42 protein-coding genes and 2 tRNA genes (1 of these 44 cut by a window edge) are annotated in these 57,671 nt (G+C 44.0%); 9 read left to right on the forward strand and 35 right to left on the reverse strand.

Features of this window, described 5'->3' with window-relative positions:
• Positions 1 to 1,291 carry the 5' portion of a peptidylprolyl isomerase gene (locus HHO50_RS11130; protein ID WP_181306118.1) on the reverse strand. 653 nt of this gene lie to the left of the window's left edge, so 1,291 of the gene's 1,944 nt are visible here — the first part of the coding sequence; it begins with the start codon at positions 1,289 to 1,291; its stop codon lies beyond the left edge, outside the window.
• A gap of 138 nt (positions 1,292 to 1,429) precedes the next feature.
• On the opposite strand from HHO50_RS11130, the gene HHO50_RS11135 reads away from it, so the two are divergent.
• Positions 1,430 to 2,641, forward strand: coding sequence for an MFS transporter (locus tag HHO50_RS11135; RefSeq protein ID WP_255478697.1), 1,212 nt, complete (start codon positions 1,430 to 1,432; stop codon positions 2,639 to 2,641).
• A 250-nt stretch (positions 2,642 to 2,891) separates the two neighbouring features.
• Here HHO50_RS11135 and HHO50_RS11140 read toward each other — a convergent pair whose 3' ends face one another.
• Positions 2,892 to 4,745, reverse strand: coding sequence for an ABC transporter ATP-binding protein (locus HHO50_RS11140; protein ID WP_181306120.1), 1,854 nt, complete (start codon positions 4,743 to 4,745; stop codon positions 2,892 to 2,894).
• A gap of 287 nt (positions 4,746 to 5,032) precedes the next feature.
• On the opposite strand from HHO50_RS11140, the gene HHO50_RS11145 reads away from it, so the two are divergent.
• Positions 5,033 to 5,866 carry a serine O-acetyltransferase gene (locus HHO50_RS11145; RefSeq protein WP_181306121.1) on the forward strand — a complete coding sequence of 278 codons (834 nt, stop codon included), beginning with the start codon at positions 5,033 to 5,035 and terminating at the stop codon, positions 5,864 to 5,866.
• Between the two features lie 100 nt (positions 5,867 to 5,966).
• The gene (gene cysK, locus HHO50_RS11150) at positions 5,967 to 6,881 is read left to right on the forward strand and encodes a cysteine synthase A (protein WP_181306123.1); all 915 of its coding nucleotides are present in this window, start codon (positions 5,967 to 5,969) and stop codon (positions 6,879 to 6,881) included.
• A gap of 191 nt (positions 6,882 to 7,072) precedes the next feature.
• On the opposite strand, the gene HHO50_RS11155 is transcribed toward cysK, so the two are convergent.
• The 13 genes from HHO50_RS11155 to HHO50_RS11215 all read right to left on the reverse strand — a co-directional run bounded on the left by HHO50_RS11155 (position 7,073) and on the right by HHO50_RS11215 (position 23,409).
• Positions 7,073 to 7,930: a DUF3575 domain-containing protein gene (locus HHO50_RS11155; protein ID WP_219921518.1), complete on the reverse strand. Its 858-nt coding sequence runs from the start codon at positions 7,928 to 7,930 to the stop codon at positions 7,073 to 7,075.
• 345 nt (positions 7,931 to 8,275) lie between these two features.
• On the reverse strand, positions 8,276 to 8,554 hold the full coding sequence (locus tag HHO50_RS11160; RefSeq protein ID WP_181306125.1) for a hypothetical protein: 279 nt from the start codon (positions 8,552 to 8,554) through the stop codon (positions 8,276 to 8,278).
• Positions 8,555 to 8,925: 371 nt separating this feature from the next.
• Positions 8,926 to 9,225, reverse strand: coding sequence for a hypothetical protein (locus tag HHO50_RS11165; protein WP_181306127.1), 300 nt, complete (start codon positions 9,223 to 9,225; stop codon positions 8,926 to 8,928).
• Between the two features lie 643 nt (positions 9,226 to 9,868).
• A tRNA-Ala gene (locus HHO50_RS11170) sits at positions 9,869 to 9,942 on the reverse strand.
• Between the two features lie 162 nt (positions 9,943 to 10,104).
• Positions 10,105 to 13,620, reverse strand: a complete 3,516-nt coding sequence (locus HHO50_RS11175) for a carboxypeptidase regulatory-like domain-containing protein (protein WP_181306128.1) — start codon at positions 13,618 to 13,620, stop codon at positions 10,105 to 10,107.
• A 531-nt stretch (positions 13,621 to 14,151) separates the two neighbouring features.
• A complete protein-coding gene (locus HHO50_RS11180) occupies positions 14,152 to 14,781 on the reverse strand; it encodes a C40 family peptidase (RefSeq protein ID WP_255478698.1) in 630 nt (209 codons plus the stop codon).
• A gap of 363 nt (positions 14,782 to 15,144) precedes the next feature.
• Complete coding sequence (locus tag HHO50_RS11185) at positions 15,145 to 16,107, reverse strand: YheT family hydrolase (protein WP_181306130.1); 963 nt, start codon at positions 16,105 to 16,107, stop codon at positions 15,145 to 15,147.
• A 1,290-nt stretch (positions 16,108 to 17,397) separates the two neighbouring features.
• Positions 17,398 to 18,081, reverse strand: coding sequence for a phosphate signaling complex protein PhoU (gene phoU, locus HHO50_RS11190; protein WP_181306131.1), 684 nt, complete (start codon positions 18,079 to 18,081; stop codon positions 17,398 to 17,400).
• Between the two features lie 127 nt (positions 18,082 to 18,208).
• Entirely contained in the window at positions 18,209 to 18,961 is a 753-nt protein-coding gene (gene pstB / locus HHO50_RS11195) for a phosphate ABC transporter ATP-binding protein PstB (RefSeq protein ID WP_181306132.1), read from the reverse strand.
• A gap of 179 nt (positions 18,962 to 19,140) precedes the next feature.
• Positions 19,141 to 20,025, reverse strand: coding sequence for a phosphate ABC transporter permease PstA (pstA, locus tag HHO50_RS11200; RefSeq protein WP_181306133.1), 885 nt, complete (start codon positions 20,023 to 20,025; stop codon positions 19,141 to 19,143).
• A 3-nt stretch (positions 20,026 to 20,028) separates the two neighbouring features.
• Positions 20,029 to 21,234, reverse strand: a complete 1,206-nt coding sequence (pstC, locus tag HHO50_RS11205; protein WP_181306135.1) for a phosphate ABC transporter permease subunit PstC — start codon at positions 21,232 to 21,234, stop codon at positions 20,029 to 20,031.
• 28 nt (positions 21,235 to 21,262) lie between these two features.
• Positions 21,263 to 22,165, reverse strand: a complete 903-nt coding sequence (locus HHO50_RS11210) for a phosphate ABC transporter substrate-binding protein (protein ID WP_255478699.1) — start codon at positions 22,163 to 22,165, stop codon at positions 21,263 to 21,265.
• Positions 22,166 to 22,194: 29 nt separating this feature from the next.
• Positions 22,195 to 23,409, reverse strand: a complete 1,215-nt coding sequence (locus tag HHO50_RS11215; protein ID WP_255478700.1) for a porin — start codon at positions 23,407 to 23,409, stop codon at positions 22,195 to 22,197.
• A 1,630-nt stretch (positions 23,410 to 25,039) separates the two neighbouring features.
• Between HHO50_RS11215 and HHO50_RS11220 the strand changes: the two genes are divergently transcribed.
• Complete coding sequence (locus tag HHO50_RS11220; RefSeq protein ID WP_181306136.1) at positions 25,040 to 25,474, forward strand: hypothetical protein; 435 nt, start codon at positions 25,040 to 25,042, stop codon at positions 25,472 to 25,474.
• Between the two features lie 1,619 nt (positions 25,475 to 27,093).
• Positions 27,094 to 27,345 carry a hypothetical protein gene (locus HHO50_RS11225; RefSeq protein ID WP_181306137.1) on the forward strand — a complete coding sequence of 84 codons (252 nt, stop codon included), beginning with the start codon at positions 27,094 to 27,096 and terminating at the stop codon, positions 27,343 to 27,345.
• Between the two features lie 11 nt (positions 27,346 to 27,356).
• On the opposite strand, the gene HHO50_RS11230 is transcribed toward HHO50_RS11225, so the two are convergent.
• Positions 27,357 to 28,739 (reverse strand): undecaprenyl-phosphate glucose phosphotransferase, encoded by a 1,383-nt coding sequence (locus HHO50_RS11230; RefSeq protein WP_181306139.1) that lies wholly within the window; start codon positions 28,737 to 28,739, stop codon positions 27,357 to 27,359.
• A 675-nt stretch (positions 28,740 to 29,414) separates the two neighbouring features.
• Between HHO50_RS11230 and gmd the strand changes: the two genes are divergently transcribed.
• On the forward strand, positions 29,415 to 30,527 hold the full coding sequence (gene gmd / locus HHO50_RS11235) for a GDP-mannose 4,6-dehydratase (RefSeq protein WP_181306140.1): 1,113 nt from the start codon (positions 29,415 to 29,417) through the stop codon (positions 30,525 to 30,527).
• Positions 30,528 to 31,496 (forward strand): GDP-L-fucose synthase, encoded by a 969-nt coding sequence (locus HHO50_RS11240; protein ID WP_181306141.1) that lies wholly within the window; start codon positions 30,528 to 30,530, stop codon positions 31,494 to 31,496.
• 138 nt (positions 31,497 to 31,634) lie between these two features.
• On the opposite strand, the gene HHO50_RS11245 is transcribed toward HHO50_RS11240, so the two are convergent.
• The 18 genes from HHO50_RS11245 to HHO50_RS11330 form a co-directional block, all read right to left on the reverse strand.
• Positions 31,635 to 32,375, reverse strand: a complete 741-nt coding sequence (locus HHO50_RS11245) for a porin family protein (protein ID WP_181306142.1) — start codon at positions 32,373 to 32,375, stop codon at positions 31,635 to 31,637.
• A gap of 99 nt (positions 32,376 to 32,474) precedes the next feature.
• Positions 32,475 to 33,722 carry a WcaI family glycosyltransferase gene (locus tag HHO50_RS11250; protein ID WP_181306143.1) on the reverse strand — a complete coding sequence of 416 codons (1,248 nt, stop codon included), beginning with the start codon at positions 33,720 to 33,722 and terminating at the stop codon, positions 32,475 to 32,477.
• A gap of 1,221 nt (positions 33,723 to 34,943) precedes the next feature.
• On the reverse strand, positions 34,944 to 36,671 hold the full coding sequence (locus tag HHO50_RS11255) for a carbamoyltransferase C-terminal domain-containing protein (RefSeq protein WP_181306144.1): 1,728 nt from the start codon (positions 36,669 to 36,671) through the stop codon (positions 34,944 to 34,946).
• Between the two features lie 190 nt (positions 36,672 to 36,861).
• Positions 36,862 to 38,109 carry a glycosyltransferase gene (locus tag HHO50_RS11260; RefSeq protein ID WP_255478701.1) on the reverse strand — a complete coding sequence of 416 codons (1,248 nt, stop codon included), beginning with the start codon at positions 38,107 to 38,109 and terminating at the stop codon, positions 36,862 to 36,864.
• Positions 38,110 to 38,132: 23 nt separating this feature from the next.
• Positions 38,133 to 39,308 carry a glycosyltransferase gene (locus HHO50_RS11265; protein WP_181306146.1) on the reverse strand — a complete coding sequence of 392 codons (1,176 nt, stop codon included), beginning with the start codon at positions 39,306 to 39,308 and terminating at the stop codon, positions 38,133 to 38,135.
• Positions 39,309 to 39,324: 16 nt separating this feature from the next.
• The gene (locus HHO50_RS11270; RefSeq protein ID WP_255478702.1) at positions 39,325 to 40,692 is read right to left on the reverse strand and encodes a hypothetical protein; all 1,368 of its coding nucleotides are present in this window, start codon (positions 40,690 to 40,692) and stop codon (positions 39,325 to 39,327) included.
• 132 nt (positions 40,693 to 40,824) lie between these two features.
• Positions 40,825 to 42,078: a glycosyltransferase family 4 protein gene (locus HHO50_RS11275; protein ID WP_181306147.1), complete on the reverse strand. Its 1,254-nt coding sequence runs from the start codon at positions 42,076 to 42,078 to the stop codon at positions 40,825 to 40,827.
• Between the two features lie 26 nt (positions 42,079 to 42,104).
• Complete coding sequence (locus tag HHO50_RS21435) at positions 42,105 to 42,698, reverse strand: acyltransferase (protein WP_181306148.1); 594 nt, start codon at positions 42,696 to 42,698, stop codon at positions 42,105 to 42,107.
• A complete protein-coding gene (locus tag HHO50_RS11285) occupies positions 42,691 to 43,821 on the reverse strand; it encodes a glycosyltransferase (RefSeq protein ID WP_181306149.1) in 1,131 nt (376 codons plus the stop codon). The genes HHO50_RS21435 and HHO50_RS11285 overlap by 8 nt, the downstream gene beginning before the upstream one ends.
• The gene (locus HHO50_RS11290) at positions 43,818 to 44,885 is read right to left on the reverse strand and encodes an acyltransferase (protein ID WP_181306150.1); all 1,068 of its coding nucleotides are present in this window, start codon (positions 44,883 to 44,885) and stop codon (positions 43,818 to 43,820) included. Before HHO50_RS11290 ends, HHO50_RS11285 begins: the two co-directional genes overlap by 4 nt.
• 244 nt (positions 44,886 to 45,129) lie before the next feature.
• Positions 45,130 to 45,948, reverse strand: coding sequence for a glycosyltransferase family 32 protein (locus HHO50_RS11295; RefSeq protein WP_181306151.1), 819 nt, complete (start codon positions 45,946 to 45,948; stop codon positions 45,130 to 45,132).
• Between the two features lie 56 nt (positions 45,949 to 46,004).
• Positions 46,005 to 46,490, reverse strand: a complete 486-nt coding sequence (locus HHO50_RS11300) for a DapH/DapD/GlmU-related protein (protein WP_181306152.1) — start codon at positions 46,488 to 46,490, stop codon at positions 46,005 to 46,007.
• A gap of 130 nt (positions 46,491 to 46,620) precedes the next feature.
• The gene (locus HHO50_RS11305) at positions 46,621 to 47,160 is read right to left on the reverse strand and encodes an acyltransferase (RefSeq protein ID WP_181306153.1); all 540 of its coding nucleotides are present in this window, start codon (positions 47,158 to 47,160) and stop codon (positions 46,621 to 46,623) included.
• A 68-nt stretch (positions 47,161 to 47,228) separates the two neighbouring features.
• Positions 47,229 to 48,518: a lipopolysaccharide biosynthesis protein gene (locus tag HHO50_RS11310; RefSeq protein WP_219921519.1), complete on the reverse strand. Its 1,290-nt coding sequence runs from the start codon at positions 48,516 to 48,518 to the stop codon at positions 47,229 to 47,231.
• A gap of 42 nt (positions 48,519 to 48,560) precedes the next feature.
• Positions 48,561 to 50,885 carry a tyrosine-protein kinase gene (locus tag HHO50_RS11315; RefSeq protein WP_181306154.1) on the reverse strand — a complete coding sequence of 775 codons (2,325 nt, stop codon included), beginning with the start codon at positions 50,883 to 50,885 and terminating at the stop codon, positions 48,561 to 48,563.
• A 36-nt stretch (positions 50,886 to 50,921) separates the two neighbouring features.
• Positions 50,922 to 51,695, reverse strand: a complete 774-nt coding sequence (locus HHO50_RS11320; protein ID WP_181306155.1) for a polysaccharide biosynthesis/export family protein — start codon at positions 51,693 to 51,695, stop codon at positions 50,922 to 50,924.
• A gap of 450 nt (positions 51,696 to 52,145) precedes the next feature.
• A tRNA-Arg gene (locus HHO50_RS11325) sits at positions 52,146 to 52,222 on the reverse strand.
• A gap of 77 nt (positions 52,223 to 52,299) precedes the next feature.
• Positions 52,300 to 52,995 (reverse strand): TVP38/TMEM64 family protein, encoded by a 696-nt coding sequence (locus HHO50_RS11330; RefSeq protein WP_181306156.1) that lies wholly within the window; start codon positions 52,993 to 52,995, stop codon positions 52,300 to 52,302.
• A 125-nt stretch (positions 52,996 to 53,120) separates the two neighbouring features.
• Here HHO50_RS11330 and HHO50_RS11335 point away from each other — a divergent pair, with 125 nt between their 5' ends.
• Together HHO50_RS11335 and HHO50_RS11340 are read left to right on the forward strand one after the other, a co-directional pair.
• The gene (locus tag HHO50_RS11335; protein ID WP_181306157.1) at positions 53,121 to 54,260 is read left to right on the forward strand and encodes a cystathionine gamma-synthase; all 1,140 of its coding nucleotides are present in this window, start codon (positions 53,121 to 53,123) and stop codon (positions 54,258 to 54,260) included.
• Between the two features lie 1,045 nt (positions 54,261 to 55,305).
• Entirely contained in the window at positions 55,306 to 55,992 is a 687-nt protein-coding gene (locus HHO50_RS11340) for a hypothetical protein (protein ID WP_181306158.1), read from the forward strand.
• A 374-nt stretch (positions 55,993 to 56,366) separates the two neighbouring features.
• Here the strand turns inward: HHO50_RS11340 and namA are convergent, their stop codons facing one another.
• Positions 56,367 to 57,434 (reverse strand): NADPH dehydrogenase NamA, encoded by a 1,068-nt coding sequence (gene namA / locus HHO50_RS11345; RefSeq protein WP_181306159.1) that lies wholly within the window; start codon positions 57,432 to 57,434, stop codon positions 56,367 to 56,369.
• Between the last annotated feature and the right edge of the window lie 237 nt (positions 57,435 to 57,671).

The following is a 57,671-nucleotide window of genomic DNA, read 5'->3' on the forward strand; positions in this document are numbered from 1 at the left end:
CCACCAAAGCCACATCGCTAGATTGGATGGCTTTTTGGAAAATCAGGCTAAAAACAGGAGCTGCCGAAGCGTCAAAATTCTTCTGCCCTCGCATGGCTGCCATCGCTTCTATGCCCAAGGTGCTGATGGCCGGGTGAGTTGCTTTAAACGTCTGCTGTTCAATGAAGGAATACTGGTTTTGGTCTTTGCTGAGAGCCGTAAGCAACGCTGCTTTCTCATACGGGTTCTTCGCCGAGGCAAACCGTTGCTGAATCTGATGGCTTACCCGCTGCTTCTGCTCAGCCGGAGAAGAGGCCAAGGCTGCACCAAACAACGTCGCCCGCACACGCCAGTTCTGCTGTTGGTTGGCTGCTTCCAATAATCGAGAAGCTTCAGTAGCCGGAGCTTTGGCGGTCAGGTACTCGGCGGCGCTGAGGGCCACCAGCGGGTGTTTATCTGATAGGGCGTTCCAGGCGGCGGTTTGCACGGCGGCGTACGGCACCTGGTACAAAGGGCGCACGGCATTAATCCGCACGCGGTAATCAGCGTCTTTGCCCAGAACTTGGTTAATGACAGAGGCCACGCCTACGGTATCGGTCATCTTTCCCAGCGCCAATGCCGCTGCCATGCGTACATTCGCGCTGGGGTCTTGCTGCACAACTTTAAAGACCTGCGCTTTAACCGGACTTGGGTCTACTTTGGCGGTTCGGCCTAGAAAGTGGGCGGCTCCTAAACGGGCCTCTTCCTGACCAGAGGTTAGAAGTTCAGCGGCTTTGGTGATGGCCCCCGCATAGTTCAGTTTCCGTTGTCCGGCCCGGTAAATGGCCCAGGCTTGCGCCGCTTGCATCTCGGGTTGCGCCGTGTACCTAGATATCATGTCCAATCCGTTTTGGGTAGCGCACTTACCCCAAGCTTCCAGCATCTCGGCTCTGGTGGGTACGTGTTGTTCCCGCCCGTACGCCTCCATCAAGGCGGGCTCCGCCGAGGCGTTGCCAATTTGCCCCAAGGCATACGCCGTCGCTTTCCTGACCTCCGCTTCCCGGTCTTGCAGCAAAGGAGTCAGTGCCGAAATAGCCGTGCTGTCCTGTATTGAACCAAACGCCAAAGCAGCTTCGCGGCGGTACATGGTTTCGGGGCGTTCCAAAAAGGCGAGCAGATCCTGGGTTTTGCGTTCGTCCTGGAGCGTGTAGATTTTACGCAGGGTCGCGTCACTGAATTTATTCACGCCCCTAGTGGCACTCTGCTGGGCAGGCTGACGGCAGGCAGCAGCCAACAAGAGCAGAGCAGCGGCGTTTCTGAGTTGTTTTTTCATAAAGAGCACTTAAGCACGGAAGATACAAAACTGTCCTGAGTCTGCGGCAAAAGCCTTTTAGCGGCAGCAACCCGAATTGCCGTTTTAGCCCTGTTTTCAGGAAAATGAGCCTAAAACGAGCGCCGGATTGTCTTAAAAATGCAGACCTTTGCGCCCGTTATGATTCCCGCTGCCCCCGCCCCTACTTACTCGTTCCGTTTCTGGATGCTGTGCCTGAGTTCGTTCCTCTTCTCGGCCAGTTTCAACATGATTATCCCGGAGTTGCCCAACTTCCTGACGCACTTAGGCGGGGCCGATTACAAAGGCTACATCATCGGCTTGTTTACCCTCACCGCCGGGCTTTCGCGCCCCTTCAGCGGGAAGCTCACCGATACGGTAGGCAGACTGCCGGTCATGTACTTCGGTGTAGCCGTCTGCATCTTATGTAGTTTGCTGTACCCGTTGCTCACCACCGTTTTTGCGTTCCTGCTGCTGCGGCTCGTTCACGGTTTTTCCACGGGTTTCACGCCCACCGGCGAAGCAGCGTACATCGCAGACATTGTGCCGCTGGAGCGGAGAGGTGCCGCCATCGGTATTTTCGGGTTGGCGGGAAGCCTGGGCTTGGCGGCAGGGCCCGCCATTGGCGGAGAGTTTAGCCGGCATTTCACCTTGAACGCACTCTTCTACTCTTCCTCCGGCATGGCCCTGCTCTCCATTCTGGTGCTGGTCAACCTGAAAGAAACGCTGCCCAATCCGCAGAAATTCAAGCTGGGCTTGCTGCGCATCCGCCGGGATGAAATCTTTGAGCCCAGGGTGCTGCCCACCTTCGTGGTGATGTTGCTCACGCTGTCTTGCTACGGCGCGGTGCTCACCGTTACGCCAGATTTCAGCCAGCACCTGGGCATCCAGAACAAAGGACTGTTCTTCACTTTCTATACTGTTGCTTCCATTGGCGTGCGTTTTCTGGCAGGTCGCGCCTCTGACCGCTTCGGCCGGGTTCCCATTCTGCGCGTTTCCACGTTGCTGATGGCCATCTCTATGGTGGTCTTAGGGCTATCCGAGAGCAAGGCCATGTTCCTGGGAGCGGCCATCTTGTACGGCTTCGGAACGGGCATGAACTCGCCCACGCTCTACGCCTGGGCCATTGACCTGAGCCACCCCGAACGCCGTGGCCGCGCCATGGCCACCGTGTACATTGCCTTGGAAGCCGGTATCGGCATTGGTGCCTTCGCCTCCGGCTGGATTTATGGAAATGAAGTAGGCGCCATCCCGTATGTGTTCTGGGGGGCCGCTGCCCTGTGCTTTCTGGCGTTTCTATTTGTGATGCTGGGCAAGTTTGGGAAAAAAGAAGTCCTGAGTTCTGAGTCTTGAGTCGATGCCGTTCGGTGCCGTTGTTGGTGTTATCACCAACAACCTTTATTGCGGAGGCATGCGCAAGGGCAACCATAAGGGATTGCCCCTACACAGAACACTCTATGCGCGGAAGTTACTTCCGCGCCAATATGGCTCATTTTAAGCAAAAGGCACATGAAACGCCGTTGTGGTTGTTGGTGATAACACCAACAACGGCATCAAAAAGCTTCCCAACTCAGAACTCAAGACTCAGAACTCAGGACTCCTTTTACAAATACCCCTTCGCCTGAAGACGGAACAATTCGGCATAGCGGGTGCCTTTGGCGATGAGTTCTTCGTGGGAGCCCATTTCCACAAATTGGCCGTTTTCAATCACCAGAATCCTATTGGCCATGCGCACGGTGGAAAAGCGGTGGGAGATAAGCACGGCGGTTTTGCCCTGGGTCAGTTCCGCGAAGCGTTGAAAGACTTCGTGCTCGGCGCGGGCGTCTAGGGCGGCCGTAGGTTCGTCCAGAATCAGGAGTTGGGCATCGCGCATGTACGCTCTTCCCAAGGCTATTTTCTGCCACTCGCCGCCCGATAAATCCACGCCTTTGTTGAAGCGGCGGCCAATCACCTGGTCATAGCCCTCGGGAAGTTTGGCGATGACAGTATCGGCGAGGCTTTGCTGCGCCGAAGTCTGGATGCGGGGTTTGTTCTCTTTTTCCTCAATGCGGCCGATGGCGATGTTGGTGCCTGCGCTCATCTGGAACCGCACGAAATCCTGGAAAATCACGCCAATTTCGCGGCGCAAATCGGCGGGGTCATACTCACGCAGGTCTACGCCATCTAGCAAAATACGGCCTTCGGTAGGGTCGTAGAGGCGGGAGAGCAGTTTTACCATGGTGGTTTTTCCGGCCCCGTTTTCGCCTACCAGCGCCAGTTTCTCACCGGCATGCAAGGTGAAGTTGAGGTGGCGGAGCGCCCATTTCTCTGAGTTTCGGTACTGGAAACCTACGTTCTCAAAGGTAAAGCCGTGCTTGATAGGCCGAGGGAAGGCTGGGGCAGAAGCCAGTCGCCGGATGCGGGGTTGCAGCTCAAAGAAGTCAAAGAAATCCTGCAGGTACAACGCGCCCTCGGCCACGCTGGTGAACCGGTTGAGCACGGCTTCCAGCAATCCGCGCAAGCGCATGAAGGAGCCGGAGAGAAACGTTAATTGGCCCAGGGAAACCTGCCCTTGCACCGTTTGCATGAGCAGGTACACATACGCCCCATAGTAACCGGCGCTGCCCAAAGCGGCAAACACGCTGCCCCAAGCGGCCCGGCGGGTAGACAGTTTCTGGTTGTCTTTGTAAAACTGGTGGGAAAGGGTGCGGAAACGGTCTACCAGAAAACCAGACAGCCCGAAGATTTTCACTTCTTTGGCGGTATCATCGCTGGCCCCAGTCTGGCGCAGGTAATCCAGCTCGCGGCGCTCGGGAGTCCAGCCGTGTACCAGGGAGTAGCTGCGTTCGTTGAAGTGCGATTCGCCCAGAAACGCGGGCAATACCGCCACTAGTAATAGCAGCAACAGCCACGGGTAAAAAGCGATAAGTCCGGCGGCCAGGAAAATCATGGTTAGGATATCCTGCATCTGGCCCAGTACCTGGCTCATGAGAATGGTTCGGCTGAGGGTCTGACGGCGGGCGCGTTCCAGTTTGTCATAGAAGGCCGAGTCTTCAAACTGGTCAAGGTCTAGCTCGGCGGCGTGTTCCATGAGCCGCACCGAGGATTGATTCGCGAACAAATCGCCTAGCAAGCCATCCAGTAAGGCAATGCCCCGGTTCAGGAAATCAGAAAGTATGGCCAAGCCAAATTCAATGGCGATGAGCGTGAAAAGATGGCCCAGCAGTTTGTCGTTGGTTTGGGTGAGGCGCACCACCTCGTCAATAATGAGCTGGCCTACGTAGAGCACCGCCAGCGGCACAGCGGCCCGCATTAACCGAAGCACCACGTTGATGAACGCCATGCGCGGATTGGTTTTCCAGACCATTTTCAGGAAAGGCGGCAAATGCTTGAGCGCGCTTACCCGCTGCTGCACCGAAAGCTGCGGCTGTCCCTGTCTGGGTGGTTTCTTGCCAAAAAAATTGTCCCAAAATGCCATAAGCGGTGAAGTTATTGAAAAGCCCTTTACTTACGCTGTTTTTTGCGAAACGTCCTACATTCCTATTGTCCTTCCTCGTAAAGAATCAAAAGAAAGAGTTTGGTTGAAAGATTTTGTGCCCTGTTTTAAGGCTCTTTTGGCAGAAACAGGCCTGAAACGGCTTGGATGCTATACCCTAAGTAACCAAAGAAATAACTTATCTGCCCGCAAGTGGTTTTACCTTTGTGGCTTTTGAAAGCGAGAAGGTTTTTGTTTCCTTCTGAGGGATAATTTCGTAGGTTACTTTTATGGAAGAATTGTTTTTACAACGGCTCTGGACGCTGCACCAGCAGAACCAGTTCCGGATACCCACCAACCTGCTTTGCCAGTTCCTGAATAGATTGCTGCAGATGCTGTTTCCGCCTTTGACCGAGCAGCCTTTCAAGAACATGCAGGCCTTGGCCCAGGAAGCCACGTTTCTGGAGCAGGAACTGGAATCTTTGCTGGAAGGCGTTCAGCACATCAGTGCGTTCTCAGCGCATGAAACCGTGCACCGTTTCATGCGCCAACTGCCCAATTTACACGAGCGGCTTATTTCCGATGCCCACTTTATTATTCAGGAAGACCCCGCCGCCCGGCACATTGAGGAAGTGATGCGTTCTTACCCCGGCTTTTACGGCATCGCGGTGTACCGCATCGCGCATGTGCTGTACCAGGAAGGGGTGCCGTTGCTGCCGCGCATCTTAACCGAATACGCCCATAGCCGCACTGGTATTGATATTCACCCAGGGGCGCAGATTGATTATCCGTTCTGTATTGACCACGGCACCGGTATTGTCATAGGGGAGACCACCGTCATCGGCAAAAACGTGAAGCTGTACCAGGGCGTGACCCTGGGAGCCTTAAGCGTGGCCAAATACATGATGGATTTAAAGCGTCATCCTACGCTGGAAAACAACGTGATTATCTATGCCGGGGCCACTATTCTGGGCGGCAACACCGTGATTGGCGCGCACAGCATTATTGGCGGTAACGTATGGCTCACCGAGAGCGTACCTGCCTATTCACGGTTGTATCACCGCGCCCAGATAAAGGTGAGCCGGTCAGAGGCGCCAGAAGATATTCTGGATTTCTCTATTTAAGCACGCCCTTTGGGGTTACTAAAATAACTTTACATTTGTAGTAAATGGCAGGCACGTCTTTGCCCTAAACGGATACTTCTTTTAACGTAAACCTTACGAGATGAAAGTAGAAAACATATTACAGACCATCGGGGATACCCCGGTTGTCCGCATCAATAAACTGTTTGGCCCCGATGCCCAGGTTTGGATGAAACTGGAGCGCGCCAACCCCGGCGGAAGCATCAAAGACCGCATTGCCTTGTCCATGATTGAAGACGCTGAGCAGCGTGGTCTGTTAAAGCCCCACAGCCATATCATTGAACCCACCTCGGGGAATACCGGGGTGGGTTTGGCCATGGTGGCCGCTGTGAAAGGCTATGAAATTACCTTGGTCATGCCGGAATCCATGTCTATTGAGCGCCGCCGTCTGATGGCTGCGTACGGAGCCCACCTGGAATTGACGCCTCGGGAGAAAGGCATGAACGGGGCCATTGCCCGGGCCAATGAACTGGCCGCCGAAAACGAGAACGCCTGGATTCCCATGCAGTTTGAGAACGAAGCCAATACCCGTATCCACGTAGAAACCACCGCGCAGGAAGTGCTGCGTGACTTCCCAGACGGAGTTGATTACCTGATTACCGGCGTAGGTACCGGCGGCCACATCACCGGCGTAGGGCAGGTGCTGAAACAGAAATTCCCTGACTTGAAAGTGTTGGCCGTAGAGCCTACCTTATCTCCGGTATTGAGCGGTGGTGCTCCGGGCCCACACCCTATCCAAGGCGTAGGCGCGGGCTTTATCCCTAAGGTGATGGACATGTCGGTGCTGGATGGCGTGATTCAGGTAGACCCTAAGGATGCGTTTGAGTATACCCGCCGCGCGGCCCGTGAGGAAGGGATTTTCATTGGGATTTCCTCTGGAGGTTCCCTCGCTGCCGTCGCCCAGAAACTGGCCGAGGTAGAGCCGGGTGCCCGTATTCTCACCTTCTGCTATGACACCGGTGAGCGTTACCTGTCAGTAGAAGGTCTGTTCGTGTAACAGTTGCCGTTCATGCATAACAAAGCCGCCCCTGCATTTGCAGGGGCGGCTTTGTTATGCGCCTGTTTTTCTGAAAAGGGCGTTAAAACCAAGGAAGAACTTTAGTATACCCAATCGTCTAAAGTGTCTTCCCTCACGGCGTTAGATACTTTCTGGCCACTGGAAAGAGGTCAATACTAGCTGGTATGGTATTAGAAGGCAATTCCCAGATTGAAGCCAAGGCCTCTTATGCCGGCAAAGGGCCCATTGCCTTTCACGCTTACCCCTGTGTTGGTCACGGTGGCGTCAATTGTTGAGTTGCCAGGTAGATCGTCGTTGATAGACTCAATGTCTTCCTCCAGATCCCTTCTTTCCTGAGGGGTCATGGTGCTTAGATCTGCCGTGCCCGTCAGGTCAACTTTCATCTTGCCATAATGGCCGCCCATAATGTACCAGTCAAAAGTCACCCGTTTGGCTATCAACCACTGAGAACCAATCATCAATCCGCCGCCGTATCCTTTTATATTTCCACCTATCGGAATGGTGTAGGTATTGAAGTCTGTGTCATAGTCATGCACGTACGTGGCGTCTAAATCCATGTATCGGCCATACAGAGACAGGTAAAAGCCCCGTGCGCCAGGTTTCTTGCCGGTATAGAACCTGATTTCGCCGGTATAAGACTTGTTGGCGATGGTAGCGCTCTGGAGTTGGTCTATAATGTCATCGTCTTCGTCTGCAAACTCGTCTAATCCTCTGTCCACTAAAGGAATAGAAGTGGCATTGGTTTTGGGAAGAAAACTGTAACCGGCCACAAACGTTATCTTACGGGTGAGCGAACGCTCATAGCTGAGGCTGTAATTACTCAGGGCCAACGAGGATAAATTGATCTTGAGAATGTTCTTCCGGAAGACCTCGTCCTTAGAGATGTCTTCTAACGCAGAACTGTTTAGCTTTTCTAGAGCGGAGAAGGTGGGGAGGGTACCCGCTGGGTCAGACTCGGTTGAAGGTGTAGTTTGAGCGAAACCATGAAGCCCAGACAGAACTAAAAGAAGTGTAAAGAGTTTTCTCATATAACTTATTTTTATAAAATGTTTGTAAAGGTCTACAGATAAGCTGGGTATTGAAATACCTGAAAGTAAGTATTTCCTGCGCCTCATCTTTATGAGTTGGGTGAAAAAAGGAGGTTGACGTTGCTGTCAAACCGCTGTATGAATATAGGGATGTCGTTGATTTTGGGTAATTCCGTTAAATAGGGGCAAAAACAAAGCCGCCCCTGCAAAGGCAGAGGCGGCTTTGTTTTTGCCCCTATTTCTTAAAAAAAGGCCTGAAATAGAACGGTCTACCGGAAAGAAGGACGGGCGTTCTTCTGGGAGACCAGCTGCCAAATGACAGTGGTTTTCGCCTTTCTAAGGGGTTTATTGAGCTTTAGAAGAAGTAGCGTCAGAAGCAGTACCTGTTCTGCCGCCCCCCAAGGTGCTGCCCAACCCTTTCACTGAATTGGTCACGGTATCTGTGAGCGAGCGGCGTTTGTCTTTGCCTAAAGCAGCTATTGCTATCCCGGCCCCCGCTGCGCCTAGCAGGGAATACAATACTTTTTTGTTCCCGGCCAGAGATTTTACTTTGTTGAGGAGAGACTTACCATTGCTGTTAGTAGCCTCTTTGTTCTTCTTACCCTTTTTCTTGTTCTTTGCCATTGCTGTTGCTTTAATTGGTGGATCAATGCGTTACGGTAAATACGAAGAGGCTATGTGGTTTACCCCTTCATAAGCACCTACGCCACTCTGGCCTTTATGTTCCCCTTGAATGGAATTTTGTGCAAAACGGTGCTTGCGTGCTGCCGGTATTTGCTTTCTTGTAACGGCCTGCCACCTAATTGCCACTGCGCCTGTTTAGCGTTTTTTGAAAAGCCCGTTTCAAGCAGGTTTGCAGGGGGCAGCGTCCGTTGGGCCTTTGTTTGGGGGCTGATTTTAGGAAAACAACCTTAAAAGAGGAATTCTCCGTACACAACGGCATAAGCGTACGTTCTTGGGAGTTCCCAAATGAGGAACTCTAGACCGCGTAATTGCTATGTGTTCTCTATGGCAACAGGCGTAGCCGATTTTTCTTCTTTTAGTTTTTTGCTCTTTTTAGAAGAGGCAGGCTTCTCTTCGGGGTGGGCGGTCTCATGGGAAGTCAGATGTTTGACAGCCGCTGTGAATCCATCCACTAGACTCCCCGCTTTGTCTGGCCCTATTGCCTTCGCCAACGCCACGCCTGCTCCCAAGGCGCCCAGCAGACCAAGCAGTACCCGGTTATCCTTAATGAATGGCTTTACGGCTCTGTAAAAGGATTGGTGCTTTTTCCCTTTTTTCTTTTTCTTAGCCATTGTCTTGTCTCTGATGAAATAGAAGTAGAGTAGGATAACTTCCCGTTAGCTACTCGCAGTTCTCTACGTGTTCATCAAGCCTGGGTTATTGGTGGTTCTGTCTGGGTCAACAAATAACCCCATGATCTTGAGGGAGGGCGATGGAGTTACAAGGCTTTTTACGCTGTAAGCTACTTACATGAATCGTTCTCTGAGGAAGCTGTAAAATTGCAGCGGATTAACATTGCAATCGCGGCGGAACTGGCATTTGAAGAGTTTTTGCTTGATTTCTTGTCTAGCTAAGTACAGAGACAGGATTACTTTATACTGCATTTTCCTCCTGAAAGGATCTTGTGGGCGAACTAAAATAGTTTTAAAGGAGCGCTATTCCCGTTTGCCACCAAGTTCCTTTCAGGAGGACAACAAAAAAGTAGGTCAAACTAATACGGTCTTATACTTATTAACAGAATCTGTTTTCAGCCTCTTTTTCTAGAAACTACCCCAAAACACCATCGGTTCAGCCACTCGCACACCATTGTAGTCAGCCAAAGTAGGAGGGAGAAGAGATGAACAGCAATCTTACTTTGAAAGTTGTGTGTACTCTTGTGTGGCCCAAAGCAAAAGAGGCACTTACAAATTTCTTGTAAGTGCCTCTCAATCAGGGTGGAGAATATCGGAGTCGAACCGATGACCTCTTGCATGCCATGCAAGCGCTCTAGCCAGCTGAGCTAATCCCCCGTTTTGATGTTACAAAAGTAATAGGCTTTCTGATAACTACAAAACTTTTAAAGAATATCAATTGATTTTTTTACTGACAACTCTCCTGGATCTGCTAAAAAATAAAGGCTGGAGTAACCTACTCCAGCCTTTATTTTTTTTTTGATACTAATGATCAGATGATTAGAAATTGTAACGCAAGCCCAGTTGGATGCTGTAAGTACTGGCAGTGCTTATAGTTCTTTCAAATGGAGTAGTTACTAATCTGTTATTGATAGCCTGCATGCGGTATACTGGCTGGTTGTTGGCATTGATACTTCTGAAGGTTAACGGATTATTAGTTAACACTCTTTCTTGAATGCCCCATTCGCTGTTCAGTAAGTTAGGCAAGTTCAAAACATCCACAGAGAATTGAAGGGTGTGCTTCACGTTCTTAGCACCTGTAGTGATGAAGAAGTCTTGAAGGAAACGCATATCAAGTCTGTTGTACCATGGTCTCAACGCCGCGTTTCTTTCGGCATATTCACCCCTGTGCTCTCTCAGATACGGAGAGTTGCTGATGAATTGCTCAAAGGCAGCCGCTTGTTGCTGAGGTGTGAAAGTAATACCGTTAGATGTATACTGCTCAAAGTTGATCTCGGCAGAAGAAGTGTTTCTAGGGATGTACATCAAATCTGTGGCGTTGTTACCATCAGCGTTCAAGTCTCCGTTTACAATAAAGCTGTAGTTTCCTAAGGTTGAGCCTTCATAGAAGAAAGAAAGAGTTGAAGCAAAGCGGTTCAAGTATTCTTTTCTATAAGAAACAGCCGCAATAACGCGGTGAGGAGTGGCATACTGTGATAAACCTAACTCTTCTTCATTGGATGTTCCAACGTTCGGGTTAGAGTTATAAACAGAAGTTGCAGTACTCCCTGGGTTGGCAGTTACTTCTGTCGCTTTAGTGTAGGTATAGGCAAGCATGCCGTAGAAGCCACTGCTGAAAGTCTTGCTTAACTGAGCAGTCAAAGAAGTGGAATAACCGGCTTTCTCAGCATTCTCAAGAACCAAAGCGGTGGCAATGCCCGGGTTTAGTCTTCTTTCAGCATTGGTGTTGTTGAAGTATCTAACACGGCTGTTGTCTCCTTCAAGAATGACGCCGGTTGGGGCCTTGAGGTTGGCATTGCGTAATCTTACGCCGTTAAGTTCTTTGGTGAATAAACCTTCTAAAGTTAGGTTAAAGCCATTCCCAAATGTTTTCTCAACCGCTAGATTCGTTCTCCAAACCTGAGGAAATTTGAACTCAGGATCCATGAACACTAAGTTAGATGGAATGGTGGCGCCTGGAGCTGCCGGGAGTAAGTTGTCATAGGCCGCTGGATCATTGCTCAACTTGATTTTTGATAAAGTCGCCGGATCTGTTACTGTAGGGCTGTACTGGATTACCCCTGAGTTCTGCGGGCCATTGGTTAAGAACACAAATGGAATTCTACCGGTGAAGATTCCGGTACCACCACGTACCACCAAGGTGTTGTTGTCAAACACATCCCATCTGAAACCAACTCTTGGAGAGAATAGCCAACGGCTTTTTGGCCATGTGCTGGTAGAGTAGTGAGTTGTGTCACCGTATCTGTCAAAAAACTTGAGGGCCGAAACCGCAGTGTTTTCTAATGGCTTCTCCAGATAGATAGGCTTATCTGCCCGAATACCAACCGTTAATTTAAATCCTTGACTTAGGTTGATTTCATCTTGTAGATAGAATCCTAGCTGCCCAATTTTCAAATCTGCCGCATAAGGGGCTGGATCATTCGTCAATGAGCGGGTTCTAGTGTAGAATACAGGAGAGCGGTCATTCAAGAAGTCATCCAAGCTGTTGAAGGCATAGTAGCCACCGGCCGCTGCCATAAACTGGTTGCCAACTCTTTGATATTCATAGGTTCCACCAGCTGTAATGGTATGGTTACCGGCGTAGTAAGAGAAGTTGTCTGTGATGCTATACACATCATTGATAACGTCATTGTTCAGCGTGTAAGGATCTGTACCTAAGGAGATGTAATTTCCTCCTTGACCATCAAAAATGTCTACGCTTGGGAAGAAAGGGCCATTGAACTTACGTGGGCCAGTAATCTTGCTAATGGTCCCCAGTAACTGGTTTGACATTTTGCCACCAAAGTTGCTGTTCAACTCCAACGTTCCGGTTCTTACGCGGTTTTCAAAGAAGTAATTGGAGTTCTCAAAAGCCATAGACTGGTTGCTGAAGCGACCATAAGGCAATCTTGTGATTCCTGAAGTGCTACCGGTTACACTAAACCCACCTCCATTAGGAACGCTGGTAGAGTTAAGCGCAACGTCTTCAATGGCCATTAGGTCGCTGTATTTAGCGGTTAATCTGTGGGCATCAGTGATATTCCAGTCTAATTTCACCAACAGCTTTTTGTTTTCGCTACGGAAATTAGGGAAGTTGTCATAAGAGCCCGGGTTGTATCCAAACTTAGTCTGTAGGTAGTTAGAGACAGCTTGTAAATCTTCAACGGTAGTTCTGGAGATATTACCTGATCCAGATCCACCGGTAGGGCTCCAGGTGATTCCTGGCCGGGTTCCATCTTCAATTTCGCCGTTCAGGAAGAAGAACAATTTGTTTTTAATGATCGGGCCTCCAAGGGTGAAGCCATAGGTGTTGGTTTTGGCATCAATGATCTGGCTGCTGATGTCTCTTGTGCCAACTCTTGATCCTAAGAAGTCCTGGTTTCTGTAGTAGGTATAAGCAGAACCGTGGAAAGTGTTGGTACCACTTTTGGTTACCGCGTTGATACCGGCCCCTGTGAAGTTTGCCTGTCTAACGTCAAAAGGAGCAATGTTGATGGAAATTTGGTCATACGCCTCTATAGAGATTGGCTGGGCACCGCCACCTGGAAGTGGATCGCTTGACAAACCAAAGTTATTGTTAAGGTTGGCACCATCTACCTGAATGTTGTTATAGCGGTTGTCACGTCCGGCAAAGCTGTTGCCATTGGCGTTGCCCTGTGGGGTTAAACGGGTATAATCAGTAATACTTCTAGAGATGGTAGGCAAGGTTTGGATTTCTCTTGTCCCAACATTGGTCGCCGCACCGGTTCTGGCTGAATTTAGAACAGTCATTCTGTCTGTTTCAACCACAACTTCCTGTAATGCAGTACCTGATTCTGCCAGATTTGAGTTCACAATGTACGTTTCACCAAGTTTAAGCGAAACATTAGAGAAAACTTGGTTCTGGTAACCAATGTAAGAGACTTCAATAGTGTAAGGGCCACCAATACGGGCACTTGGAATGGTAAAGCGCCCCTCTGTGTTGGTAGAGGCTCCATAGATGGTGCCCGAAGGTTGGTGGGTCGCTTTCACGGTTGCTCCGATAAGTGCTTCACCTTTCGTATCCTGAACGGATCCGGTAATACTACTCGTTGTTACCTGTGCAAACAGTCCTGCCGTACAGAGTAACATGAGAAGTGTGGAAAGTAAAAACTTCTTCATAAAGGGTTTTTTTTGTGCAAAAGTAAAAAGGGTAAAAAGAAAAGCGGGTAAGGCTATTGTTAAGTTAACATTAAGATTGTTAACAGAACTGCTAAGAAAAGAAACTGCAGAATCCCTATAGGAGGAGAGCATTTTGTAGGTGGTCAGTGGATTGACAGCACAAAGATAGAGACTTAATTTATTTGTTAGGCAAGCAATTCTGAAACTTAATTTCAACGCTGTAATCAAGTTACGTCCCTCCTGCTAAGGTATTGCTAACACTTTTTCAAACTTGTTAATCAGTACTTATACCAACGCCCATATCATTACAGGATCAGTAATGATATGGGCGCGTTGTAGCAATTTTTTTAAAAGCGAAATTTATAAGACGGTGTAGTCTAAGGGCATGTTTGAAATTTGTCTTTGGTGCTGCTACTGGCCATAGCAAGAACCTGAGTTCGCACTTTTTGGGCCTCGTAGCACTGCTACGAGGCCTAAAAGGTGCTTCCGCAGAACCTTACTCTTTTCAGTTGAGCTTACCTGTCCAAAATTTAAACATGGAGCCTGTTTAGAGTTTTTCATTAACCGGTATTTTAAACAATTCCTCTGCGGCAGTGTACAGTTTAACCTCTTGTTTTTAGGCTAGTTTTATAATAACAGGCCAAAAACAAGAGGTTTAGCTGTACTCTGCCGCATGCAGATGCTTGTACCGTCGTTTTCAGGCTACTTTTATCAAAACAGGCCAGAAACTCTAAACAGCTTCATGCTCTAAATGTAAGGCCGCACGGCTTTCACAAATATCTTCTGATAGTAGGGACTAAATAGATTGTCTTCTTTCACGCCCAGCGAGGTAGAGGCGTGGATAAACCAGATCTCATCCTGGCTTTTCACTTCGGTGACCATGCCCACGTGCGTGATATTGTAGGCGCTTTTGGAGGAACTGAAGAAGACCAGGTCACCGGCCTGCAGTTCACGGGGAGAAATAGCAGACCCAAACTGGCTCTGCTCACCTGACGTGCGCGGCAGTTGTACGTCAATGGCCTGAAAAGAAGTACACAGCAGGCCTGAGCAGTCCATGCCTATGCGCGTGGTGCCCCCCAGTTGGTAAGGGGTGCCGGTGTAAGAGCGGGCCGCCTGAATAACCGTTGCAATGTCCCGGCGCACAGCACTGTTTTTGTTTCTGGGGATATGAATAGACTTAGGCGGTTTCCTGCCTTTGCTGCTGGAGATATGGATCTCTCTGAGAGGCTTTTTAGAGGAGCCGGAGCCACGGCGTGCCAGACGCTCTTTTTTCTTCAGTTCCGCAATTTCACTGGCAGAACGGTACTTCTCATTTGGTTTGCTGAAGGTGGAGTACGAAGACCTTCCGCAGGAGGCGATGAGCAGAGTAAGGCTCAAAAGAAGGAGAGAGGCTGTTTTTGATACGTTGTTCAAAGCTGTCTTGTGTCTGCGCATTTTCAATATCCATCAAAGATAAAGCATTCCACTTTTCAGTAAAATAGGTTGGGCTTCGTCTTTCGTTTACACTGTGTTTTTTTAAAAAGTATTCAGAAGACATCTTAGGTGTTGAGAACCCCTATGGTAACGGCTACAATAATAAAACCGTATCTGAAAAGATGCAGCCTATGTCTGTCTGGTGGTTAGTATGTTGGTAGTCAGGTGTTTTGTTTTGGGTTTTTTCTCTTGAAGCTGCTGAGGGAGCCTAAATCTCCAAGCCGTGTTTTAGGGCTGATTTTCAGAAAACAGCCTTAAAACACGGCATTAGGCGGTGCCCCGCAAAAAAGATACCGCCCGCCGTTCTGAGTAGTAGAGGCCTTTCCAGAAGTTCTCAGAAAACCCCACGTGGCCTCCGTCTTCGGGCATCTCCAGGTAAAAGTTTGGGTTCTGGCGGGCCTGCTCCACGGGGAAACACTCTTTGGAAAGGAAGGGGTCGTTCTGGGCGTTCACCAGCAGGGTAGGGACTTTTATGCGGTGCAGGTGAGCAACAGAGCTGCACCGCTCATAATAGTCGGCTGCGTTTTCAAAGCCGTGCATGGGGGCCGTGTAGCGGTCATCAAATTCTTCAAACGTGGTGATCTTCTCGTAGTCTGTCAAGTCCAGGTCAAAGCGCTGGGCTTTTTCCTTGAGCTTTTCATGCAATGACCTCAGAAACCGCTTCATGTAAATACGGTTGGCTGGTTTGGCCAACTGCAGGCAGGCGCTCTTCATGTGGCACGGCACAGAGAAAACCGCCGCCCGGGCCACCCGCGCCGGAACTTTGTCTGCCCATTGGCCCAGATAATTGAGCGTAAGATTTCCGCCCATGCTAAACCCCACCAAATAGACTGTTTTATAGCTGCCGCTGGTCAGGGCGTGGCGCACCACCAGATCCAGGTCTTCTACGGCACCCATGTGGTAAGAACGCAGCAGGTGGTTCGGCTCGCCGCTACAGCTCCTGAAATTCCAGGCCAGGGCGTCCCATCCGGCCTGGTTCATGGCCTGCACCATCCCTTTCATGTACGGCCGGTGAGTGTCGCCCTCCAACCCGTGCGATAAGACCACTAAACTGTCTGAGTTTACTTTAGACCAGTCCAGATCCAGAAAATCATGGTCTGGGGTGATGATCCTTTCCCGTGAGTACGTGACGGGCGGCATGCGCCGAAACGTACTGGGCAGTATGGTCTGTAAATGCCCGTTGAACAGATAGCGCGGACTTTTAGAAAAGGTAGAGGGAAGAAGCGGCATAAGGTTTTGTCCCCGTTGGCCTGCAGCGGGAACAGACAAAAGTAAGGCTTTTAACAAGCGGCCGCAACTTAGTGGAGTAGAATTGTAATATATCCACTCGTCGTGCTTTTGGAGGTGTTCACCGAGAACGGAAGTGGATAGACCTAAAATATACGAATAGTGAAAAGGTTGTCCTTATATTTGAATTATAATTAGTGAAAAGATAGTTTTTATACCTTAGTTCTATTTGAAAATGTATAGTAATAACGTAATAGAGAATATAATTAATTGTAGTAAGTTATCAGGAGAGTTATCACATGAGTTTATGTCTCCGGATCAGTTTCTTCAGTTAGCCAACGCTAAATTAGAATATCTGAAAGCACTGTACCGGAACCAGTTAGGTTATGAATCTGTAGCCGTTGCACCTGTAGCGGTACCTGCTTAGCCGCAGTACATTTTCGGCCTGTCAGCGTTTAGGCGCTGTTTCCAAGAAAACACCTCTAAAACAAGAGGCTTTCTGCTATTGCCAAGTCTTTTGCTTTAAGGGTGTTTTCTAACTGGTGCGCTAAACTTCTTCAATCTACTTCCTGATAGGCGACACAGGAAGGCGGGAGCTTTGAATCCGGGTATTTTGAAAGTGATGCTTCCACGCGGCCGAGAGGCGAGCGAGTATTCTGCCTTGGTGTATTCTTGCACCCACTATTGAATGATTGATGCACCTTGGAAGGAGGTGGTGCAGTGTCAGAACACACCCCAACCCCTCCCAGGAGGGGAATATGCCTTCTACTTTATGGCACGAATTAACTTCCGTGACTTTTTTAGGGTTCACGGTTTGAATCTACAGGTGTAAACATTCCCCTTCGCCCCCTTCAAAGGGGGAGTGTCTGCTTAACAAGCGGATTCATCTGAATAAGAAAGGAATGCGTGAGAGACAAGGCAGTGCCTGGTCTCTACGGACTCCATCATCACTACTGTTTCTGCTCCTTTCCCCATTTCCAGTCTTTCCCGAGCGCGCCTCGCTTTTGGCCATAGATAGGCAAAACTAAGAGAAGAGAACTTCTCAGGCCGAAAGGGCAGTGCGAGAGGGGAAGACGCGGCCCCGCGGCCGTGAGCGCATACCGCCAAAGATGAAACAATACAGCACTTGCACCCACGCAATAAGCGCACAAGCCAAGGGAACAGCATATTCCGAGCACAAACTAATCTCCCAAAAGAAGCCAAAGCGCAGAAACCAACAAACAGCAGTACTTGTCCAAAGGGAAGGCGAAAACAAAGGGACAAGCCAGCAAAACGTATTCAACGTAGCCTGTCTTACTCCTTGTCCTTGTTGCGCTTCTTTTTCTGTTTGTGCTTCACCACCTTGGCGTCTACGTAAAAGACAATCTCCTCGGCAATGTTGGTGGTGTGGTCGCCAATGCGTTCCAGCTTCCGGATGATGCCCGCCACTTTCAGGCTTTGGTAGATGTTGTCTGGGTTTGTCTGGAAGTATTGCATCAAGACCTTGTCGGTTTTGGCGTGGATCTTGTTCAGGCGCTTGTCCTGTTTGATGACTTGCCGGGCCAGTTCGGTGTTTTCTTCCAGAAACGCCTGGCGCACGTCGCGGAGCATGGCTTCAGTGGCCTCAAACATTTTCAGGAGACGGCTTTCTTCCAGCAGCGTAGGCTCTATGGGCGGGGTGGCTTCCTTGAGCATGCTGGCAATGCTTTCGGCGTAGTCCCCAATGCGCTCCAGGTTGGAGTTGATCTTGAGAATAGCCAGTACCCAGCGCAAATCTATGGCCACCGGATTGAACAGGGCGAAGATATTCTCGCACATGCGGTCAATCTTGATATCATAGGCGTTCACCTTCTTGCCGCTTTTGATCACCCGCCGCGCCAGTTCTTCGTCAGAAGAAAGCAGCGCCTCCTTGCCAGAGGTCAACTGAAAATCTACCAGTGTCCACATCTCCTCCACCTTGGTCTTGATCTGGAGAAGTTCTTTATCTAATTGATTCATATTTTATCTGGTTCTGCAGATGAAGGATGCCCGAAAACAAAAACTTGATGATGACAAGCAAACGGCTCCCAAAGATACTGCGTTTTAAGGCCGTTTTCTGAAAAACAGCCCTAAAACGGTAGGTTTCTCACCCAAAGCGGCCCGTAATGTAGTTTTGGGTGCGCTGGTCTTTGGGGTTGGTGAAAATGGTTTTGGTTTTGGCGTATTCCACCAGTTCGCCCAGGTAGAAGAACGCGGTGTGGTCGCTCACCCGGCCGGCCTGCTGCATGTTGTGCGTCACAATCACAATGGTGTAATTCTCTTTGAGCTGGTGGATGAGCTCCTCAATCTTGGCGGTGGAGAGCGGATCCAGGGCCGAGGCCGGTTCATCCATCAACAGCACCGAGGGTTCAATGGCCAGCGCCCGCGCAATGCACAGCCGCTGCTGCTGCCCCCCAGATAACTCAAACGCCGATTTCTTCAGCTTGTCCTTCACCTCGTCCCACAGGGCGGCCTGCTGCAAAGACCGCTCCACGCGCTCCTCAATAAACTGCTTGTCTTTGGTGCCGTTCACCCGCAGGCCGTAGGCCACGTTCTCGAAGATGGATTTAGGGAACGGGTTGGGCTTCTGGAACACCATGCCCACGTGCTTGCGCAGGTCGTCTACCTGTATGTTGGTCTTGTAGATGTCCACGCCGTCAATCAAGATGTCGCCCTCAATCTTCACGCCGTCAATCAGGTCGTTCATGCGGTTGAAGCACCGCAGGTACGTAGACTTGCCGCAACCTGAGGGGCCAATGAAAGCCGTCACCTGGTTTTTTCTCATGGCCATGGTAATGCCCTTGAGCGCATGGAAATCGCCGTAGTAGAGGTGAACGTCTTTGGTTTCTACACTATTCATAGTATTCTTAGAGAAAGCAGCGGAAAGAGATGTTTTCAGGCCAATTTCTGAAAAATAGCCTGAAAACAGGTTAGAGCTTGTTTGAATTTCAGGTTTGCTGGCGAAAAAAAACAGAAAAAGGCAAACGCAGGTTCTTTTTATGGCCGTTTGCAGCGCAAAGATAAAATTCAAACATGCTTTTAGTTCATTTTAACTTTTTTACCGTAATAGCGGCGCAGCCAGTTGGCCAGCAGGTTCACCAGCAACACAATCACAATGAGCACGAAGGCCGTTCCGTAGGCCATGGCGCGGGAAGCCTCAATGTTGGTGCCGCTGGTAGAGATCACGTACAAGTGGTACGGCAAGGCCATGACCTGGTCAAAGATGCTGTTGGGCAGTTTGGGCAGAAAGTAAGCGGCTACCGTGAACAGGATGGGCGCCGTTTCGCCAGAAACCCGGCCAATGGAAAGAATCAAACCGGTAATGATGTTGGGGAAGGCCATGGGCAGCACCACGCGGCTGGTGGTCTGCCATTTGGTGGCCCCCAAGGCCAGCGAGCCTACCCTAAAGGAATTGTCAATGGACTTCAGGGCCTCCTCTGTGGTTCTGATCACCACCGGCAACGCCAGCAGACCCAACGTGAGCGAACCGGCCAGAATAGAGTCGCCAAACCCTAGCTGGTTCACAAACAGGGTCATCCCGAACAAACCGAACACAATGGACGGCACCCCGGCCAGGTTGTTGGTCATCAGTTTCACAAACCGCTTGAGCCAGCTGTCCTTGGCGTACTCGTTGATGTAGATGCCCGAGAGAACCCCAATGGGGAAAGCGAACAGCATGCTGCCCACCACCAGCCACAGCGTACCCACAATGGCCGGCAGAATACCGCCCTCAGTCATGCCTTCGCGGGGCATCTGGGTGAGGAACTCCCAGCTGATGACCGAAATACCCTGAACCAGGATAAAGCCCAGAATCACGAGCAGGATGGCGACCACCGAGAAACTCAGCAGCCGGAAGACAAAGAAAGCGATGCTTTGGGAAAGCTTCTTGCTTTTATGCGACGGGGAAGGGGTTCCGAAGGCCATGGCTTATCTGTTTTCTTTCTTTTTAGCCGACACGAAATCGACGGTGAGGTTAATGGCCAGCGTCATCAGGAACAGGATGCAGCCTAGTGCGAAGAGTGCCTGGTAGTGGATGCCGCCCTGCGGGGCCTCGCCCAACTCGGCGGCGATGGTGGCCGGAATGGTGCGCACCGGCTCCAGGAATGTGTGCGGAATCACGGAGGCGTTGCCCGTCACCATCAGCACCGCCATGGTCTCGCCAATGGCGCGGCCAATGCCCAGAATGGCGGCCGTGGAGATGCCCGAGACTGAGTACGGAATAATGACTTTGTAGATGGTCTGCCACTTGTTCGCGCCCAAGGCCAGGCTGGCTTCCTTCATGGCACGGGGCGTGGTGCGCATGGCATCCTCAGACACCGAGATGATGGTGGGCAGCGCCATAATGCCCAGCACAATGCTACCCGCCAGAGCGGTTTCCCCCACCGGCAACCCAAACACATCCTGGATGAGCGGCACAATCACCACCAACCCGAAGAACCCGTATACTACCGACGGAATACCGGCCAGCAGCTCAATCACAGGCTTCAGGAAATTCCGGACTTTGGGGTCGGCGATCTCGGCAAGGTAAATGGCGGTGGCCAAGCCCAGCGGCAAGGCAATAAGGATGGCCCCCAAACTTACCCAGAGCGTGCCCAGAATAAGCGGCAAAACGCCCAGCTGCACGGCGGGCTGAATGGTGGGGTACCACTGCCTACCCGCCAGGAAGTCGCCCAAGGAGATGTTGGCCAGTTCTATTCTTTTGCCCGGGAAGTTATGGGCCAGGTATTCATCTGGGAAATACGCCAGAATATGGGGGTCTTTGGCCACCACTTCGTTTATGCGCTGGGGCAGAAAGGCAAAGTCGGGGCCCAGTTGCTCCTCGGTGTAATACGCCGTGATGTCGTCAATCTCGAACAGCTTGATGGGCGCGTTGGCCCCGCCCACCTCCTGCCAGTTGGTGATTTCCTGGTCAAAGATGTCCTTCACCTGGGCCGCCGACAGTTCGCTTACCTGGTTTTGCCGGTTCACGGCCAGCAGGGAGCCCTCCGCCACCGGCGTCTGGCTGAAAATGCCCAAGCCTTCTTTGAAGAGGTAGAACACGATCAGGAGCACGGTGATGCTGGTCACCAGGCCGCTGGCGGTGATGACCCCTTCTATGAGTTTTTCGCCCAGTTTGTGGAAGTTCCGTTTCAAGAGAGTGAATTTAAGAAGTGTAAACCTACTAACCTAACGGAATGTACCCCGTTTCCTGCACCGTTTTCTGGCCTTCGGCCGAGAGGATGTAGTCCACGAAAGATTTTACTCTGCCCGCTACGGTGGCGTCATAGAAGAAGTACAGCGGGCGCGAGATAGGGTAGCTTTTGTCTTTGGCGGCCTCCATGCTAGGGGCCACAAAGGTTTTGCCCTGGTCATACGACACCTTCAGCGACTTCACCTGCTTGGTTTCATAGGCCAGGCCAATGTAGCCAATGGCACCCGGGGTCTGGCTCACCGACTGCACAATGGAGCCGGTGGCGGGCATCATGAGAATGCCGTTGGCATAGTTTTTCTTGTCCATCACGTGCTCCTTGAAGAACTCATAGGTGCCAGAGCTGGTCTCGCGCGAGTAGGCCACAATCTTTTCATCGGCCCCGCCCACTTCTTTCCAGTTGGCGATCTTGCCGGTAAAGATGCCTTCCAGTTGCTCGCGGGTCAGTTGGTTTACCTTGTTGTTGGGGTGCACAATAATGGAGAGGGCATCATAGGCAATGAGCACTTCCTGCACGTCTATCTTGGCGGCTTTCAGTTTCAGTTTCTCTTCGGTTTTCAGGCCGCGGGAGGCCATGGCCAGGTCGGTGGTGCCTTCCTGCATGGCGGCCAGGCCCACCCCGGTTCCGCCGCCCACTACCGTAATGGAAGCGTCTGGGTTTTTGGCCATGTACCGCTCGGCCTGCTGTTGGGCCAGCGGCAGCACGGTGTCACTGCCTTTGATGGTGATGGACGTGGCGGAGCCCGCGTTCCCTGACCCCGAAGCGGTGGTCTGGTTTGTCTCGCCGTCCCGGCTGCAGGCTCCCAGCAGCAGACTGGCAACCAAGAGGCCGCTCAGCCTGGTTTTGAGTAAATTGAAGGGCATGGTAGTTTTCATGGTGGTACGTCTTATGGAAAGTAATACGGTTAAAAATTAAATTGGGCTTGAAGCCGCAGGAGTTGGCCGTGCTGGTGGTTGTCCAGGGTTCTGCTGTCTTGGGTGGTGCGGTCTGAGATGGTGTATTGCGCCGCCAGCTCAAAGTGGGAAAGAGGTTGCCATTCTACGCCAATCTCAGTTTCATATACTTTGCTGTACCGGGCATCGGTCTCGGTCTTTTTGCCGCCCTCATAGAATTGGGCTTTCACGAAGGGGATAAGGTAGTGGCGGCCTAGTTTCGCCGCGTACATGGCCTGGGCGTACCCGCCTTGCAGCGATTTGGTTTGGATGGTGCCGGTGGCCGGGTCAAACTCGGGGCCTTCGCCTACGTTGTACTCGGCCTGGAGGCCGAAGGGCTGCGGGTACACCACCACGCTGGCGGCTACGCGGCGGTCAGTGAAATCGCCGCCTTTGATGGCCGTACTGCTTAGCTGGTCGGGCGTAACGGTGTAAAGGCCAGTGTAAGCTTGCAGGCCGGGTTCTATGATTTGGCCGTTCTTCAGCGCGAAAGGGTAGGAGACCCGCGCTACCACGTGCTGGTTGTTGTTGGCTTCCTGCCGGTTGGCTGTCTGCCCGTTGTAGAGGCCCAGACCGAACACCCCGTAGTCGCCGGAGCCCTTGAGGCGGCTGTTGGCCAGTTCTTTGAAGCGTTTCCTGATATACACCGGGGCCCAGTAAAACATAATGCCCAGGTCGCGCTCATTGGGCAAGGCGCTGTTCAAGGCATCATTGCGGTCTAGGGTCAGGCGGTTCTGGCTGGATTGCATGTTCTCAAACCCGTAGGGGATCTTGCTTTGGCCCACCCGCAGCCTAAACGTTTTCTCCCGGTCTAAGGACAAGTCAAAATACGCATCTCTTAACTGAACGAAATGGATGGTGGAACTACCCGTAGGGGTAGAGGCGAAATCGGGCTGAAGGTAGATGTAGACCCGGTCGTGCACGTCTCCGCTGAATACCAACCGGGCTCTTCTAATCAGGAAACCCCCTTTGTCGCCCACCGATTTGTCATACTCCGTCTTTAGGGCCGGGTTCGTTTCCAGCAACCGGTTGTACCGGATCTGCACATAGCCCCTCAATGAGATTTTGTCATACCAATGGGTAGATTTTGGGGCGGAAGCCGTAGATGCCCCTACGGCAGAAGTAGTCACCACTGAGTCTTTGACCGGAGTTGTCTGAGCCTTGGCGTCCCTTTGCGAAAGTGTCAAAACAGTGATAAGAATAAAACCCAACGCATACGGGCGCCCAGGCATTCTTTTGTTTATGGGTGAGAACATAAGCAAAATGAATGGTTAACGTTTGCCTATTCGCTGCTCTGGAAAGTCCTTGTCCAAAAGGCGTTGGCGTGCAGTAGCCATGAAAGGAGGGAAGGAAGTCTAAACGTTTTTCAGGCTTCGGTTTGCCCATGTCTCTACACCCGTAGTCAGCAGGGTAGAACTTCCATGAATTGCTGCAAAAGTAGGGGGATAGTATTGCCTGAGTGTTACTGCTATGTTATGTAATTGTTAAGAAAGACACTGGAGGAATAGGGTGATTTTAGGCTGAAGCATTTTACCTGCTTCTTAGAATTTGAAGGCATTCTGGGTAACAGGCGCGGGGAAAGTCTGCTGAAAATACCGCTATTGGCGCATTAAGCGTCTACCTGGAGCTGGCTTCTTTAGAGAGGGGAGGTGTTCCTCTGATGTAGCGATTAGGTTGGTGCATGCCGTTTGTTGTTCCTTTGGCTTGTCTGCTTTGAGCTTGGATATTAGTTTGTGCATGCAGTTCGCTGTTCCCTTGGCTTGTCTGCTTTTTGCGTGGGTGCAAGTGCGTCTCTTTGCATAGTGGTCGGTAAGCGCTCACGGCCGCGAGGCCCCGTCTTCCCCTCTCGCACTGCCCTTTCGGCCTGAGAAGTCCTTTGCTCTTAGTTCAAGTCTATCTATGGCCAAAAGCGAGGCGCGCTCGGGGAAGACTGGAACTGGGGAAAGTAGCAAGTGCAGTTGTTGAGCGGCTGTTAGTTGTACTTGTCTTATTCCCCTGTAAAGCCGTATTCCCCTCCTCGGAGGGGCAGGGGTGGGTTCTGTTTCGCTCCGCAATACCGCTTGCTCAAAAGACCTCGGAGTGTCTGCAAGACCTGCGAGCGTCTCCGCCAATTCCGTTTCAAGCCTGTTTTCCCAAAATCTCCTTTAGAACACGTTACCTTCTACAGCAGATACTCCCCCTTTGAAGGGGGCGAACGGGGGATGTTTACACCTGCTGATCCACGTACTGCTGGTACGAACGCAATACCGCCAACTCAACAAGACCCCGTAGCGTGCGCAGCTCCTACGAGTGTCTGCGCCGATGCCGTTTCCAGCCCACTTTCTGTAAAACAAGCCTAAAACGCTGGAGCGAAGGGAGGATGTCTGCCCCTGCAGGAAAACCAGCCGTAGAAAGCAATGCGTGTAGGAGACAAGGCAGTGCCTGGTCTCTACCGTGGTCTCTAATTTACCTGGATAACTTCTCCCTGATGGGAGATTAACAGCGCCCCTGCCATTTATGGCCCGTTTTCCTTAAACCAGCCCCGAAACGCAGCAGCGGGTTCCCCCTCACTACTGAAGAGGGAGCTAGGGGGGAGACTCCTGCATAAGGTCAGTTAGTGAGAGTATTTGCCGTTCGCCGCCAAGATCCTTCCAAGATGGCAACATAGTCTGCCTCTGTACTTAGCACCCAAAATAAGTGCCCAAAGATGGGCTAACTAAAATTAGTTTATAACTGACAGAAACCGGTGAATGCAATTTGAGGTATGCATATAAAATCTTATATTCAATATTCAATAATATATCCTTGGGGAAAGCGCCACGTTAGTCATCTGCTGTTATGGGGAAAACAATATTCATTCTTGAGCCTTACGTTACCATCAGTTTAGATCCTGAGACCCATATTCTGTACGTTGACTGGTGGGGAGACATCACCAAGCAGAACGTGTTGGACGGATGCCAACTTCTCCTGGGGATGTTGGAAAAGGAGAGGTGTAACATGATTCTCAACAATAATGCAAATGTAACCTCCCACTGGAAAGCCGCCGCTATCTGGGCGGCTACCATCGGGTTTCTGCAGCTAGACAAAACTACCTGTACGTACTTTGCGTGGGTAAAGCCTCCCAAAAGTAATTTATCCGCAGACTACGTCCTGCGCCTTGATATCCTGAATGTGCAGGTTCAAGTTTTTGACAGCCAATTAGCCGCTGAACGGTGGCTCCTTTTGCAACAACAGAAAGCAACTCATAAAAAGAAGCCCGTGGAGGTGGAGTAAGAGCTTGTTTAAATTTCAGGTTTGCAGGCTCAACTAACCAGAGAAAGGTTCTGCAGAAACGTTTTTTGAGCAGCGTAGCAGCGCTACGGTGCGATAAAAAGGCGAATGCAGGTTCTTTTTATGGTCATTTGCAGCGCAAAGATGAAATTTAAACATGCTCTAAGTGCAGGCTTTTGAGATTGTTTCTTATAAACTGACCTGACGCAGAAAGAGCCTCACCCCAGTTCCTCCCCTACGGAGAGAGAAACTGGGGTGAGGCGTCTCGGGGCTGTTTTGCGGAAAACGGGCCGGAAACGGCATTGGCGCAGACGCTCGCAGGTCTAAAGACGCTACAAGGTCTTTAGAGCAGGCGGCATCACAGAAGCAAGCAGTTAGAAAGAAAGTACTGGCGCGAGGCTCCAGTCTCGTGCCACGGGATGAAGCGAGTTTCCAGACGCGCCGGGAACCACCGGCAGGATTGCGGAACACCAGTAATAAACTTCAGTTTTGCTCAAAGAACGTTAGTGTGGATCAGTCGCACGAAGCTTTAGGTCAACCCTTCGTTGCTGCGCTGTTAATATTTATAAGTACGGAGACAGCTTACTTTATACAATTTGTTTTCCTGGAAAGATCTTGTGGGCGAACTAGCAAAGCTTTGTTTAGGCGCTACTACCGCTCGCCACCGAGATCCTTTCAGGATGACAAGGAGAAGGGAAGATATACTTCTTTCTGTTTACTTAACCCAAGTTGCGGTTTGCAAGCTGGGTAAATGTATAGCTCTAACTTTACCCATCCCTCCTGGGAGCTCATCTTATAGGGAAAAAACAGTAGCCATTTTAATGAAAGAAAAGGCGCTTTCTACCCTTCCCGCTCTATCAGATTTCCAATCCCGAACAGCAAAGTTAGTAAAAGTCTCCCTACAAGATGGGCCTCGGAGGGGTAGGGGTAGGTTAATGTTCAATATCGTGAGTAAATCGCAACTTGAGTTACTTACTTAGCTCAAACGTGTCTGAGAGGCGAGCGAGGGTATTCAGTATTTTGAAAAGACTACCCACCCTTTTTTGCAAAAGTAGCCTTCAAATGGCACAAACGGACGCTTGCGTCATGGGCTGAACCTTTTGTTTCTAACCTTAGCAAGAGCTTGTTTAATGAAGCAGAAGGATTTAGAAACCAGTCCCCATTGTTGGTGTTCTCAAACAATCCAGAAAGAGGAGCCGTTCCGCTCTCTGGCGGGAACACACAGCAAGGGCGAGAGTCCTCCTGGTCTTTGCCAAGCAGGCTCATAGCTTGCCAAAACGGGTTTTAAAGTACTGCTATGAACCTGTTTATAGATCATGTTTATAGTCTTTCATTAACTGGCATTTAAAGCAATTCCTCTGGTGCAGGCGTGGGCTTACGCCATCGTTTTTAGGCTACTTTTATGGAAACAGGCCAAAAACAAGAGGTTTATCTGTATACTGCCGCAAGCATCTGCTCATGCCGCCGTTTTCTGCCTGTTTTCATGAAAACAGGCAGAAAACCCTGAATAGCTTCTATTCTGTATTTTGGCCTTCCCTCCCTTCCATACAGTATTTTGTAACTATTTTGTGCCGGGCTCAGTACTTACACCAAAGCGAAACATATAAGTAGAAGATCAAAAAATGGAGGTAGCATTGTTGTTTCTGTATGGGGTGATAGGTGCTACCTTGGGAGTATCTATAGCTGTCTTGGTAAAGAAAGCCGTTGTTGCTCTCTTCGGCAAAAGTGCTGTAAGCATAGGGATCAGCTATAGCCTTCTTCTCCTGGGAGTCATCGTATTGCTGAGTACTAACCACAGCAAGGTAGAAAGCTTTGTTTCCTCTATCATGGCAGATAAAGAAGTATCCTTCCCTGCCACGCAGCAAGGCGTTTAGGAAGCCTTGAACTAGAAAGCATTCTGGTCTCCCCTAATGGCTTTCCAAACCGTTAAGAAAACAATCTTTATATCCAGAAGTAAAGACCAGTTCTCCAAGTACCAAATATCGGCGGTGACTCTCTGCTTCATGCTCTCGGTGTCCTTCGTCTCACCCCTGAAGCCGTTTACCTGGGCCCAGCCAGAAATGCCCGGCGTAAGGTAATGGCGCACCATGTACTCATCTATCAGGGCTGAATAATCTTGGGTATGCTTGACCATGTGGGGACGTGGGCCAATCACCGACATGTCTCCCAGGAACACATTCACAAACTGCGGTAACTCATCAATGCTCGTCTTCCGGATAAATGCTCCTACTCTGGTAATTCTGGCATCTCCCTTAAAGGCTTGTTTCTGATCAGAATCATGGTTAACCGTCATGCTCCTGAACTTATAACAATAGAAAGGCCTGTTATAAGTGCCCGAACGTATTTGCCTGAAAAAGACCGGGCCTCTGGACTCCAGTTTGATGATTAAAGTCATCAAAGGAATCAACCAGCTCAAGATAAATACCATTACAAACAGAGAGACCGCAATATCAAAGGCCCGTTTCACCAGCCTGTTCGCCCGGTTTTCCAAGGGCTCCTGTCTTTGGGTGATAATAGGGATATGGCCGTAGATATCAACCAATACATTCTTGTCAAAGAAATACTTTACGTCTGGAACCAACCTAAAGCGGATCATATGCTTATCTGATTCATGCATGAGGATTTTCACCTTCTCTATCTGGGAATCAGGGAGGGCGCAGAATATCTCAGAAATGGCGTTGGTCTGTGCGTAGGCAAAGCAATCATCTATGGTGCCTAAAGTATCAGTCCCATGTACGGCGTCGTCAAAAAAGCCCTCCACCTTATAGCCTAAGTGGGGGGTTCTGTCTATATGGGCACGCAGTTGCCTTCCAGCCTCGCCACTCCCAATGATGACTATTTTCTTATAGTCAATCAGGAGGTGGCGTTTCATCTTGCGGAAAACCAGGAAGGAAAATTTCGTTACTAAAATAACCGAAACGAATAAGAATGAGCTAATCCAGATAAAATCAAAGGAGAACGTCAAATGCGGGAGGGCGGCCTTTAAGATAAAGGTGCCTAATAAGTAAAGAACTGAGGCTATTCCGGCGGCTTTGAGAGTAGGTATCGCCTCCCTGCTGATGACATTCTCATACAGCCCCATCAAGTTTGCGCAGTAGAACCAGAGTAGGTTGCATAACAGGAAGTTCAGTTTGAACTGATCTGGCAGGCCTGTTTCTAAATGGAGCGGATTGCTGATCAATAATCCAGCAAACAAGCAGGCGTTGAGCAGGATGTAATCAATGGATAGACTTATCCACTTAAAGAAAGTCCCGTATTTGTATGACATAATAAAATATTGAATATGTATTGTGCGCTGTTCTCTTTATAGTAGCCGGGGGAGCTTCTTTGTGAGGCGAATATGCAAAGTAAAAAATATAAATCAAAGCATATTTTATTGATTTTAACTAATATTATTCAGATGTAAGGGCTATGATAGTTATTGTTATATAAATATTCCATGTTTAATAGAGGAGTGTCTATTTTTTAGACTGAGAGTAAATCATGATAATAGTTAGAATTAATTTATAAAGTTTTATTAGATAGTGATTTTGTAAACGCAATAGCTATATTATTTTGTTTGAATGGCGAAAATCAGAATTGCTATATTGTTGGATTATAGATGTAAGTAATATATTATCTGATAGGAACGGGAATGGTTGAGATACTAGTAAGCCATCATAAAACATCGGGAAACTCATGCTCTATTTTATGAGTTTTTAAAAAAAGTCAGTGAACCAGTGGAATTGTCTTTTTTTTTATAGAGTTTTACCCTTCAAAGATTTAGAATGACAATAAAGCCTTCGTGCATCTCCCCATCTGTATACGGCATACTATATCTCATTCCTTTATAAGAGAAGCGCACCTTTTTGAAAATAAGTGATTCTATATATTGCTTCAAAAAGAGTAGCAGATAGATAAAACCATATTATACTTTAAAACATACAATAAAGCAAATTTAGAAATGAAGAAAGCACTGGTAACAGGGATCACGGGGCAGGACGGCGCATATTTAGCAGAACTGTTGTTGAGCAAGGGCTATGAAGTGCATGGCATCAAAAGGAGAAGTTCTCTTTTTAATACAGATAGGATAGACCATCTGTACCAAGACCCACACGAAGAAAACGTAAAATTTAAACTGCACTACGGTGATTTAAGTGACTCCACTAATATTATCCGGATCATCCAACAGGTGCAGCCAGACGAGATCTATAACCTGGGAGCCATGAGCCATGTGCAGGTAAGCTTTGAGACTCCGGAATATACGGCTAACGCCGATGGAATCGGGACGCTTCGTATTTTAGAAGCGGTAAGATTGTTAGGCCTAACAGAGAAAACCCGTATCTACCAGGCTTCCACCTCAGAACTGTACGGTTTGGTGCAGGCGGTGCCCCAGTCAGAAACTACTCCTTTTTATCCCCGTTCACCGTATGCAGTAGCCAAATTGTATGGGTATTGGATCACGGTAAATTATAGAGAGGCGTACAACATGTATGCCTGCAATGGCATTCTGTTTAACCATGAAAGCCCCTTAAGGGGCGAAACGTTTGTTACCCGTAAAATCACCCGCGGTGCCGCCAAAATAGCGTTGGGCTTACAAAATAAATTGTTTTTAGGTAATCTGGATGCCCGCCGCGACTGGGGGCACGCCAAAGATTACGTAGAGGCCATGTACCTCATCTTGCAGCAGGATCAACCGCAAGATTACGTGATTGCTACAGGCGTTACTACTACCGTCCGTGATTTCGTGAAGATGGCCTTTGCCGAAGCAGGCATTGAACTTGAGTTTGAAGGCGAGGGAGTAGATGAAAAAGGTATTGTGGTGTCTTGCTCAAATCCTGATTACCTGGTGGAAATTGGCACCGAAGTAGTAGCCGTAGACCCCCGGTATTTCCGCCCGACAGAAGTAGAGCTTTTGATTGGCGACCCAACCAAAGCGAAAACCTTACTAGGATGGGAGCCTAAATATGATTTGCCAGCATTGGTAAAGGAAATGATGGCCTCAGACATTGAAAATTTCCTAAGAGAGAAAACCTTGCAGGATGCGGGCTATAAAGTAAGAAACCAATACGAATAAATGCAGCCTCAGGATAAAATCTATGTTGCCGGCCATAGAGGAATGGTGGGCTCAGCCATCATCAGGAGATTAGAGAAGGACGGCTTTACGAACATTGTGGTGCGTACCTCCAAAGAATTAGATTTGCGTGATCAGCTACAAGTAAATGAGTTCTTTGCGGCAGAAAAACCAGAATATGTTTTTCTTGCAGCAGCAAAGGTGGGTGGGATTGTGGCTAATAATACGTATCGGGCAGAGTTCCTGTATGATAACCTCATGATCCAGAGCAATGTTATTCATGCTTCGTATATAAATGAGGTGAAAAAGCTGATGTTCCTGGGTTCTTCCTGCATCTATCCTAAACTGGCTCCTCAGCCTTTGAAAGAAGAATACTTGTTAACAGGTGAGTTGGAGCATACCAATGAGCCATACGCTATAGCCAAGATAGCAGGGATTAAACTTTGTGACGCGTACCGGAGCCAATATGGTTGTAATTTCATATCTGTGATGCCTACCAATTTGTATGGGCCAAATGATAATTATGATCTGCAGAACTCCCATGTGTTACCCGCATTGATCCGGAAGTTCATTATGGCCAAGGATAATAAGGAGCCATTTGTGCAAATCTGGGGAAGTGGCACCCCCAAGCGGGAGTTTTTACATGCTGATGATTTAGCCGATGCTTGTTTTCACCTGATGCAAACGTACAATGAAGCTGGGTTAGTGAATATTGGAGTAGGAGAAGATATTTCTATTCTTGACCTGGCTTATCTCATTAAAGACACAGTAGGGTACAAAGGCCAAATTTTAGTGAACCCAACTAAGCCAGATGGTACTCCCAGAAAGCTAATGGATGTATCTAAACTTAAATCCTTTGGCTGGAAAGCAAAAATCTCTTTGGAAGAGGGAATTAGAAAGGTATTAGCTGAGATAAAAGACAAGGATAGGCTCCAGTGGAAACAAGAGGCTGCTTTGGCGGGTAGCTTATGAAATTTGTTAAATAAGTTTACCGAAGGATAGCTGAAAATGATTAAAGCAACAATAGCTCCATTGGGTATCAATGGAGCTATTGTTGCTTTAATCATTTTCAGCTAATTGCAGTAGTTTGCTTAACTAGATCCAAAGCAATCATTTTCCAAAAGAGTTTAGAGTATAATTAATAGAGACTTGCACTACTTCATACTTAAATTCATCCAAACTAGACTGCTGCCTAACTCCTATATGATTCAACCCATGCATAAAACGAGTATCAATTATTAAATTATTATGTATTTGTACCTCTAAGCCAGCAGTAAGCCCTAAACTCCTTTCTTCTGTATCATGAGTTGTGTTAGTAAAAGTTTTATTGTCTGATTGCTTAGCCTCAATTAATAACTCAACTTGAGGGCCTGCTACAAGCGATAGGTTCGATAATATTTTATACTTTAGAAGAAAGGGTAATGATAAATATGATTGCTTGTAATTGATTCCAGTGCTTTGTACTTTTCCTCTGATTGAAGTATACACGTACTCCTGTTGTAAAGATAGTCTTTCAATAAGGGGGACTTCTAAGAAGAATCCAGCCAAAAGACCAAGTTTCCAAGATGATTCAATTGGAGAAGAGGGCTTAGGAAACCCTTTGTCGAAATTCATGTGAGCATAGTTGATTCCCGCTTTAATTCCAAAACCAACACTCTTAGTAGAGTTAAGTATAACCTGATTCGATCTAAGAGGTTGATTTATGTCTTGTTCTTCTAAAAAGTTTACATCCGAAATTTTAGATTGTTGTGGTGTAATACTTTGAGCACTTGCTGCAAATGGGTCAAGAAGTAAAAGAAAGCCCAATAGCCTCTTTTTTGCAATAGCTTTATAAACAGAAGCTAGAAACATGGAAATCAATTGTTGAATTTATTTGCATTGCTCTTGATAAGAATTAAATGATTTTTATCAAGAGCAATGCAAATTCTATACTGTTTAAAGAAAATTGAATTATTTAAGGAGAATTTCTTGTTCAAAAGAACTCATTATGCTATCTATGGAAAGATGCCCCTCTGCGTAAGCACGCGCATTAGAAGATATTATGTCTTTATCAATAACGAATAGAGCTTTTCTGATACCTTCATTTAGTGCTTCCTGGTTTTCAGCCTCTACAAGTATTCCCATGTTGTAGTGAGAAACTAAAGAGTGCAATCCTGATTCCTTTGTTGCAGTTATTAGGGCCATACCACCAATGGCTAAAATAGTATTCAATTTAGAGGGCATCACTAAATCACTAGCATTAGCTTTTTGGATTACTAAATGCACATCAGCTACGTTTAAAAATCTATTGAATTTTTCAACGGGTTGTAAAGGGAAAAAGATGACGTTATTTAAATTCAATGTCAAGGCTAGGTTCTGCAGCTTTTCCTTATAGGGACCTGAGCCACAAATTAAGAATTTGATTTCTTTGTATTGCTGAAACTGCTGGGCAGCATACAAAATGGATTCAATGCCTTGCTTTTCACCTATGGCACCAGAATACAATAGTATTTTGGATTTTGTATCAAAACCAAACTCTTGCTTTATCTCTTTTCTGTTTTCAATGGGGTAAAATTGTGTCAGGTCAGTTGAATTCAAAAATAGCGCTACTTCTTTGTTCGCTTTCACCTTTAATTTCGTAACCATGCCGGCTCCAACACTGGTGATTACATCACTTTGGTCAAAAATATATTTTTCTAGCCTGAACATTGAATTAATAACACCCTTTGATTTGATCATGTTCAAGTCTCGGGCGGCCTCAATTTGCATGTCATGAATATGGTAAATTAGCTTTGACTTTCGTGCCTTTTTATAGAAGATTCCTAGTAACCCAATTAAGAAAGAAGGTGCGATAGTGATAACAGAATCAAATTTCTTTCTAGGAAGTAGTTGAATCAGTTTCAAGCAAGCAGATAGTAGGAATGAGAGGTCAAGTAATATGCGTTTTATGCCTGTGGGCTTAGCTGGGACATAGATGGGACAACGGTATATTTTTATTTTACCTCCTGATTCAAAATTAATGTTTTCTGTTTTATACCAATATTTATTTTTATCATAAGGAGGTTGTACTTTCCAAAAAGGGTAATATGGATAGGTAGTTATAACAGTGCAATCATAACCCCTCTTTGCTAACCAAGTAATCATTTCCCCACTGTATTTCCCAATGCCAGTTGGTTCTGGGTGATAGTTGTATCCAATCAAAAGTATACGGTTTTTCATCAGGTGCTGTTTAAATTAAATCAGGACTATCATATTTGTGTAATTACTTAGAATGATAAGATGAAATTGTATTCAAAATATTATTGATTATATACCGCATTGTTCTATTAATCACTAAATTGTAGTTTTATAATCCCGAACCCACTTTATAGTGAGAGGAATGATAGAATCATAAATATCTTGCCATGGTATAACACTAATATTAGTCCTTGCATTAAGTCTAGAATTAAATATATGAGTTTTTTAGTTTAACTAGGTAAGGACATTCAGAGTTGGTACAGTAAACTATTTAAAAAATATCTTGAATATGTTTTATTATACTTAATTTTATCTTTGTTATTATGTCATAATCCATTCAAAAGATTGCTGTGGTTATAAGTCTTCGCATATAAAAGATTGTATTTTATGTACAATCCTACACTTTAAATAGAATATGTTCCAAGTAAATCATTTCTTTAATAAACTATGTTGCAGAATCACCATCTGTTATATTAAATTATATTTCTCAAATGCATGTGACTCTCATGATAATCTAGTTAAGATTAGGCTATTTGGCATTATCCAATAATAGAATTAAAAACTTGTTTGCGCCAAATATGATGTGGATTAATATTGTCATAGGTCTGAGGAATATAAATAGGCGCTTGTATAAATAGAAGGTGTATGAGCTGACTTCTTTGAGTTTGCTAATTTACAGCGATAACTAGTAATCTAATATAAATTAGATATATTTAATTTATAAATGGTTTTATAGTTTTAAATCATGTACTCAACTCAGCGACATTTGACTGTAGTTGCTAATTATATCATTAACCTTGTTTGAATTTATGTATTTTAATCTAATGCTTGTTGGGGGGTTACATGGCATTATAATAAAACCGATTTTATTCTATAAGATTTATTATTACAAGGTATATAGAAAAATATAATTACATTTATAATGCTAAATAAATAAAATAAAATTTAGTGCTCAGCCAATGTTTATTGTATTCTATAAATAGTAACTTCGTTTATAAAACATTTTATATTTAAAAGATTTTGATAAGGTAAATACCTGTAAATATTGATTGTTTGATAAATTTATTAATATACTTGAATAGAAAGTTAATGATATTCCTAACTGACTACTCAAGTATATTAATATTTATAATGATTTTTTAATCAATCGTATAAAAAATCCATTGCAAAAATGTTGTGAAGGATCTGAAGTAATGGTTAAAATTATTTACGTTCTAAGACTACATTCTCCATTATAAGCATATCCATTTTAGTGCGAAGAAAACAGTCTAATGCCTCTAATGGAGTATTTACAATAGGTTCGTTTTCATTAAAAGATGTATTTAATAAAATAGGTACTCCTGTTTTAGAATTGAAATTACTAATTAGTTTGTAATATTTAGGATTGTTAATCTTATCTACAGTTTGTAGTCTGCCAGTTCCATCAACATGAGTTACAGCAGGAATAATACTGTGTTTTGATTTTTTTATAGGGAATACTTTTTCCATAAAAGTTACATCATCCTCTAATTCAAAGTATTCACTCACATATTCTCGTAATATTGAGGGTGCAAAAGGTCTAAAGCTTTCACGTCTTTTAATTTTGACATTTAGTAGTTCCTTTGCATCATCTCTTCTGGGGTCTACAAGAATGGAGCGATTACCTAAGGCTCGTGGGCCAAATTCTGCACGACCCTGGAACCATCCTATCACACCTCCTGCGATTAAAGAGTCAGTAACCACATCATAAAGGGAATCATTCTCGTATACTTTATATGTAATTCCTTTTTCATCAAGCATTTTCTTTATGTATTCTGTTGAAAAGGAACTACCTAGGTATGCATTCGTTATGGGACTCAACCTTTCTTTTTTAGAAATATGGTTGTAAAAATATAGTGCGGAGCCAATAGATGTTCCTGCATCATGGCCGGCAGAAGGAATATAAATCTTTTTGAATTTTGTATTACTGATGATTTTGCCATTTGCAACGGAATTTTGCGCAACACCACCAGCAACGCATAAATTTTCTAGACCTGTTTGTTCATATAAACTATTTGCTATATGCAGTATAACTTCTTCGGTTATTTTTTGAACTGATGCAGCAATATCTTTGTGATATTGTGTAATCTCGTCATTTTTAGACCTAACTGGGCCGAATTCTTCAACTAGGAAATCTGAAAATATAGGCGAAACAATAGGCTCTCCTCCAGACCAAGTACTATTTACACCTTCTTTTGCGTGTTTAAAGTATAAATTATTTAGTTTGAAGAAGCCATTATTTGTGAATTGAAGAACCTTGTGCAATTTTTCTACATATAGGGGCTTGCCGTAAGGTGCTAAACCCATAACTTTATATTCATCACCATAATTATTGAATCCTAAAAACTGTGTTAATGCTGTGTAAAAGATGCCGATAGAGTGTGGATAATCGACACTATTTAATATTTCAATTGAATTATTATTTCCAATACCAGTCATGGTAGTTGTGAAATCTCCGGAACCATCTATTGAAAGCAATGCTGCTTTATCAAATGGTGATGCAAAGAATGCACTTGCAAGATGACTTCTATGATGTTCTATGTTTTGAATTTGACAAGTGATGTCAGATTCTTTCATGCCAAATAAATTAGCTAGTTCGCCTTTTATAGAGCTAATTTTCTTTCTATAGTCGATCCTTTTACCCAGATCTTTGATAGAAACTTTGTATTTAGCTGTATGATAGATTTTCTTATGCATTTTTGCAGAAGGGTCTCTAGAAATAGTCACGTGGTCTACATCATTTATGTGTAACCCAGCTTCTTGTAAACAGAATTTGATTGATTCTCCAGGAAATCCTGCCCAATGTTTAATCCTTTTAATTCTTTCTTCTTCAATAGCGGCAATAATGATTCCATCTTTTAATAAGCAGGCAGATGAATCACCGTGATAAGCATTTAATCCTAGAATGTACATAGTATTGATTGGTTTTGAGTTTCTAAAAATTTGAATCTAAATTATGTATTTTTATAAGATGGTTAATGATTAAATAATTATATTTTTTACAGTATAAAATTATTTTAATTTTTAAACTTATCCAATTTATTTAAAAAAAATATTATATTAATTTAATAATTTTACTTTGAATAAAGTAAATAGCGGTTCATTATGTTATTGCTTTTACCAAGCGTGTAGCTGTGGTGTTCACGTCAAAGTTATCTTTAAAGGAATGCTTTGCGCTTTTTTGCATTGATTCCTTCTCATCTACTGAAAGACATAGCCAACTTAAAAGTTGTTTTTGAACGTCATCGATAGTGTCATCAGCAACAAGGCCAGCACCGGAAGCTCCAATTTCTCGCCAAATGTTTACCTTATTTGTAATTAGGACCGGCTTACTGCAAGCAAGTGCTTCAACAACCGCAATTCCAAAATTTTCTTGATGACTCGGAAGTATAAATGCTTCACATCCATATAATGCTCCCCACTTTACGGACCCACAAAGCATGCCTGTAAAATAAATGGAGGATTTAAGTAAAGGATTAGCAGAAGCTAGATTTTGAACATATTGTCCATATGTTGTTTCTAAACCTGGTCCCGCAATAACTAACTTCGGATATTTTTTATTCTTATTTTCATCAACACCAAAGTCTTGTAGGATTTGGCATGATGAACTGATTGATACAAATCCATGTTTGTTTGATGATTGAAGGATGTTTGCGTATGCTTTGATTAAAAGGTCCACTCCTTTTTTTTCATGTATTCTGCTTAAGAAGAGAATGTAAGGTTGCTGTTGAATTTGTGGGCAACTTTTCAGGAATGCATCCTTCATAGTAGGAGAATAGAGAGGAGGGCTTTCGGTTCCCAATCCGATTATGGATTCTTTTTTTGGGTAATATCGTTTGAAAGGTTGCCGGGCAAGTCTGCATTCTTCTTCACACGTGAAAAGTAATCCATCTGCCTTATTAATATTGTATGATTCTATAATCTTCCAATATATGCGATTGCGTAAAGCTTTAATTTTGCGGCTTGGTGCAGACTGAAAGTAAGGATCAAGCATTCCATGGGGCATGACAAATAATTTTATGCCTTTTATCATTCTGCTCCCATTTAACAACTGCTCTTTTTTAAATTGTTTTACTGCTTTTCTAGTAGCGTACCCGTGGTATTGCCACAAACCGTGCACAATAATTGTTGTGAATTTCGATAAGTTATTTTTAAGCCATGGAGTTAATTGGGGATTATAAGACCAAGGACCTGTTCCCGGCCCAATAGCATGCGTTGGAAAAGAGGTTTTAGTAACATAGGTTGCTTCCGGACTATCCATGCAAACTACCTCGTTTCGTATTCCTAATTTAGTAAGTCCAGTAATAAGTATTCTTACGGCTTGGCAGACGCCTCCTAATTCTGGGTTCATACTTGGGACTACATGGAGAATGTTCATCTAAACTTAGATTCTTTTAGAATATTTTGGTAAATCATTTCAATTTGATCCATTGCATTTTTAGTATTAAATCTTTTAGCGTTTTCAATCCCTGCTTCTATAGCTCTATTGCGTTCCGTTGGAGTAAAATCAATAATTTTAGTAATAACTTTTGCTGCTTCAAAAGACCATGCCATGATTTCCGTATTTTTGGAAGGACGACGGGGAATCAAAAAGCCTGCTTTGCCTGCCACTTCAGTCATTGGTGCCTCGTTTGTTGTAATTACTGGGCATCCCGAAGCCATTGCTTCGGCTATTGGCCATCCAAAACCCTCAGCAAGTGATGGGAATAAAAATACGGTAGCTCCTGCGTAAGCTGCACGAACATATTCATCTTCTATTCCTGAAAGAAAGTGGATATCAGCTTTATATAGATTGTGTTGGTGAGCTTTTAATAATTGTAGGGAGAGAGCTTCACCTATCAACAACAGGGGCAAAGTTGATTTGTTAGTGGAGCGCCATGCTGTGTACATCTCAATGACACCCATTCTGTTTTTATAAAACTGGTTGCCACCTACATGTAGCAAATATCCTTTACTCAAATCAATTTTAATTCTGCTACCAATTATCAATCTTGTTTGTTGGCAATCTGTTGGTTGAAAATTCTGATTTAGGCCATTATACACTACTTCAGAAAGTATAGGTTTTGAATAAAGGAATCTATGAAGATCTTCCCTTGTTCTTTTAGAAACAGATATAAAATTTCTCCCTTTAGTGAAACCATGGCGAATCAACTTTTGGTACACTCGGCCGCTCCAACCTGTAGTATTTTCGGGTATTTCACCTAATGCAGATCTCAGTGCAAGAAAGTCATGGCAATGTATCACGTGCAATCGATCTTTAACTAATGGAACCCAAGGACCAAGTGCTTGATCTGTGAATACGAAAAGAGTATTGGAGTGACAAGATTTTAGGCGATTACGTACTTCATGAGGAAAAAGTATGTACTGGTCAATATAACCAAGCCACTTACCAAGTAATTTGGAACGTGAAAAGTTGAAAAAATATGCCTTTGGTGCCCAAATTTCTACATCATGCCCACGCAATTGCATTTCATCAGCTAGTTGCTTTGCATAGCGGGGCATGCTTTGGTGTCCAAGAAAAACAGGATGTGCAAAGAAGACTATATTCATTTGTAAGTTCCTTGATTCAAGTTCTATTTGAACACAGATTTTTGGATGGGTCTTGAGGTGTATGCAATGAAGCAATCATCAAGCCTCCAATAAGCGTGCAAAATCCCAAAGATGTCGGTTGTGCTGTTTGACCTTGTGCCACCATCAAGCAACCATAGCTTAATAGCATCCAAGGAAGCACATCTTCTTGCTGTAGCTTCTTATAGCATTGATACCCAATATTCCCAATCAATCTCAAGCGTAAAATTATAAAGCCTAAACCCAATAATGGGCCTAATTCGCCTATTAATCTTGCCCATTCTTCCTCTGCAAGTAAAAAGCCACGTCCACCTGATAGCATCTTATTAGCCACATTAGATCCAATGCCTAATCCATAACCAAAGAATGGTTGTTCAGAAGATTCAAAAAGTGCACTAATTAAACCTCCTAGAAACCGGTCACCCAATGTTCCTTCCAGCCCACCTTCTTGGGAACTTGCATCTTCAAAGCGATACGTGAAGGCCTGAATGGCAGTCTGTAGGAAGTCTGAATTACTTAAAAAAGACAAAGAAAATATGCAAGTTGAAATTGCTAGAAGTAGTTGCGCTAGATATTTAGGCCTCTTTAAAAGAGCAAGAATTGCAAATGTAAGACTTACAATTACATGAAACATTAAACTACGGCTAATCGAAAAAGGAATCACAAGTATGAGACAGACTGTTGAAGCAATAAGGATCAGGCGATTTATATTTTCATGGTTTAACCAGAAGTAAAAAATAAAGCAAGCAGCGAATCCGAAAAAATTATGAGTGCCGTTTGTGAAAGAAAAGGTTGCAGGAGCTCGATAAAAGCCAAGCGCTCCTCCGAACCCTGCACCTTCCATATCACCTCCTATACCTCGGTTTACCCAAGCAGATTGGGGGCTATAAAATTGTACGATAACTAATATAGCCATTGGAATTGATATGAAAACAACTACTTTTCCCATCTTTATTACATCTTCACGGCTAAAAATTTTACCTATAACAAAAAATAACGGAAAGTGTAGGAGTAATATGCGTGCTCCATAAATGGCAATTGAAAGATTGCCATGGCCAAATATTATAGCAGTAAATGTGCCTAGTATTCCAATCAAAATCATTCCTGCTATGTAGGCATTTGTTGTTAGTCTGCCATTTTTCCATGCTACTAAAAGTAACCATAGAGCAAGTGGATCTCTGATAATTAATAAAGGAGTTGCAAGTTCCGGTAGAAACCATTTTCGTAATGCACCTTCAAAAATAAGTAACAGGAAATAAACCCAAACTCCCTTTTTAAGCCATTTGTCCTCATTATTAAGTAAATGTCTTGCGGAAAGTACCCGATCCTTTTGTGTTTTAGGAACAGAGTTAGAAGGTGCATCCATTGAATTGTTTTAATAAAGAATCACTTAGTTGTTTGATTTTCATAAGAGCATTCAATATTTGCATCCATAAAGCTTCTAGGAGATACAATTTCTATATTATAGATTAAGTGAGGGTTGTGTGTCTTTTTAGTGTTAAGTGGCGGAGTTGAAGTGCTTCTGTATAGCTTCATAAAGATCCCTGCCATATTTTTCCCAAGGTCTAGCACGTGCAGTTTTCATCGCTTCCTTACCAGCTTTAACAATTATTTCAGGGTCATTAACCAGATTTTCTATCGCTGCCTTAAGTGATTGCACTGAACCTGCGTTAACTAACCAGCCGTTAAGTCCATTGGTAATTAGATCGGGACCTGCGGATCGCTCCGTAGTAATTACCGGAGTACCTTGTGACATTGCTTCTGTAATAACTAAGCCGAATCCATCAAAAAGAGTAGGGAATACTAGCACATCATGTTCTCGCATCTGTTCAAGAACTTGATCATGCGGTAAACTGGGTATCCAATGGTGCTTTGCTAATGCAGCATCAAGGGTAGGGCAATTGCCTCCCACTTTACGACCAATAATCGTTAATGAAACTTTACAATCAAGTAATTCAACGGCAGCAAAAAGATCAGCAATCCCCTTCTGTTGAGATAAGGTGCCTACAAAAAGGAGACGTAGTAGCTTTTTATCTGATAATTGAGAATAATCCCGGTTGGAACTAACAGGAGGAAACCCATAAGGTATCACCTCGATAGGTGCCAATTGCCCAGGGAATTTTTTCAGAGTTTTAGCTGTAAATTGACTGGCAACAAATATTCGATCTGCCATGCGTAACTCATCATCTTTGCGCGCAAGTTTAGCGTTGGAGTCACAGATGCCTAACATGGTGGCCGACCATTCTGGCCACCGTACAGGTTCCGTGTCTAACAATTCTTGCGCTGCACGCCAATATCCTGTTGGCAAGTCATAAAAGCATTGTAGCCCAAGTTCTTTTGCTTTTGAAAATGAAGCTGCAGCACCATCATCATAGGCATAAATCCCTTTAAGCCCTTGTTGTGCCATCTTCTTCAGTTTAGATGCTATATGATGATCTAGGTTTTTGTAAACAGAATCTACACTCAAGATTCCTGTCTCGTGTTGAGTAAGAGACTTTAAACCAGCTTTAGATGCTATCAGCCTCCCTGCTTCTAACCAAGGCCACGTATTTGTAAAAGTTTTTAACTCAATCAAATGACGTCTACGCCTTATTTCAGAAAACGAGCTAAAAGCTCCAATGTTGTCTAAGAGACTACCGGAAAATGTGGCAATAGTTGTCTCAAACGTATATAGCATCTCTGCTTCTAAAAGACTTTTAGCGGCTGCCCTAACATTAGCGTTACCAAGAGGATGGGATAAAATTATTTTCATTGAGAATATTACTGATTTCTAATATCCTAACCTCTCAACCAGGCTCTGTTGCTAGCTAAAGAATCACAAGGATTGTAATTAAGTTCTTTGCTGCGAATTTTATTTATTTGTTTGGCAGGATTGCCAACTACAATAGCTCCTGGCATTACAGACTTGCTCACTACTGCCCTTGCCCCAACAACGGCGCCTCGGCCAATGTTTACACCTGGAAGCAACATAGCCCCAGTTCCTATCCAAGCATAGTCTTCTATTGTTATTGAAGCTTTTGTATTAGACCATTTTGGGTCTGAAACATCATGTGATGCGGTTAGCATTTCAACACCATCATTTATACAAACTCTTTCACCAATTTTTATTTGTTCATGTAATGCTATATATACCTGGCCAACAAAGGAGAATGAGCCAACTGAAAGCAATCTTTTACTTCCTTGAATCTTCATTTTGCTTATCTCTGCAGTTTCATGAATCATGGCTCCACCACTAATTAATATAAAGCGATTAAAATTTCTATTCATAACTTCTGGAAAACAATAAATTCTTTTAATCCATGCTTTGTAGAAAGCAACAGTAATAATAGAGAACTTAGCTCTATTTGTCCACAGATAAAGAAAATCAGCCATTTTCTTGAGAATTTAAAAGATCGTTCATAAATATAAGACATATATTTTTTACAAGGCCATCATCAAAAACGGTAGATCTATTTGAGATGCAAAATTCGAAATTACCAGACTTGTATTCATGCACATCAGTTGGTAATTTTAAGTTATAAACTCCTCTCGGGTACCATGGGCGGGATACACAAATGATTGGTAATCCATGTGCACGCATGGCAGCTACTGTGCCACTTTTATCTACTAGAGCTAATGGAGTTGTAGTGACTCCAAGAGTAGCTTTTTCTAAAACCTTTGATATGTATTCGGGTTTTTGTTCACCTAACATCTGAACTTCTAATCCAACTGACATCCAAGCAGTTGCCCAATGTTCCTGTTCCACACCACATCGGCCAATAAATATAAGTATAATTTTTACTTGATTTAACTTTGCATATAAAGCTGCTTCTTTAGCAAGCTGTTCCACTGGAGCATTGGGATGTATACTACCAAAGAGAACTAATGATATGAAGTTTTTGCTCTTATTATTCGAGGTATTAATCTTTGAATATTTTGTGTAATTTATATTAGTGAACAGAGGTAAATATTTACTCTTAAAACCAAGTTTTGATAATTGTATTAGATAAAGCTGACTTTGTGTATGTATTACATGAGGTTTAAGTCGTTTTATTAAAAAATATATAATTTTACGCTGAATCCATCCTAAAGTTAATTGCTTTGTAGGTGCACCTATCTCCATTCCTATCCATAATTCATGGAACATAATATGCCAGCGTCTCCCTCTACCAATTTTTGCCAGTTTACTGTTTAAAGTAACAGGTAAACCTTTTTTATGAAATGAAAAAGGAACATATTGAAGACTAATCCATTCAGGATCAAAATTATCAACTAAAGTTTCTATGTTAATTAACCTATTACTCCATGAACATGTGGAAGGTAAACGGTATATAGGTAGGTCGATACCATTTATATGTTCAATCTCCGACATCGAGTAGGAAATATGAGTATCGTTTATTGCTATAACATTTAATATGTGTTTATTTTTAATTAATTCTATTGCAAGCCGACGTACATAATCACCTACACCATCACGTCCTGTCTCTAGTGAGCCACAGATAATAATTATTCTCATTTAGATGAAATAAATTTATTTTTCATTAACAAAAATTTATTTTCGAAATAGAAGTATGATACATGGCTTGCTGCTATTGTGATAGTTATAACTAGAATATATATAATGGCTAAGTTGTGCCATTGATCAACTAAGTTAAAACTTCTTATGTATGAACTTAATAGAATGATAATAAGCGCGTGCCAACAATAAATGCCGTAAGATATCTTTCCTAAATAATCAAAAATTAAATTATTAAATATCATATAAGGTATTTTAATATTAGTTGATAAATTTATTATAACTATTAAAAAGAATAATGAATATATTTCATGATTAAAAATCGATGCTATATTTACAGGTTTGTAAAGTAGAACAGATGTAAAAAATATCCAAGAGATTATTTGTGATGCTGGATGGTAAATAACATTCAAGTATTTGTTTTTATTAACATGTATATATGCGCCTATTCCTCCGATTGCCATACACGAGAAACGTGTTTCTGTTATTAGCCAATATGCGTAACTATTGTCTAAAACTCTCAATCCAATTTTTATAATACTAAATATTATTAAAAAGCCAAATAACACTTTTATAATCTTCTTTCTACTAATAAGTAATGGCCAAAATAAATAAAACTGTTCTTCAACACTTATTGACCAAAAAGTTACAATTGGTGAAATTATATTGTTTGTTACATATGCAACATTGCCTATAAATAATAGATAATAGATGTAGCTGCTATTGTTTGATGACCAATAAAAAGCTGGTGATAAATACGAAATAAAAATTGTTATGCATATAATTAAAAAGTATAGAGGCCATATCCTTAAAATTCTTTTAAGATAAAAATGTTTGATATTAATAATTCCATTGTGTTTCTTTTCATTTAATAATATGAGAGTTATCAAGAAACCACTTAAAACAAAGAATATAGTTACTGCATATCCTGCAGAATCATAATGACTATGAGAATCATTGAAGTGCTGGCTAAATAGGCTTATACTTTGATTTATATGAGCTAATAATACAGTAATAGCCGCTATTGCTCTTATTGCATTTAATCCAGGCAATTGCTTTATCATATTTTATATTTAATCTTTTCGATAATCAGCTATAATTTAAAAAAATCATGTTATTAAATATGGATGTTTAGAGGTAATGATATTTTTTTAAATAATTTATAGCAACGAATTCAACCAAAATCATAAGTATATAATATTTAAGGTATATTTTAATGATTTATGTTAGTAAACAATAAATAAGATGTGTTTATCTTAAGTTAAAATTGTTTTATGTAGGATTTATAAATGCTGGTTGAAATATTTCCTATATTTTTGTTATTGCTCGGTATAACTTGGTTCCTAGTATTATTAATGGATATACTTTGGGGAATTTATTTCTAATGTTATATAAGCATATTTCATATAATGATTTTTCTTTCCAGCTCCCATTGCATAAGTGAACTGCATAGGAGTCTTTTGTGAGGAAGGTAGTGTTGCCAACAAATACTTCTGGTTCTAATATTAGCATATGATTATCCAGCAGCTGCTCCTTTTTATTATACACATAACCATATTTTTCTGCAATCTTTGAAATATATGGACCTATAATAAATTCTTTACTTAGCTGAGTACCATCCTCTCCGATGAAATGTTTATCAATGTAAAAATCTAAGCACTCTTTTATATATGAGTTCCCTTTTGAGCTGCCCATGATTGCTGCTTGTATGTTTAAACCATAGATGTAATCGTTTTTGTTGATTGGTTGATAGTATTTGTTTAGTTTGTTTTTTTCAGTGTCATTAAAATTATCAGGATGAATTTCATGTGATGTAAAAAAATTATAAACTAGAAATTTGTCGAACCTTTTGAAAACCTTTACATCAGAATCAAGGTATATTCCACCTTCATGAAAAAGAGCATATAGTCGTATGTAATCAGCTACAAAGGCCCACTTCTTTGCTTTGTATGCTTCTTTAACAAAAGGAACTGACTCAAAATCGAAGCTCGTCGAGTCCCAGAGCCTAAGTTTGTAATCGGGCATAAGTTCCTTCCATGAATCGATGCATTGAGTTAAAAAAGCAGGAATCTCCTCTCCGCTAAACCAGCAATAATGAATAATTTTAGGTATTTTATTTTCTGCCATTTTAAATTAAAGCTTAAAGAAAATGAATTTAATTGATTATTTATACTTGCTTGCAATTACAATGTAAATCTTTTCCTATCGCCGATTTTTTTTGCAGGAATCCCAGCCCAAATTTCATATGCAGGAACAGATTTATTAACAACTGCACCTGCTCCAATGATACATCCTTTGCCTAAATGTACACCAATCAATATTTTACATCCAGTTCCTATCCATACATCTTCTTCTAAAATAATTTTTTTAGTTTCAACTGTTTGCAACGATATAAACTGGTCTTTTGCAAAAGTATGAGAGGAGTCAACAAACACAGTTGAACTTGCAATCATACAATTATTACCTACTTTGATTGAATTGCAACAATTGAACTCTGTATTTCGTCCTATAAATACGTTGTCTCCAATATGAATTTTATTGAGTTCGTTGAAAGGGCTTTGAACCCAGAATGTAACGTTTTTTTGAATAGTGCAGTTACTTCCAATTTCTGTATTTCCTGGCCATTCAATATTAATGCTATCCATTATAGTTTTTGCTCCAATTTTCATCCCTAATAATCTATAGAGAAATACCCGAAACTTTCCCTGATTAACCCATATTTTAATTCGTAGCCTTGATGCAAGGTTATGAGAGACATTCATTTGTATATTCAATTATGGCAATAATTAAAACATGTTTTCATTGAAAAAGCCTTTGGTATGTAGCTTGATAATCAAAGCTAGGATTGATTCGAACTTTGATTACTCTTGCTGGTACTCCAGCTACCACAGTATTTTCTTCAACATTTCTAGTAACAATAGCGCCTGAAGCAATAACAGATCCTTTCTTGATAGTTACTCCTGGCATAATCATAGCCCTAGTTCCAATCCATACAAAATCTTCTATTACAACAGTTTTGAGCCTGCCATTCATATTATTTTCCATATCGTGATCGGCTGTTAGTATAATCACTTCACTCGATATTGAAACATTGTTACCTATAAACACTTTGCCTCTTGGATCAATTCTGCATTTTGAGTTAACAACAGAGTTATTACCTATTGATAGATGTTGAGTGCAATCAAAAGTACAATCCATAAATATATTGCTGTTCATACCAATTCTAAACTTCATTATATTTTGATAAAACCAAAGCCTTATGTAATGACTAGGGATAGATGATACCCACCTGTTGGCTATATAGAGCCTCAATTCTGATATATGGCTTTTAAGATTCATCTAGTTGCTAGTTGTCAAATCTTTCTTCATAAACTCATGTTTAATTTGTTTATAAGTTATTAATATTATTAATCTTTAATTATCGATTTTAATTTTAAAATTACAAATATAGAATGCATCAATAATTCACTTGTTGCAATAATAATATTGAATATTAGAATACCTGAAAGTGTAGATATGTCAATCGTAAAAATTAATATAGAAACTGACAATAAGCTTATTGGAATAGAGACAATAGGATTAATAATCCACCCTTTGCTTATATAAAGAGAGAATATGCCTCCTGCTGTCATACTTATGCTTGTGCCAATAATATAAAAAACTATTTCGCTTTCTAAGTTTGAATAACTTTCACCTAAAATCCATAGAATTTCTTTTGGAAATAACCACGTAAATAGAATAATAACTAAAAAGAAGGCTATTGTGCCTGCTGTAATTTGAGTGTAACGGGTTAATAAAATGTTAGATTCATTAGGTAGCCGTGCGAATCTGGGTGTTACCAAAGTATTGAAAACAATAGTAAATATACTAAGTACCATAGCCAGTCTGCCTAGTGCTCCTATTTGTGCAACCGAGGAAGTTGTGCCAAATACTGAAATAAGCCATATTGTTATTTGACCTGATAGGCAATAATAGACTGAGCCAGGTAATATTTTTTTTACAACAGAAATTATTTTATCTCTAACCCCAGGTTCAGTTCTTTGATGCAGGTTCGTGTACCCTGTTATAGCTTTTCGTATTCGTATGTTTGTCCATAACTGAGGGATGCCTGCGGCTAGTAGTACAACAAAAGCCCATGGGCTAATAAACAGTAATACAGAAACAAAGATCAAACGAAGGAGATTTGAACCTATTTGTATCTTTTGTAACTTAACTATGTCTTGTGTAAGCTTTGCTGGTATTTCCAGCAAAGCTCCGGAAAGAGTAAGGAAGTATATGGGGATAATTGAAATGACTATTGCACATGACATAAGCCATGTGCTACCATGATGTAATAGCAGGTATAGCATTATCGGTATTGCGATAATAAGAGAAAAGAATGAGAACTTATTCCTCAATTCCATGCCCGTAACCATAACGGCGCCCAATTTGTCTTTATCTTGCCATACTTTGCTTCCTTCAGATATTAACCCCGTAACAATACCTCCGTTTGTAAGCACTAGCATAGTGCCTAACATGGTGTTTGCTATAGTATATAAGGCATACTCCGTTGTTGAAAGCATTCTTATAATTAAGATCCCACTAAGAAATCCAACTGCTTGGACCAGTATTTGAGATGAGCCAGTGATAGCTATAATCTTACCCCATTCAAATACTCTTTTGTATTTTGTTTGATAAGTTAGATTTTGAGTAGTCACTTTTATTTTAGATAATGAAGCTGTCTGATTTAAAGTATAATTTTAGTTACTTTTTAATAAGTTAAATAGAGACCTTTTAGGCTTGTTTTCAGCATAGCCATACCCATACCCGTACTTATTATTTAATTTTGCATCATTCAAGACAATCATTGGTTGATTGAATTTTCTATTTACATAAATGTCATCTATTATATTTATCTGTTCTGATAGAGTATAATTATACCTTGCCAAATATATTAATGAATTAATATGAGGTGCTAAGCTAAAAGAGTCTGCAACTTGACCTACTGGTGCGGTATCAACTATAATATAATCAAAATTTGCTACTAAAACCTTGAACAAATGATTTACGCGAGGGCTTAACATAAGCTCATATGGATTTGGTGGAATAGTGCCTGCACCTATTGCATATAAGTTGGGGTCAATGGTGGAAGTTTGTACAATATCATCTAAATTAAGGAAATCAGATGCTAAATAATTGCTTAACCCATTCCCTCCTACTAAATCCATACTTTGTAAGACCCCTGGCTTGCGTAAATCAAAATCAATAATGACTGTTCTTTTTCCTGTGGCAGCTAAGGCAACTCCTAAGTTTATACTAAAGAAAGTCTTTCCTTCTCCACTCATACTTGAAGTAACCATCATTACTTTGTTTTCCTTACCCGCATTGGTGAATTGCAAATTTGTTATAATGAGTCTGAACATTTCTGCAAGGGGAGTTCTTTTTTTATTTTCTATAATTAGTGATTTACCTCCTCGACTATGCGCCACTTCTCCTAAAATGGGAGTGGGTGTTATGTTTTTTACTTCATCTAAGCTTTGTATCTTGTTGTTCAATAAGTTTTTTACGTATATAAACGTAAATGGTATGAACAGCCCAACTAATAAGTAATATAGGTAAGTGTTGATTATATTGGGAGATACGGGGCCTGTAAAAGTTGGTGGATCTATAACTCTACTGTTTGAAACAGAAGCAGCTAATGATAGTGCTGATTCTTCCCTTTTTTTAAGTAAGTATAAATAAAGCTCCTGTTTAATTTCCTGTTGCCGTGTGATTTCGATTAATTGTCTTTCTACAACTGGTACTTGTTTTATCTTGGAATTAAATTGAACAGAATTTAATTGTAAATTCCTTTTAGATATAGTTAATGAATTATTGATATTGCGTAAGTTTTCAAGAATATTTCTTCTTAAATTTATAAGTTGATTATTTAAATTTTGTACTAAAGGGTTATCAACACTGTTGCTTCTTAATAAGTTTTCCCGTTCGATTTGCATTTGATTGAATCGATTAATTAGGTTAACCAATGTTGGATCTGATATGCTTAATGAGCTAGGGACTAATCCATATTGGGTGCCTTGCTTACTTAGGTATTTTTCTATAGAGGCTAAAACGTCTTGTTGAATACTTAATTCTGATAACTGTTTATTGTAATTACTTGACTCGGTTATAAATTGCTGCGCCTGAGAGCTAACATCGGTTAATTTATTTTGGCGCTTATATTCTTCCACATTTTTTTCTACCGTAGAAAGTTCTGTTGTGAGGTATTTTAGTCGTTCGTCAATAAAGTCTACAGTATTTGCAGCTACTTGGTTTTTGTCATTTACTACATCATTGTTATAAACTTGAACAAATTTATTGAGGATATCAATCCCTTTTTGAGGTACCGCATCAGTTATGCTCAATATTATTGCGCTAGCCTTATTGTTATACAAACCTACATTTAACCTTTGTGAATATAGGTTTGCAAGATTGCTTGAATGTTGAAATTTAATCAATACAGGTTTGTTTTCTTTCGTAGCGAAAACTCCAGCTGTTGCTACAACTGTAAATGTTCCATAGGGCTTCTTTATTTGATTTCCAAAATTATGAATTGTTTTTTGTCCCTTGTTATCATTTTCTTCAATTTCAAATTGATTATTGTTTTTAATATGTATTATTAAATTTATATTGTAAGCAGACTCTTCTAAGTTGTTGATAATAATATTAATAGGTAACTCATTTCCATATATTTCTTGATCGCGGACTTCTCCTTTGATATAGTAAGTTGTTTTCAAATCAAGAGCATTTATGGCTTTCTCTAATAAGCTATTGGATTTTAATAAAACTAGTTCGTTGTCTATACTTTTAGTTGATTTAAACATTTCTAAATCACTGAAAGCAGCGCTCTCTGTGATACCTGTTCCATTATTTTCATCTTTAATTAATAATGTTGTGCTTATGCGATATAGTGGTGTGCTATAGCGTATATATAAATATGCTGCTGCTAAACTAAGGATTACGCCTACCGCAAATAAATACCAATATCGGGTGTAGGTGGTTAATATTTTTTTTAAATCCTTTTGCTCAACCTTATTTTGGTACATAATAAATGCTTATGAAAATGTGTATAGTTAGATATTTTAAAAATTAGTTAAAATGATAGCCAACACAGAGATTAAAGATAGTGCAGCAGATATTCTGAATTGTGTGTTACTCCTTGATAAGCTTGTTTGAGCTGCTTTTGATTTGTCAGGTTCTATATATAAAATATCATTTTGCTGTAAATAAAAGTAGGGTGAGTCTAATATGTCTTTGTGATTAAGATTTAACTTAATCACACTCTTTATCCCTCCATTTTCCCTAATGAGGGAAATATTTTCTCTTTTTCCGTAAGGTGTTAAATCTCCAGCAAGTGCAAGTGCTTGAAATATATTGATCTTTTCTGCTTGCACTGTATAGGTTGAAGGTTTGTTGACTTCTCCTATGATTGATATGTTGAAATTCGAGAATTTGATGTTTACAATTGGGTTTTTTGTAAATTTCCCTATTTCACTTGTTAGTTTTTTATTTGCTTCTTGGGTTGTTAACCCGGCTAAATGTACTTGACCTATTACTGGAAAGTTAATAAACCCATTTGCATCAATAATATATCCTTGGTTGTTATCGTTGCTTGTGCTTGTCGCTTTGCTTCCAATATTCATAACACCAGAGTTGAACAGTGTATTCGACTCTGGGCTCATGGTGCTTACAGTTATAGTAAGAATATCATCAGGCTGTATGCGGGGTATGATTCGGTTTTGTACTTCTGTTGTGTATTCATCCTTTTCAATATCACTAAGGTAAGTTAGATTCCTCTGTGAGCATGATATGATAAACAGTAAATTTAGAATGTAGATAATTTTTAATTTTGTCATTTGTTTTGTGTATTTATTATTTAATCATGAAGCACTTCATGTTTTACTTATAATTATAAGTTTTTGAACGCTTTGTATTGTTTCTTGAATCATCCGTTATGGTTAATGTGACTCTTTTCTTTGGTTTATTTAGATATTAATATATTCCTCTATCTCTTTTGTTAGATTATACTTTCTCTATATCTTATAATTTTTTCTATGAGATGTATAAATATCATGCCATAACAAATGTAACCTATTTTTGTTTAAATCGTAGCTAAATTTTCATTTAATTGTCTCAAAATGGGAATGAAGATCTATTTATGAGAAATATTCCAATGTAATTAGTGTATTCTAGTGTTTGCAGGGTGTATTCTGGGATTTTACACAAAAACTTATTGAAGGTGATAGTGGAGAAGCAAGTATAACAAAAAGCCCTTAAGAGGTGATTCTTAAGGGCTTTTTATGAACTGGTGGTCGCGTAGGGAGTCGAACCCCAAACCTTCTGATTCGTAGTCAGATGCTCTATCCAGTTGAGCTACGTGACCAGTTATTTAGTGATGCAAAGGTAGAGGCTTTTCTGGTTCTGCGCAAGTACTAGCGTGAAAATTTCTGTAAAAAGTTTCTATCTGCTTCGCTGTAAGGCTTTTTTAATGGCCCGGTTCAGTAAAAAATAGATTCCTCCCAAAGAAATCACCACCAAAGCACTTAATAGAAGCTTCCCCGAGGTACCAGCGTTTGGATCTTTCAGAAGCGCGAGTAAGTCTTGGGCTTGGGTGCCCACCCAAAAAAAGAAGAGCGTTCGGGGCAACATGCCCAGCATACTAGCCAGTAAGAATTTGCCTCGGGGTACCTGTACCAAAGACAACACAAAGGTCATAAAGGCGAACGGTAACACAGGGGAGATGCGGGTGAGGATGATGAGGCTTAGGCTGTGTTCCCGCAGTTCATCCATCACGCCTTCGGCTTTGGGGAACTGGTGCAGAAAGGCCGTCATTTTACCATGGTCAATGAGCCGGGCCACGGCGTAGCCCAATAAGGCGGCAGCTCCGTAGGAGATGACTACTCCTAAGAAGGCACTCCAGCCGAAAAAGAAACCGGTCGCCAGGGCCACGAAGGTAGTAGGAGTGATGGCGAACGCCATGGTGAGGGAAACTACCAGAAAGTAGAGGACTTGTTGTAGGGGCGAGAGCGATTCTAAAAATTCCTGGTTATGGTAAAGCCACAGGGCTAGGCCAGAACTGGCTAGAACCGGAATGACCACCAGCAACAGGGAGTAAAGCAGCGTACCGGTATTTTGTTTCAGGAGTTTCTTCCACATAAGCGCGTCTCAATATCGGGTATTTTCTGGAAAGTACGGGGAAAACGTACAAACCGCTTAAAGTAGATGGGGTAGAAAATGCCTTCCTTTTTCTAACTTGCACCCAGACCACCGTATAAGACACTATGAAATTCGGAACCAAGACCATACACGCGGGCGTATCGCCAGACCCAACCACCGGGGCCATCATGACGCCCATTTACCAGACTTCCACCTACGTGCAGCGCTCCCCCGGTGACCACAACGGCTACGAGTATTCCCGAACCCACAACCCCACCCGTAGTGCGCTGCAAAGTGCCCTGGCCGCCCTGGAGAACGGGAAACATGGCTTGTGCTTCGCCTCGGGCATGGCCGCTACGGACTGCATCATCAAAATGCTGAAACCCGGCGACGAGGTGATTGCCACCAATGACTTGTACGGCGGCACATACCGCATCTTCACCAAGGTGTTTCAGGAGTACGGGATCAAGTTCCAGTTCGTGTCCATGGCCGATATCAGCACCATTGACCAGTATGTGACCGAGCGAACCAAGATGGTCTGGGTAGAAACGCCTACCAATCCGCTGCTGAATATCATTGACATAAAAGGAACCGCCGAAATCTGCCGCAGACGCAACCTGCTGTTGGTGGTGGACAACACCTTCTCCACGCCGTATCTCCAGACGCCGCTGGATTTAGGGGCCGATATTGTCATGCACTCGCTTACCAAATACATGGCCGGTCACTCAGACGTGGTGATGGGAGCCATTGTGGTACAGGACGATGAACTGGCCGAGCGTCTGGCTTTCCTGCAGAATGCCTGCGGCGGCACGCCTGGCCCGCAAGACTGCTTTCTGGTGCTTCGCGGCCTGAAGACGCTGCACGTGCGCATGCAACGCCACTGTGAGAACGGAAAAGTCATTGCCGAGTACCTGCGCCAGCACCCCAAAGTAGGGAAAGTATACTGGCCCGGCTTTGAGAACCACCTCAACCACCAGATTGCCCGTGATCAGATGCGCGACTTCGGGGGGATGATCTCCTTTGAGCTGAAAGGCGACCGGATGGAAGATGCCATCCAGGTACTGGAAAAACTTCATTACTTTGCCCTCGCCGAGTCGCTGGGCGGTGTAGAGTCGCTTTGCGGCCATCCGGCCACCATGACGCACGCCAGCATCCCGCAGGTAGAACGCCTCAAAGGCGGCCTCTCTGACTCGCTCATCCGCCTAAGCGTGGGCATTGAAGACGTGGAAGACCTGATGGCAGACCTGGAGCAGGCGATAGGATAAGGTGTTATTATAACGTGAACTCGGGAACTGAGCGGTACATTTAGCCGAGGAAGTGTCATCTCACTTCCTCGCACGCTAATACTCCTGAACTTACCCTGTGTTTTTATAAGCATTTCTCCCCCTTTGAAGCTTATCTTGTTAGGAATAAACCCTTGCTTGCTGTTCGGGAGTTCTACTCCCGAACCTCTCTGCTGCGGAGTTCCCCCCCGCCGGGAGCCACGGTCAAAAGAAGGGGAGTGGAACTCCCCGGCAGGTTGCTTCCGGAGTTCCACTCCAGAAGAGCGCTATGATTTTCTGGGATTTCAAGGAAATAAATATCCGCTCATTTTTCCCTTCAAGATTAGTTTCGAAGGCCTGGGATGATTCCCTGCTGATCAGGCATTCCCGAGAATCACTTTTAATCTTTTTATAGCAGTTGTAATCGGTTCTTCAAACACCCTTGTCATCCCCCAACCCCCTTCAAAGGGGGACGAAATGCGTGCCTGATGGTGGAACCCCAAGATGGAACTGGTGTTTAGCTTATTTAGTTAAATGCATCTGTGACTCCTACATAGTTCTTACAGTTCCCGAGTTCACGTTACTATAATAATATTGGAAAGCCCCGTTGGTTACAAACCTTCGGGGTTTTCTGTTTCCGGCCTATTTTCCCGAAAATAGGCCGGAAACGATTTGGATGTATTCATTCATCAATGGTAGAAACCACGCATCACCTTGTCTCCACGGTACTGATCATCGGTATTGAATCATTGTTTGATCATCATTTATCTGATCCTTGATAGTAGAAGTAGGGGCAATCCCTTGTGGTTGCCCTTTCCCATTCTCCATGCTACTTTCCAAGAAATGTACGGACAGGTCGCGACCTGTCCTACGATAGCAGATGACACTCATCAGCTAACGTGCAGGGCAACCACAAGGAATTGCCCCTACATCAGCGATAACCTTCTAAAATACTATTCCGTTTTTATACTTAAGGAAGTTCAGGGCCTCTGGGCTTCACATAATTCAATCTTGTTTCGTGCGTACTAAATGAAAAGGAGTGTGAACGATGGTATTAGCCAATTGCCGAGCCCAATTCACCGCCACCGATTTTGATTTCGTGGCCAGCGTGTTATCCCGTCAAAGTAACCAGCGCATCAGCGTGGTGGAATTGCTCAGTGACCCTGAGTGCCGGGACGAGATGCTGGATCATGAAGCCTTGCCCAAAGCATTGTTGTCCAGGGAAGGACAGGTAGCGGTGTCGCAGCAGCTGTATTTTTATGTGCTGGCCCGTACGGTGCTGCGGCGGAAAGGGATTGAAGACCGGGAATTAGCCGATTACATTGGAGCGCTGCTCTGGCAATTCTCCACGGTACAGCGCATGCATTCGCCCCACGAGAAACTGCCGCACCGGTTCCATTACATTGTGGAAATGCTGGAAGCTTTATCCAACGCCTCGGCCGCCGAAGCCTTTCTGATCAGAGTCCATATAGGTAATTACGCCCTTTTCCTTTCGGGCATGTTCCACGCCTGGATTGAGAAACGGCAACAACGCGGCGCCCCAGATCCGGCCTTTTATGAATCGGTGGGAAGATCCAGTTTCCGGACGGCGGCCAACCATAAACTCGCGTATCAATTAGAACTGGCTCAGGTGTATGGCCTCCTGGCCGAAGGATTCAGAGATGCCCGGCTGGCCTTGAACGAACTGGCGCAAACCATCTGGAAAACCGAAGACAAGCCGCCTTTTACGTGGTGACAGTCCTCTGTCAAAGCGAGTGTACCTGAACTTCAGTAGTTTGGAGGTGCGCTCGCAAAATGTAGATGCCGGTTATAGAATGCTTTATGTACTTATGGGTCTAGAAAATGTAAGTTGACGTAGAAAGGGATTTCCCCTCCTGGGAGCTTATTTTGTAGGGGAATGTTCATTGCTTGCTGTTCGGGAGTTCTACTCCTGAACCTGTCTGCCGGGGAGTTCCCCTCTGCCGGGAGCCACGGGCAAAAGAAGGGGAGTGGAACTCCCCGGCAGGGTGCTTCCGGAGTGGAACTCCGGAAGAGCGGCGTTTTTAGAAGTTTTGGAAACTAAATGGCCGCTCATTTTTCCCTACAAGATTAAGTCTGCTAAAACAGGGGTTAATTTTTTGCCCGTTGGTACTGCAGGGGCCATTCCAAATCGATGCCCAGTTCTTTAGCGGCCCGCAACGGGAAGTACGGGTCTCTTAGTAACTCCCGCGCCAGCAAAACCACATCGGCCTGGCCGCTGGAGACAATGTCTTCGGCTTGCCGGGCGGTCGTGATCATGCCCACGGCACCGGTCATGATAGCGGCTTCTTTTCTGATTTTCTCGGCAAACGGCACTTGGTAGCCAGGGCCAACCGGAATGCGTACGCGGGGTACGTTGCCGCCGGTAGAGGTGTCAATGAGATCAACGCCTTTGGCTTTCAGGTGGCGGGCTAGTTCTATGGAGTCATTTTCGTTCCAGCCGTCGGGAGTCCAGTCGGTGGCCGAGATGCGCACCAGGAGCGGTAAGTCGGCGGGCCATACTTCTTTTACGCTGTCCACCACTTCCAATAGCAGCCTGATTCGGTTCTCAAAGGAACCGCCATATTCATCTGTTCTGTGGTTGCTTAGCGGCGAGAAGAACTGGTGCAGCAGATACCCGTGGGCCCCGTGAATCTCCACTACTTTGAAACCGGCTGCCAACGCCCCGGCAGCGGCGGCTCTGAAATCTGACAACACTTTCTGGATGCCAGCCTGGTCTAAGGCAATAGGGGTAATGCCGCCTTCCTGGAAAGGAATAGCGCTGGGGGCCACCGTAGTCCAGGCTCCTTCTTCCCCGGGATGCAGGGCCGTGCCTCCTTTCCAGGGAGAACGATGGCTGGCTTTGCGCCCGGCATGCGCCAACTGAATACCGGGCACTGAACCGTGCGCCTCCAGAAAAGAGGCAATGCGCTTCAGTTCGGGCAGGTGTTCGTCTTGCCAGATGCCCAGGTCATCTGGCGTAATGCGGCCTTCCGGCGAAACGGCGGTGGCCTCCAGTAGAATGAGACCAGCCCCGCCCACGGCCCGGCTACCCAAATGCACCAGGTGCCAGTCATTCGCAAATCCGTCCTGGCTGGAGTACTGGCACATAGGCGATACCACAATGCGGTTTTTCAGCTGGATGCTTTTTATCTGTAGAGGAGTGAAGAGTGCGCTCATAGAAATATCTTTCGGCAAAGTTCTTCATACTTCTTCTGGGGCGGAAAGTTTGCCAAATGCGGTGCATCAGGAGGAACCTGCTACTAAAGGAAAGCCTTACAGATGCTGTTTCAGACCAGTTTTCAGGAAAATAGCCTTAAAACGGATGACACTTCTGTAAGTAACGGACGTTCCGCACTCCTGGTGGTGGCTCCCGGCGAGTCTGGAGACTCGCTTCATCCCGTGGCACGAGATTAA

It is taken from the genome of Rufibacter sp. XAAS-G3-1, assembly GCF_013623775.1.
Classification (GTDB): Bacteria; Bacteroidota; Bacteroidia; order Cytophagales; family Hymenobacteraceae; genus Nibribacter.

Coding starts and splice junctions, on each gene's coding strand:
- HHO50_RS11135 (WP_255478697.1), top strand. CDS start 1,430: ATGCAGACCTTTGCGCCCGTTATGATTCCCGCTGCCCCCGCCCCTACT.
- HHO50_RS11140 (WP_181306120.1), bottom strand. CDS start 4,745: ATGGCATTTTGGGACAATTTTTTTGGCAAGAAACCACCCAGACAGGGA.
- HHO50_RS11145 (WP_181306121.1), top strand. CDS start 5,033: ATGGAAGAATTGTTTTTACAACGGCTCTGGACGCTGCACCAGCAGAAC.
- cysK (WP_181306123.1), top strand. CDS start 5,967: ATGAAAGTAGAAAACATATTACAGACCATCGGGGATACCCCGGTTGTC.
- HHO50_RS11155 (WP_219921518.1), bottom strand. CDS start 7,930: ATGAGAAAACTCTTTACACTTCTTTTAGTTCTGTCTGGGCTTCATGGT.
- HHO50_RS11160 (WP_181306125.1), bottom strand. CDS start 8,554: ATGGCAAAGAACAAGAAAAAGGGTAAGAAGAACAAAGAGGCTACTAAC.
- HHO50_RS11165 (WP_181306127.1), bottom strand. CDS start 9,225: ATGGCTAAGAAAAAGAAAAAAGGGAAAAAGCACCAATCCTTTTACAGA.
- HHO50_RS11185 (WP_181306130.1), bottom strand. CDS start 16,107: ATGCCGCTTCTTCCCTCTACCTTTTCTAAAAGTCCGCGCTATCTGTTC.
- phoU (WP_181306131.1), bottom strand. CDS start 18,081: ATGAATCAATTAGATAAAGAACTTCTCCAGATCAAGACCAAGGTGGAG.
- pstB (WP_181306132.1), bottom strand. CDS start 18,961: ATGAATAGTGTAGAAACCAAAGACGTTCACCTCTACTACGGCGATTTC.
- pstA (WP_181306133.1), bottom strand. CDS start 20,025: ATGGCCTTCGGAACCCCTTCCCCGTCGCATAAAAGCAAGAAGCTTTCC.
- HHO50_RS11210 (WP_255478699.1), bottom strand. CDS start 22,165: ATGAAAACTACCATGCCCTTCAATTTACTCAAAACCAGGCTGAGCGGC.
- HHO50_RS11220 (WP_181306136.1), top strand. CDS start 25,040: ATGGGGAAAACAATATTCATTCTTGAGCCTTACGTTACCATCAGTTTA.
- HHO50_RS11225 (WP_181306137.1), top strand. CDS start 27,094: ATGGAGGTAGCATTGTTGTTTCTGTATGGGGTGATAGGTGCTACCTTG.
- HHO50_RS11230 (WP_181306139.1), bottom strand. CDS start 28,739: ATGTCATACAAATACGGGACTTTCTTTAAGTGGATAAGTCTATCCATT.
- gmd (WP_181306140.1), top strand. CDS start 29,415: ATGAAGAAAGCACTGGTAACAGGGATCACGGGGCAGGACGGCGCATAT.
- HHO50_RS11240 (WP_181306141.1), top strand. CDS start 30,528: ATGCAGCCTCAGGATAAAATCTATGTTGCCGGCCATAGAGGAATGGTG.
- HHO50_RS11245 (WP_181306142.1), bottom strand. CDS start 32,375: ATGTTTCTAGCTTCTGTTTATAAAGCTATTGCAAAAAAGAGGCTATTG.
- HHO50_RS11250 (WP_181306143.1), bottom strand. CDS start 33,722: ATGAAAAACCGTATACTTTTGATTGGATACAACTATCACCCAGAACCA.
- HHO50_RS11255 (WP_181306144.1), bottom strand. CDS start 36,671: ATGTACATTCTAGGATTAAATGCTTATCACGGTGATTCATCTGCCTGC.
- HHO50_RS11260 (WP_255478701.1), bottom strand. CDS start 38,109: ATGAACCCAGAATTAGGAGGCGTCTGCCAAGCCGTAAGAATACTTATT.
- HHO50_RS11265 (WP_181306146.1), bottom strand. CDS start 39,308: ATGAATATAGTCTTCTTTGCACATCCTGTTTTTCTTGGACACCAAAGC.
- HHO50_RS11270 (WP_255478702.1), bottom strand. CDS start 40,692: ATGGATGCACCTTCTAACTCTGTTCCTAAAACACAAAAGGATCGGGTA.
- HHO50_RS11275 (WP_181306147.1), bottom strand. CDS start 42,078: ATGAAAATAATTTTATCCCATCCTCTTGGTAACGCTAATGTTAGGGCA.
- HHO50_RS21435 (WP_181306148.1), bottom strand. CDS start 42,698: ATGGCTGATTTTCTTTATCTGTGGACAAATAGAGCTAAGTTCTCTATT.
- HHO50_RS11285 (WP_181306149.1), bottom strand. CDS start 43,821: ATGAGAATAATTATTATCTGTGGCTCACTAGAGACAGGACGTGATGGT.
- HHO50_RS11290 (WP_181306150.1), bottom strand. CDS start 44,885: ATGATAAAGCAATTGCCTGGATTAAATGCAATAAGAGCAATAGCGGCT.
- HHO50_RS11295 (WP_181306151.1), bottom strand. CDS start 45,948: ATGGCAGAAAATAAAATACCTAAAATTATTCATTATTGCTGGTTTAGC.
- HHO50_RS11300 (WP_181306152.1), bottom strand. CDS start 46,490: ATGAAAATTGGAGCAAAAACTATAATGGATAGCATTAATATTGAATGG.
- HHO50_RS11305 (WP_181306153.1), bottom strand. CDS start 47,160: ATGAATCTTAAAAGCCATATATCAGAATTGAGGCTCTATATAGCCAAC.
- HHO50_RS11315 (WP_181306154.1), bottom strand. CDS start 50,885: ATGTACCAAAATAAGGTTGAGCAAAAGGATTTAAAAAAAATATTAACC.
- HHO50_RS11320 (WP_181306155.1), bottom strand. CDS start 51,695: ATGACAAAATTAAAAATTATCTACATTCTAAATTTACTGTTTATCATA.
- HHO50_RS11330 (WP_181306156.1), bottom strand. CDS start 52,995: ATGTGGAAGAAACTCCTGAAACAAAATACCGGTACGCTGCTTTACTCC.
- HHO50_RS11335 (WP_181306157.1), top strand. CDS start 53,121: ATGAAATTCGGAACCAAGACCATACACGCGGGCGTATCGCCAGACCCA.
- HHO50_RS11340 (WP_181306158.1), top strand. CDS start 55,306: ATGGTATTAGCCAATTGCCGAGCCCAATTCACCGCCACCGATTTTGAT.
- namA (WP_181306159.1), bottom strand. CDS start 57,434: ATGAGCGCACTCTTCACTCCTCTACAGATAAAAAGCATCCAGCTGAAA.